The sequence below is a fragment of the Candidatus Pantoea gossypiicola genome, from assembly GCF_008632075.1.
Taxonomy (GTDB): domain Bacteria; phylum Pseudomonadota; class Gammaproteobacteria; order Enterobacterales; family Enterobacteriaceae; genus Pantoea; species Pantoea gossypiicola.
The window spans coordinates 1-57,671 of record NZ_VWVM01000005.1 but is presented as its reverse complement, the minus strand read 5'-3'; the positions used below and the strand labels follow the sequence as shown (position 1 = coordinate 57,671).

Annotated in this window: 49 protein-coding genes, 1 tRNA gene and 7 pseudogenes; 36 read left to right on the top strand and 21 right to left on the bottom strand. The window is 54.4% G+C overall.

All coding sequences use genetic code 11. The features are described 5' to 3' along the window. Nucleotides 1–268: 268 nt before the first annotated feature. Nucleotides 269–571, top strand: a complete 303-nt coding sequence (locus tag F3I20_RS08050; RefSeq protein ID WP_126981310.1) for a hypothetical protein — start codon at nt 269–271, stop codon at nt 569–571. A 168-nt stretch (nt 572–739) separates the two neighbouring features. On the opposite strand, the pseudogene F3I20_RS24525 reads toward F3I20_RS08050, so the two are convergent. From F3I20_RS24525 to F3I20_RS08035, 3 genes and pseudogenes are all read right to left on the bottom strand, one after another. Then, nucleotides 740–829, bottom strand: a pseudogene (locus F3I20_RS24525) (hypothetical protein); the annotation flags it as partial. A gap of 174 nt (nt 830–1,003) precedes the next feature. After that, a complete protein-coding gene (locus F3I20_RS08040) occupies nt 1,004–2,821 on the bottom strand; it encodes an ATP-dependent helicase (protein WP_047955831.1) in 1,818 nt (605 codons plus the stop codon). Continuing rightward, on the bottom strand, nt 2,808–4,625 hold the full coding sequence (locus F3I20_RS08035; protein WP_425266204.1) for an ATP-dependent nuclease: 1,818 nt from the start codon (nt 4,623–4,625) through the stop codon (nt 2,808–2,810). The genes F3I20_RS08040 and F3I20_RS08035 overlap by 14 nt, the downstream gene beginning before the upstream one ends. Before the next feature lie 1,194 nt (nt 4,626–5,819). Here F3I20_RS08035 and F3I20_RS08030 point away from each other — a divergent pair. Next, the gene (locus F3I20_RS08030) at nt 5,820–7,946 is read left to right on the top strand and encodes a CHAT domain-containing protein (protein WP_058707493.1); all 2,127 of its coding nucleotides are present in this window, start codon (nt 5,820–5,822) and stop codon (nt 7,944–7,946) included. Nucleotides 7,947–8,354: 408 nt separating this feature from the next. Continuing rightward, a pseudogene (locus tag F3I20_RS08025) lies at nt 8,355–8,592 on the top strand (Arm DNA-binding domain-containing protein); the annotation flags it as partial. Nucleotides 8,593–8,806: 214 nt separating this feature from the next. On the opposite strand, the gene F3I20_RS08020 reads toward F3I20_RS08025, so the two are convergent. After that, a complete protein-coding gene (locus F3I20_RS08020) occupies nt 8,807–9,724 on the bottom strand; it encodes a LysR family transcriptional regulator (protein ID WP_047955833.1) in 918 nt (305 codons plus the stop codon). A gap of 146 nt (nt 9,725–9,870) precedes the next feature. Here F3I20_RS08020 and F3I20_RS08015 point away from each other — a divergent pair, with 146 nt between their 5' ends. The 10 genes from F3I20_RS08015 (at nt 9,871) to F3I20_RS07970 (ending at nt 19,277) form a co-directional block, all read left to right on the top strand. Then, nucleotides 9,871–10,638, top strand: coding sequence for a 5-oxoprolinase subunit PxpA (locus F3I20_RS08015; RefSeq protein WP_200900453.1), 768 nt, complete (start codon nt 9,871–9,873; stop codon nt 10,636–10,638). A 29-nt stretch (nt 10,639–10,667) separates the two neighbouring features. Further along, nucleotides 10,668–10,919 carry an acetyl-CoA carboxylase gene (locus F3I20_RS08010; protein ID WP_047063028.1) on the top strand — a complete coding sequence of 84 codons (252 nt, stop codon included), beginning with the start codon at nt 10,668–10,670 and terminating at the stop codon, nt 10,917–10,919. Nucleotides 10,920–10,935: 16 nt separating this feature from the next. Further along, on the top strand, nt 10,936–12,333 hold the full coding sequence (locus tag F3I20_RS08005; RefSeq protein WP_047955834.1) for an acetyl-CoA carboxylase biotin carboxylase subunit: 1,398 nt from the start codon (nt 10,936–10,938) through the stop codon (nt 12,331–12,333). After that, nucleotides 12,323–13,213 (top strand): 5-oxoprolinase subunit B family protein, encoded by an 891-nt coding sequence (locus F3I20_RS08000; RefSeq protein WP_047063026.1) that lies wholly within the window; start codon nt 12,323–12,325, stop codon nt 13,211–13,213. Before F3I20_RS08005 ends, F3I20_RS08000 begins: the two co-directional genes overlap by 11 nt. Then, nucleotides 13,194–14,021: a 5-oxoprolinase subunit C family protein gene (locus F3I20_RS07995; protein WP_223812790.1), complete on the top strand. Its 828-nt coding sequence runs from the start codon at nt 13,194–13,196 to the stop codon at nt 14,019–14,021. Before F3I20_RS08000 ends, F3I20_RS07995 begins: the two co-directional genes overlap by 20 nt. A 111-nt stretch (nt 14,022–14,132) precedes the next feature. Further along, a complete protein-coding gene (locus F3I20_RS07990) occupies nt 14,133–14,807 on the top strand; it encodes a TetR/AcrR family transcriptional regulator (protein ID WP_047063024.1) in 675 nt (224 codons plus the stop codon). Between the two features lie 52 nt (nt 14,808–14,859). Next, nucleotides 14,860–16,104: an alpha/beta hydrolase family protein gene (locus tag F3I20_RS07985; RefSeq protein WP_080346974.1), complete on the top strand. Its 1,245-nt coding sequence runs from the start codon at nt 14,860–14,862 to the stop codon at nt 16,102–16,104. Between the two features lie 54 nt (nt 16,105–16,158). Next, complete coding sequence (locus tag F3I20_RS07980) at nt 16,159–17,028, top strand: aldo/keto reductase (protein ID WP_047063023.1); 870 nt, start codon at nt 16,159–16,161, stop codon at nt 17,026–17,028. Continuing rightward, nucleotides 16,973–18,322, top strand: a complete 1,350-nt coding sequence (locus tag F3I20_RS07975) for an alpha/beta fold hydrolase (protein WP_223812791.1) — start codon at nt 16,973–16,975, stop codon at nt 18,320–18,322. Before F3I20_RS07980 ends, F3I20_RS07975 begins: the two co-directional genes overlap by 56 nt. Nucleotides 18,323–18,347: 25 nt before the next feature. After that, on the top strand, nt 18,348–19,277 hold the full coding sequence (locus F3I20_RS07970) for an NADP-dependent oxidoreductase (RefSeq protein ID WP_047063021.1): 930 nt from the start codon (nt 18,348–18,350) through the stop codon (nt 19,275–19,277). A gap of 371 nt (nt 19,278–19,648) precedes the next feature. Here the strand turns inward: F3I20_RS07970 and F3I20_RS07965 are convergent, their stop codons facing one another. After that, nucleotides 19,649–20,299, bottom strand: a complete 651-nt coding sequence (locus F3I20_RS07965; protein ID WP_052768068.1) for a TetR/AcrR family transcriptional regulator — start codon at nt 20,297–20,299, stop codon at nt 19,649–19,651. 60 nt (nt 20,300–20,359) lie between these two features. Between F3I20_RS07965 and F3I20_RS07960 the strand changes: the two genes are divergently transcribed. The 8 genes from F3I20_RS07960 to F3I20_RS07925 all read left to right on the top strand — a co-directional run bounded on the left by F3I20_RS07960 (nt 20,360) and on the right by F3I20_RS07925 (nt 29,296). Then, a complete protein-coding gene (locus F3I20_RS07960) occupies nt 20,360–21,796 on the top strand; it encodes an efflux transporter outer membrane subunit (RefSeq protein ID WP_193067290.1) in 1,437 nt (478 codons plus the stop codon). Nucleotides 21,797–21,810: 14 nt separating this feature from the next. Further along, nucleotides 21,811–22,971: an HlyD family secretion protein gene (locus F3I20_RS07955; RefSeq protein WP_047063019.1), complete on the top strand. Its 1,161-nt coding sequence runs from the start codon at nt 21,811–21,813 to the stop codon at nt 22,969–22,971. Nucleotides 22,972–22,991: 20 nt separating this feature from the next. Then, the gene (locus F3I20_RS07950; protein ID WP_072208238.1) at nt 22,992–24,539 is read left to right on the top strand and encodes a DHA2 family efflux MFS transporter permease subunit; all 1,548 of its coding nucleotides are present in this window, start codon (nt 22,992–22,994) and stop codon (nt 24,537–24,539) included. A gap of 18 nt (nt 24,540–24,557) precedes the next feature. Continuing rightward, nucleotides 24,558–25,217 carry a paraquat-inducible protein A gene (locus tag F3I20_RS07945; protein WP_047955835.1) on the top strand — a complete coding sequence of 220 codons (660 nt, stop codon included), beginning with the start codon at nt 24,558–24,560 and terminating at the stop codon, nt 25,215–25,217. Continuing rightward, the gene (locus tag F3I20_RS07940; protein WP_047063016.1) at nt 25,214–25,837 is read left to right on the top strand and encodes a paraquat-inducible protein A; all 624 of its coding nucleotides are present in this window, start codon (nt 25,214–25,216) and stop codon (nt 25,835–25,837) included. The genes F3I20_RS07945 and F3I20_RS07940 overlap by 4 nt, the downstream gene beginning before the upstream one ends. Beyond that, complete coding sequence (locus F3I20_RS07935) at nt 25,834–27,495, top strand: PqiB family protein (protein WP_047955836.1); 1,662 nt, start codon at nt 25,834–25,836, stop codon at nt 27,493–27,495. The genes F3I20_RS07940 and F3I20_RS07935 overlap by 4 nt, the downstream gene beginning before the upstream one ends. Beyond that, on the top strand, nt 27,492–28,109 hold the full coding sequence (locus F3I20_RS07930; RefSeq protein WP_047063014.1) for a PqiC family protein: 618 nt from the start codon (nt 27,492–27,494) through the stop codon (nt 28,107–28,109). The genes F3I20_RS07935 and F3I20_RS07930 overlap by 4 nt, the downstream gene beginning before the upstream one ends. Before the next feature lie 146 nt (nt 28,110–28,255). Further along, nucleotides 28,256–29,296, top strand: coding sequence for a hypothetical protein (locus tag F3I20_RS07925; protein WP_047063013.1), 1,041 nt, complete (start codon nt 28,256–28,258; stop codon nt 29,294–29,296). Between the two features lie 139 nt (nt 29,297–29,435). Here the strand turns inward: F3I20_RS07925 and F3I20_RS07920 are convergent, their stop codons facing one another. The 5 genes and pseudogenes from F3I20_RS07920 to F3I20_RS07900 form a co-directional block, all read right to left on the bottom strand. Continuing rightward, nucleotides 29,436–30,398: an MBL fold metallo-hydrolase gene (locus tag F3I20_RS07920; protein WP_047955838.1), complete on the bottom strand. Its 963-nt coding sequence runs from the start codon at nt 30,396–30,398 to the stop codon at nt 29,436–29,438. A gap of 171 nt (nt 30,399–30,569) precedes the next feature. Further along, nucleotides 30,570–31,262: pseudogene (locus F3I20_RS07915) on the bottom strand (MipA/OmpV family protein). A 402-nt stretch (nt 31,263–31,664) separates the two neighbouring features. Then, entirely contained in the window at nt 31,665–34,748 is a 3,084-nt protein-coding gene (locus F3I20_RS07910) for an efflux RND transporter permease subunit (RefSeq protein WP_047063008.1), read from the bottom strand. Then, nucleotides 34,745–35,875, bottom strand: a complete 1,131-nt coding sequence (locus F3I20_RS07905) for an efflux RND transporter periplasmic adaptor subunit (protein WP_047063006.1) — start codon at nt 35,873–35,875, stop codon at nt 34,745–34,747. Before F3I20_RS07905 ends, F3I20_RS07910 begins: the two co-directional genes overlap by 4 nt. Before the next feature lie 632 nt (nt 35,876–36,507). Next, complete coding sequence (locus F3I20_RS07900) at nt 36,508–37,098, bottom strand: TetR family transcriptional regulator (protein WP_047063004.1); 591 nt, start codon at nt 37,096–37,098, stop codon at nt 36,508–36,510. Nucleotides 37,099–37,541: 443 nt separating this feature from the next. Between F3I20_RS07900 and F3I20_RS24145 the strand changes: the two genes are divergently transcribed. Then, nucleotides 37,542–37,742 (top strand): helix-turn-helix domain-containing protein, encoded by a 201-nt coding sequence (locus tag F3I20_RS24145; RefSeq protein WP_052768067.1) that lies wholly within the window; start codon nt 37,542–37,544, stop codon nt 37,740–37,742. Between the two features lie 317 nt (nt 37,743–38,059). Here the strand turns inward: F3I20_RS24145 and F3I20_RS07890 are convergent, their stop codons facing one another. Then, nucleotides 38,060–38,263: a hypothetical protein gene (locus F3I20_RS07890; RefSeq protein ID WP_047063002.1), complete on the bottom strand. Its 204-nt coding sequence runs from the start codon at nt 38,261–38,263 to the stop codon at nt 38,060–38,062. Between the two features lie 347 nt (nt 38,264–38,610). Further along, nucleotides 38,611–38,913: a recombinase family protein gene (locus F3I20_RS24585; RefSeq protein ID WP_072057117.1), complete on the bottom strand. Its 303-nt coding sequence runs from the start codon at nt 38,911–38,913 to the stop codon at nt 38,611–38,613. Between F3I20_RS24585 and F3I20_RS23890 the strand changes: the two genes are divergently transcribed. Beyond that, the gene (locus tag F3I20_RS23890; protein ID WP_072057116.1) at nt 38,890–39,138 is read left to right on the top strand and encodes a helix-turn-helix domain-containing protein; all 249 of its coding nucleotides are present in this window, start codon (nt 38,890–38,892) and stop codon (nt 39,136–39,138) included. The two genes, F3I20_RS24585 and F3I20_RS23890, sit on opposite strands and share 24 nt — an antisense overlap. 156 nt (nt 39,139–39,294) lie before the next feature. Here F3I20_RS23890 and F3I20_RS23885 read toward each other — a convergent pair whose 3' ends face one another. Next, complete coding sequence (locus tag F3I20_RS23885) at nt 39,295–39,441, bottom strand: hypothetical protein (protein ID WP_154400831.1); 147 nt, start codon at nt 39,439–39,441, stop codon at nt 39,295–39,297. A 338-nt stretch (nt 39,442–39,779) separates the two neighbouring features. Here F3I20_RS23885 and F3I20_RS07875 point away from each other — a divergent pair. From F3I20_RS07875 to F3I20_RS07855, 5 genes and pseudogenes are all read left to right on the top strand, one after another. Beyond that, a pseudogene (locus F3I20_RS07875) lies at nt 39,780–40,095 on the top strand (IS110 family transposase); the annotation flags it as partial. A 220-nt stretch (nt 40,096–40,315) separates the two neighbouring features. After that, complete coding sequence (locus F3I20_RS07870; RefSeq protein WP_150037518.1) at nt 40,316–41,668, top strand: MFS transporter; 1,353 nt, start codon at nt 40,316–40,318, stop codon at nt 41,666–41,668. Continuing rightward, a complete protein-coding gene (locus F3I20_RS07865; RefSeq protein ID WP_047062999.1) occupies nt 41,646–42,989 on the top strand; it encodes an enolase C-terminal domain-like protein in 1,344 nt (447 codons plus the stop codon). The genes F3I20_RS07870 and F3I20_RS07865 overlap by 23 nt, the downstream gene beginning before the upstream one ends. A 9-nt stretch (nt 42,990–42,998) precedes the next feature. Beyond that, on the top strand, nt 42,999–43,130 hold the full coding sequence (locus tag F3I20_RS24325) for a hypothetical protein (protein ID WP_255467567.1): 132 nt from the start codon (nt 42,999–43,001) through the stop codon (nt 43,128–43,130). 161 nt (nt 43,131–43,291) lie between these two features. Beyond that, a pseudogene (locus F3I20_RS07855) lies at nt 43,292–44,343 on the top strand (IS3 family transposase). Between the two features lie 120 nt (nt 44,344–44,463). Here the strand turns inward: F3I20_RS07855 and F3I20_RS07850 are convergent. The 5 genes and pseudogenes from F3I20_RS07850 to F3I20_RS07830 all read right to left on the bottom strand — a co-directional run bounded on the left by F3I20_RS07850 (nt 44,464) and on the right by F3I20_RS07830 (nt 47,713). Beyond that, nucleotides 44,464–45,578, bottom strand: a pseudogene (locus F3I20_RS07850) (IS30 family transposase). A 436-nt stretch (nt 45,579–46,014) separates the two neighbouring features. Continuing rightward, nucleotides 46,015–46,317: a transcriptional regulator ProR gene (gene proR, locus F3I20_RS07845; RefSeq protein WP_150013749.1), complete on the bottom strand. Its 303-nt coding sequence runs from the start codon at nt 46,315–46,317 to the stop codon at nt 46,015–46,017. Nucleotides 46,318–46,321: 4 nt separating this feature from the next. Then, nucleotides 46,322–46,675 carry a type II toxin-antitoxin system RelE/ParE family toxin gene (locus F3I20_RS07840; RefSeq protein ID WP_150013747.1) on the bottom strand — a complete coding sequence of 118 codons (354 nt, stop codon included), beginning with the start codon at nt 46,673–46,675 and terminating at the stop codon, nt 46,322–46,324. 259 nt (nt 46,676–46,934) lie between these two features. After that, nucleotides 46,935–47,336, bottom strand: coding sequence for a cell envelope integrity TolA C-terminal domain-containing protein (locus tag F3I20_RS07835; protein WP_150037519.1), 402 nt, complete (start codon nt 47,334–47,336; stop codon nt 46,935–46,937). A gap of 95 nt (nt 47,337–47,431) precedes the next feature. Further along, nucleotides 47,432–47,713 carry a hypothetical protein gene (locus F3I20_RS07830; RefSeq protein WP_150013743.1) on the bottom strand — a complete coding sequence of 94 codons (282 nt, stop codon included), beginning with the start codon at nt 47,711–47,713 and terminating at the stop codon, nt 47,432–47,434. 789 nt (nt 47,714–48,502) lie between these two features. On the opposite strand from F3I20_RS07830, the gene F3I20_RS07825 reads away from it, so the two are divergent. Next, nucleotides 48,503–50,425, top strand: coding sequence for a methyl-accepting chemotaxis protein (locus F3I20_RS07825; protein WP_150013741.1), 1,923 nt, complete (start codon nt 48,503–48,505; stop codon nt 50,423–50,425). A 345-nt stretch (nt 50,426–50,770) separates the two neighbouring features. Here F3I20_RS07825 and F3I20_RS07820 read toward each other — a convergent pair whose 3' ends face one another. Next, the gene (locus F3I20_RS07820) at nt 50,771–51,031 is read right to left on the bottom strand and encodes a hypothetical protein (RefSeq protein ID WP_150013739.1); all 261 of its coding nucleotides are present in this window, start codon (nt 51,029–51,031) and stop codon (nt 50,771–50,773) included. Nucleotides 51,032–51,229: 198 nt separating this feature from the next. Between F3I20_RS07820 and F3I20_RS24320 the strand changes: the two genes are divergently transcribed. Together F3I20_RS24320 and F3I20_RS07815 are read left to right on the top strand one after the other, a co-directional pair. After that, nucleotides 51,230–51,364, top strand: a complete 135-nt coding sequence (locus F3I20_RS24320; RefSeq protein ID WP_255471544.1) for a hypothetical protein — start codon at nt 51,230–51,232, stop codon at nt 51,362–51,364. A gap of 72 nt (nt 51,365–51,436) precedes the next feature. Further along, nucleotides 51,437–52,135 carry an RluA family pseudouridine synthase gene (locus F3I20_RS07815; RefSeq protein ID WP_150037520.1) on the top strand — a complete coding sequence of 233 codons (699 nt, stop codon included), beginning with the start codon at nt 51,437–51,439 and terminating at the stop codon, nt 52,133–52,135. 16 nt (nt 52,136–52,151) lie between these two features. Here F3I20_RS07815 and F3I20_RS07810 read toward each other — a convergent pair whose 3' ends face one another. Beyond that, entirely contained in the window at nt 52,152–52,691 is a 540-nt protein-coding gene (locus tag F3I20_RS07810; protein WP_135908196.1) for a DUF2058 domain-containing protein, read from the bottom strand. A 139-nt stretch (nt 52,692–52,830) separates the two neighbouring features. Here F3I20_RS07810 and F3I20_RS07805 point away from each other — a divergent pair, with 139 nt between their 5' ends. From F3I20_RS07805 to F3I20_RS07795, 3 genes are all read left to right on the top strand, one after another. Beyond that, nucleotides 52,831–53,463 carry a TetR/AcrR family transcriptional regulator gene (locus tag F3I20_RS07805; RefSeq protein WP_150037521.1) on the top strand — a complete coding sequence of 211 codons (633 nt, stop codon included), beginning with the start codon at nt 52,831–52,833 and terminating at the stop codon, nt 53,461–53,463. Between the two features lie 83 nt (nt 53,464–53,546). Continuing rightward, complete coding sequence (locus tag F3I20_RS07800) at nt 53,547–54,929, top strand: D-arabinono-1,4-lactone oxidase (RefSeq protein ID WP_150037522.1); 1,383 nt, start codon at nt 53,547–53,549, stop codon at nt 54,927–54,929. A gap of 12 nt (nt 54,930–54,941) precedes the next feature. Continuing rightward, on the top strand, nt 54,942–55,772 hold the full coding sequence (locus F3I20_RS07795) for a glycosyltransferase family 8 protein (protein WP_150037523.1): 831 nt from the start codon (nt 54,942–54,944) through the stop codon (nt 55,770–55,772). 94 nt (nt 55,773–55,866) lie between these two features. On the opposite strand, the gene F3I20_RS07790 is transcribed toward F3I20_RS07795, so the two are convergent. Beyond that, on the bottom strand, nt 55,867–56,988 hold the full coding sequence (locus tag F3I20_RS07790) for a Gfo/Idh/MocA family protein (RefSeq protein ID WP_150037524.1): 1,122 nt from the start codon (nt 56,986–56,988) through the stop codon (nt 55,867–55,869). Nucleotides 56,989–57,321: 333 nt separating this feature from the next. Here F3I20_RS07790 and F3I20_RS07785 point away from each other — a divergent pair. Continuing rightward, nucleotides 57,322–57,397 (top strand) — tRNA-Asn (locus F3I20_RS07785). A gap of 162 nt (nt 57,398–57,559) precedes the next feature. Further along, a pseudogene (locus tag F3I20_RS07780) lies at nt 57,560–57,671 on the top strand (IS200/IS605 family transposase); the annotation flags it as partial.

Below are 57,671 nucleotides of genomic sequence, written 5' to 3'. Positions count from 1 at the left end.
CTTATCTTGAAATAATATTTAAACTTGAATCGATGATCGAATTTCATTTGGAAACGCTCTTGCAACGACAAGAAAATGAAATACTAATAAATGGAAAAAATACTAAAATAAATTTAAAACTCCGTTACCATTTTATCATGATGTTATTGATATCATTCCTATTTACAGTGATGCTATCTTACTTGAAGAACATAAGCTGCTTGTGCCTCAATAATCAATACCCAATATATGTTATCTCCTACAAATCCCAGGTACAAAAGAAGGTGTTGTGGTTGAAAACCATAACTTTGGATATCACTTCCACTATTGCAAGGTAAAAAAAAGGACATTAGAAAGAACCAATCTTTTATTGACTTTTGATACCGTTTTTAAAAAAACAAATAAGAAACCAAAGCCTGATCTATTCGGTGAATACCATGCAGAAGGGAAAAACAAGAAAATAGATATGGAAACAATTGGGGACAATAAACGATATCCTATATATTTAGTTTGTCATGATGCAGGGCAAAAGAGAGGATTGAGTAATTTTAAAACGCCTAGCAACAAGTCAAAATTGTTTATTACAGGTTAATTTAAAATAAAACTACCCCTTATGAATTAGGGGTGGTTTTATTAAAATATTATCATCCCTTGTAACAAGGGATACAAATGAAGTACGAGTCCAGTCAATTTGAAGAGCCCGCTCAGGGAAACCTGAGCGGGCTCTTGCTTTGGTTTGATTGGTGAATCGCTAACAGACTCAAATTTTATCCATCAAATAACGATGCGTTTTCGATGCCATGCTGGCGGCTTTGAAATTAGAGCGTTTATCGTTTTTCATCGCTTTTAACGGGTAGCAAACCATCTTTCGGTCCAGTTTCAGTCGCAGGTGATGATTTACCTGTTCAGTGGACTAAATTATGGAAGATGCATTGTGCCTTTGGTTCAGCATTGGAAGGTGGCGCAATTATCGGCGTTTTCTTTTGCTGGCTGTCCACAGATTCGATCACGCATTTATTCCCGACTACCATAAACCGGCCCCTCGCATTCGCGCCTCCAGTTCATCCAGAAATGGGGAACGCCCTAGACGCATAGGGCCGTTGCGACCATCAACAAAACCGGAATACAGCATATGCACCTCATCCCGTGCGCGGGTCAGCCCCACATAGAAAAGACGACGGCTTTCGCGCAGCTTCTCTGGCGCCTCATTACGCCACGGCAAATTCCCCAGATCCAAACCGACCATGATGACCACGTCATATTCGCAACCTTTGGCTGAGTGAAGCGTCAGCAAATTGAGGTGTTCAGGTGAGCCGTCACGACCACCTAGGCTCGTTATGTCCAGCAGCGCCAACGCACCGCCTTCGGCAAGTGCTGCAGTCATGTGTTCCAGTTGCTCAGCCTGATCAGAAAGTGCCGGTTCAGTAGCCAGCAGGGAATCAACGAGTCCGTTGCGCAACGACACGACAAAATCGCACGCAGGTTGCTGGTCGGTGCGAAGTGCCCAAAGCAGCCTAGTTAACTCCTGTCCCTTGCGCCGGGCGCATGCATCATCCAGTCTCGCCCGATGAAATGCCAGATAACGGTCTATCAATCCACGCAGTTGAGGGCGCCCAATACGCCAACCACCAGCACACCATGCCGCGCAATCCTCCACCCAGCTCGTCAAGGCAACCTTGCGATAAGGTGCTGCGGTGTCCACACGAATGTAATCAAAACCGCCAGCGGTCACCGCATCGGCCACCACATCACCGGCACGGTAGTCCTTGTACAGAATGGCGATGTCACCCAGCGTTCGACCCGGCTTAGCAGCTAACGCAGTTGGAATAATCTGCGCGACAGCATGGACAGCCTGATCCTCCAGACCATCCGGACACAGCTGGAACGCAATGGTTGTCTGGCGGTTCGGGTCGCTTGCGCGATAACCACGAACCTCACCCAACACCATCTCAGATGCATTGACGATGCCCGTTCCTGATCTATAGTTCAACTGAAGCCTGACTGTTTCAACGTCTCTCCTGCTTGCCAGTTCCATGAGTAACGCACCATCGGCACCAGTGAAACCGTAGATCGATTGGTCTGCATCACCCACAGCAAATAAGCGTACGCCACCCTCGAAAGCCAGGCGTTTGACTATACGGTGGAGCGCAACGCCCAAATCCTGATATTCATCAACCGCAAGGATCGGAAATTTCGCCTGTACCAAGGGTAGAACCCAGTCATGCTCGACGATCAGACGCTGGCCGAATACCACCATATCGTCGTAGTCGATTAGCCCTTCCTGCCGCAATGCCGCTTCGTAGGCCTCGGCCCAGGCAGCGAGTTCCTCCTCTGCACGCCAGGCAACACTGTTGCGGTTCAGCACCGAACGGCGATGTCGTCCGAGATCAATAGCCTTATAGGGATGGTTTGGGCCAAAGAGACGGTCACCAGATTGTCGAAGTAACCGCTCGCTAGCACGCTGAGAAGCTACTGAAAGCGGAAATGGGATTGGCAAATCGGCCAGTCGTCCATAGGGCATCAACAGATGGCGCAAACAGAACCCATGGACGGTTCCGATAAAGAGATTCGGTGCTTCTCTGAGCCCCAGCGCTTCGAGACGACGGATCAGCTCGCGAGCACATTCTTGGCTATATGTGATACATGCCGCGCCACGTGGAGCCTGAACATCCTCGGCCAGGATTCGGGCCAGCTTCAGCACGAGCGTCTTGGTCTTACCACTACCTGGCCCGGCGAGTACCACGCAATGCCCACGGGATTCATACGCGGCTAACTGGCCCGGATTCCCGGCCAGCTCGGCAGCCTGAGCCAAATAGGCTGCACTGACACTACGCAACGGCATCGCGGATATGCTCCAGTGCTTCGCGAATGTAATCCGGACAAACATCCTCCGACACCGAAGTTGCCAGCGCCTGGGCGAACCGCCCTTTGCCAATTCGCTCAATTAGTTTCAACAACCGGGCTATATCAAGCTGGTCCGTGTCATCCACCCATGCCTGTATCCGATCTAAGGTAACTTGCGCCAGAGATAGTTCCCGCTCAATGACCGACTGCATGGCTTCGGCCAGTCCACCGGTAAACAGCTCAGGCTCCAAGGTGATCTCATTGACAAAGCATCCATACACCCCGGCACGTGCAATCACTTCATCGGTATCCATATCATCATGGTCAACATCTCCCTCAAGCACGTCTAAAATATTGATAAGTCTCCTACGAACCAGCGGCTCTCCAACCGCCATAGGATCGCGGTCTGTCAAAATCACATGCGGAATATTAAGCCCCCGTGGCCCCAGGAGCTTCACATACGGAGTGAAATTTGTTCCACCGATCGAGCACACCGTGATCCCAAGCATATCGAGGGGAATATCAAGAGCATCGGCGAATGCAGGGACAAGAAAGCGTTCAGCATCCCCTTCCACTAGGATCACCCCACGTGAAAAGAATATTTCGCCGCGGGTGACGTCGATATAGCGCTGCAGATCATCTTCGTCCCGCTGCGTAAACGGTGCGTTCGCCGTTGAAACAGCAATAGTCTTCTCGTCCTCTGCGTCATGACGCAGCAGAACGATAGATCTGACAGGCGTGACGCTGGCAATATGTGGGGAATGGGTGGTCAGGATCGTTGTCAGCGGTGCCCTTTCATCACCATTCTCCCCGTCAGTACCCAGGAAATAACGGTAGACTAGGCGCTGTACGTGCGGATGCAAATGTGCCTCAGGCTCCTCGACGACGAAAAACGTATGGTCTCGCTCTCCGTCATCAACAAGACGATCAAGTTCGAGGCTTTTCAGAGCCAGAAAAATCAGATTAGCTGTCCCCAAGCTGGCATCGCCAATGCCCCGAATGCCACTGTCGAGCAGCAAACGCAGGCTACGTAGCAGCGCATCAACGCGAGTCGGTGCAAGTCCGAGCGATACCGGAACGGCATGTTGCTCACCTGCTATAGCAATCAACCGTTCGCTAATTCGTTCGGCTGTCGCCACCACCTCATCATGCCCAGCCAGTTCCCGCTGAGCCTCATCGACCAGGGTTTGAATCTCCTCACGATCCTCCTCGTCCAGAGATGCGGAAAGTTCTTCAATAAGCGGCCTCAAGGGTGAATTGCGCCAACTTGAAAGATCCTTCTCAGCATCACGCAACGCGCCTTGAACATCGATGGGCAACATACGACGAAACGCACCACCAATATGCATGTCAGGATCAGCACCACCGAAGATCACATACTCATAATCTTTTAACGATTCTGGAGCTCGATTTAACTCGGTTTTGGGCTGAAAGCGATAGGTAAGGCGGGCCACCATCGGAGGCCCCGGATTAAGGACACAGTCATTCAGATGAGCCATCAATCGGGGATCGTCAGTGAAATCAGTGAAATCTACTGAAATTTCAATGGTCTCCCCCAATTTGTCTTCGCCCAATCCATCCCAAAAATGTTCAAAACCCAGTTGACGGTCACGCTCAGACAACGCTGGGTCAAGAATCAGTTGCAGGCCGCGAATAAAATTGCTCTTGCCAACCTTGTTTTCACCAACAATAACAATACTCTCACCCGTTTCAACATCAACGTCGGAGAAGTTGGCGAAATTAATTAACCGGATTCGGGAAATCCGCATTACTGCCTCCCTATCTTTTTGATTATCTTCCAAAATAAGAGTAGCCCTCAAACCGCAAGAGACTGCCTAGCACGACCAAATCTGCTGAGGGGTGCAGTTGCGATCAAAACGGTTTTGGTCATTGCACATTTTTTGCTAATCAAATCTATTTGTCCGACGAAGGTAACAGTTCATCGTAACAGAGAGCTAAACCATGCCTATGATCCATCTCACAAAGTGGCTTTTTGTCGTCACTGCCTTGCTCAGTGGCTGCGCGACAACCTCCTCGCCTCTCTTGCCTTCGCCCATTAAAGAGATTTCTCCGGTTCCTGAAAATGCTGAGCCCGGTTTTATTCCGGGCGCTACCCTCTTTAAAGCTAGCACCTGATGTAGCGCAGCACGACCTGATATTGCAGGTAATCGGCGTGGCATTGCCGGAAAACTCCCGCGCTACCGTTGGTGACGGTCTGCAAGGCGCGCTAAGGCGAAGCGGCTATCAGACTCTATTCACTGTCACTGCCCGCGGCACACTTGTATCCGGCCTAATGAGCCTGAGCTACGCATTGCTCACATTGGACGGGCCATCCTGGGATTTGGAGAACAATGAGCTGGCACGACAGGTCATACCCTGGCGATACGGCACAATATCAACTGGAAGCAGATCAATTTTTCTCAGGGCATTAGGTATAATGATTCTAAACCCTCATGTCTATAGCGTGCAAACTGCCTCCTATACTGCTGAATATTTTAGGGACTCAGCTTGGCGGGGAGTGACTTTCTTCTAATGAAAATATTACTTACTTAATGTCGTAAAAAAATTATTCTCTTGGGGATATACGCCTTCTTTGTCCACTAAATATTATTCGACCATACAAAAACAGCCTTCAATATCAACAGTTAGATACCAACTATGATGATATCTTTAGTGGAAAACTGCAAGATGCGGTTTATCAATGCCACAGGGTAAAGGGACAGTAACTTATGGTACTCGAAAGATTACCACTAGTGGGAATCAGGATTTCAAATAACAAGATATGTGCAAAGATGCCCACTTCTAATACTTAAAAACTGTCCCACACAGGATAGAGTCTTGACACTTGCATGGCTACATTTCATTTTTTAATACAAAACCTATACTTATACATTTCAAAATGTCATAATAATTAAAAGTTTCAGTCTGTTAACTTACAATGAAATATTCAACCCAAAAAAATTTTTTACGGAAAATCTAGCAGAAAGAGTCCTTAAATGAAAAACAAATTTAGCATTTGTTATATTATAATAGATAAAAATGAGGGAGAGTCTTTTTTTTTAAGATCTTCTAATTATCTACTTAAATTATCACCCTTATTAGAAAAGATCAATAACTTACCAATAAGCATACCAGAATTACTTTGCGAGAAAGAAGAGAAGATAAAAATAAGAATTAGCGGCATACATCCCGGAAGAATAATACATTTCATTGAAGATTATAATGAAATTGAAAACTTACCTTATGTTTTTAAAGTTGTTTTCATAGATGAAAGGTTCACCAAGGCAGTGAAAAAATGTGGTACTATACTATATATCTCAATAAATAAAGATATTGCAATTGAGAACACCCTTTCACATGAAGAAATTAATATTGATGTACTGAGGAACTTTTTCTTCTCCAAAATTAAAGAACAAGATTCTGTTTATACCGACCTACCTGATACTTATAAACGAGAACACATAGAAACCGATATTAAAATAGACGAGAATATTTCTACCTTTTGCAATATAAAAACATTAGAATCAATCAATCTCTTTTTTAACCCTAAAGTCATTTGTAATAAAGACAAAAATGAAAATATTGAAACATCAATCAATCTTATAAATAAAATTAAGAATAAAATAACAAGCAACATGCACATAGAATTATCGATACCAAGTGTAGACTATTTAATCACTGACTTTACCATTGATCTAGAGTATTCTATAAATGCAAAGAAATACTCAAAGCATGCATTAATGAGAAACCAAACCATAGATTACGAGCTGATTTCCGACTCAATCTCATATGCTAAAACATCAACAGACATTGATAGTTCATATTATAACAATCATATTGCTGAATATCGGAATGAGTTATATTTCAACAGTCTAATATCATCCATTTATGCTTCATCGACTTTAACTCCTGAAATAAAAATAAGAATATGTAATAATGATCTTTTTAGCCTGGTTTCAGACATAGGTAAAAACATTAGAAATAGTAATATATCAAAAATACAAAAAATGATGAAGATTTTCTCATCTAAAGTAATTGATAAATCTGACACTATGTTTGATTATTTTTCTAAAACATCAAATAAGCAAATAAAAATAATATCAAACTTCCCTTTGGAATGGACTAATGTAAATGGCCTACCGTTGATGATAAGGCATAACACAAGTCGTATATTCAACACCCCGGGATTTATAAAACAAAACATTCTTCTCAATAATAACGAAGTTTCAATAAGCCTAGATAGTTTTAAAAAAATATTAGTCATCAGTTCCTTTAAAGCTGGGGAACGTATAAGTAATGATATAAAAAATGAATTGCATCGGGTAATAAAAGAATGCAACGACCCTAGTATTAATTCAGTAGTAAATGAAAAAGTTTCTAAAAAAGGGTCTTACATCCCGAACTTTGAAATGGAAGTAATATTTAAAGATGTCACAAATAAAAATGAGCTAGTGGATTCTTTGAATTCATTTAAATTCGCTCTTGTAATATTTGATATGCACGGTGGCCATGATTATGATGGGCATGGATTCCTTGAGCTATCAGGTGAAATTTTGTATCCTTATGAGTTAATGGGTTTAGCTAATATCCCACCAATAGTCGTATTAAGTGCTTGTGATACAAGCCCAGCCGATAGAAATCATTTTAATGCAGCAAATGCTTTTCTATGTGCAGGAGCAAAAACGGTACTGGCTAGTACATACCCCATATTAAGTAGAGATGCGGCTATCTATATAGGCCGATTATATAAACGCCTAAGATACTATCTACCTGAAAGAATTTTATTCACTAAAACAAGTTTAAGATGGTCAGAGTTCATTACGGGACTTAACCGCCGAGTTTATTTCGATTATTTTTTAATGTACATTTTCAGAAAATATAAAATTAATGATAAGTCCATATTAATAGAGTTACGGAATTATATAAATATCGCATTAGAAAATCACCCTCACGATTTTTTAGATGGAGTTTATTATTTCTTTGAAAATTTAACAGACCTATCTAAAAATCAAATTAGTGATGAACTTAATAATCACTTCTTGTTTGCTGAATGCCTGAACTATGTGCAAATAGGCTCTCCTGAAAAAGTTTTAATTTATGCAGAAGATCTAAGCATAGAATAAAAAACTTACTGATATAGGATCTGCAGATAAAAATCACCTGCAGATCTTAGAATCCAAACGAGGTAGGTTCAGGCCGTACAACAACCCAAGTTTCATAAATTAAATAGCGATAACCAAATGTACAAAAATGATCACCAGCTTCGATTGGTGGTCATTCTGGTGGTCTTGACAAAAAGGAAATTCAGGATTAGCTTAATTATTAGCCAGTTACTGGCAAAGGCGATCCCAGTCAGAGAGTCAAATTCTTGTTTTCATGTCGCTTTGCGAATCCCTGTACGATTTTGATTCAATAAGTTAGCGTGAAAAGCCTTCCCGATTCGTATTCAGTTTACCCCCCGCATCGGGAAAAAGTGGTCGTCAAATCTGGGTCATTTCAGTTCGATTGTGGAGTGATCGCCAAATGCCCCCCTTAACGACACGAAAACCCGCAGCCTCAAACCTTCTTGTAAAGCCTCTGATTGGTCTGTAGCTGCGTGTCCATCCAGACGGTTCACGTCTTTGGTATCCCAAATACCGTATCAACGGTAAAGCATCCCGTCCTGGCTTAAGTGCTTACCCTGTTATGTCGCTGGCTGGTGCCCGACAGCAACGCGAGGGGATCCGTAAGTTACTGGCTCGGAACATTAATCCCGCTCAACAACGCATTTTCGGCCACGGAATAACTACGTTCGATTATCTGGCGGACAGCCTCTTCTTAATTCGGGAGTAAAACGCGGTGTACCCATAGATTTCTTCAGTGCTCAAACTACAGGGCAGATTTGTCTACGGCTCGGGGCGCTCCAGTCTTGTCCATTTCTCAAATGCCAAAACTTTTGGTTATTAATAGGGAAAGGTTTACTCACGTCGGGCGCAGAGAGGTGTTAACGTCGCACCATATTGATTTGCTGCGTCACGAATGCGCTGCGGAAATACTCGCGCAGCGCCGCCATCGCCGGGGTTAAGTGGGCGTCATGACGCCATGCCAGGCCGACGCTCATCGGGTGCACATGGTTCACCAGCGAACGGGTCTCAATGCGCCGCCCTTCCAGCGACCACGGGCGATAAACCAGGTCCGATAAGATAGCAATCCCCGAACCATTAGCCACCATGCTGCGCACCGCCTCGACCGAACTGGTGCGCAGGATGACGCTCGGGCTGGCTCCGGCCTCTTCCCAGTAGCGCATGGCACTGTCTGCGGCTTCATCCACCGTGAGCATAATGAAAGGTTCCCCGGCCACATCCTCCAGCGTCACGTGCGATTTTTCACATAACGGATGCCGCGATGGCAGCCACAAGCGGCGCGTAGAATTAAACAGGGTTTCGGCATAAATCGACTGATGGCGTAAATTGCCAGTCAGCACCAGTGCCATATCCAGCTTCTGGTCAACCAATCCTTGTTCAATATCCTGCCGCTCATACTCAAACAACTGGATATCAATGTGCGGGTAATCCTGCGCCAGCCGTTGCAGATGGAACGGCAGAAAATAGCCAATCACCGTGTAACTTGCCGCCAGGCGCAGCGTGCCTCGCACACCCGTGTCATTAACCGGCATACTACGCACGGCATTATCCACGGTCTGTAACACGGTATAGGCATGGTTAAGAAAATGGTTCCCGTAGTCGGTCAGCATCATGCCGTGCACCGAGCGGGTAAACAGCTTCTTGCCCAATAGCTGCTCCAGCTCCTGAATCGCCCCGGTGACCGCCGACTGAGAAATATTGAGATGCAAGGCCGCCAGCGAGATCTGCCCCATTTCGGCGGTGGCAACAAAATAACGAACCTGGCGTAATGTCAGCATCTCTGCCCCTCTTTTTATTTAAGCAAAATGTTTGCCCATGAGCGTTCTGTTTTTCTGATATCAGACTATCTAAAAATAATACTTTTCGGATACAAATAAATCTTCATATAGTGAATTGACGTCCCCAACGGAAATAAGAAATTATTATGATGAAAACGGTCGATATCAACTCCGATATAGGAGAAAGTTTTGGCTCATGGATAATTGGCGATGATGTTGATAATGAACTTATGACGATAATCAGCTCCGACAATATTGCCACCGGGTTTCACGCTGGTGATCCCAGTATTATGCGAAAAACTGTCGAGTCGGCCAGAAAAAATGGCGTAGCCATTGGCGCACATCCGGGATTTAATGATTTACAAGGATTTGGTCGCCGCCATTTATCTATTCCGATGGACGAACTGGTTAACGACATTATTTACCAACTGGGTGCATTGCGGGAATTCGCACGTTTATACTCCTTGCCATTACAGCATATTAAACCGCACGGCGCGTTATATATGCACCTGGCGCGGGATGAAACGGCAGCGCAATGTTTTGTTGCCGCCCTGCATCAACTCGACGCCGGCCTCTATCTTTACTGCATGGCGGGCTCCGCCGTCTGGCAGGCAGCGCAGCGGCTGGAGCATCCGGTAGTCACCGAGTTTTACGCCGACAGAGAGTATGACGATCAAGGGCTTATTGTCTTCACCCGCAGTACCGGACGTCTTAATGTGCAGGCGATCACCGAGAAAGTGTTAATGGCCTGTCTGGAGGGGAAAGTCAAAACCGTTACCGGCAATACCATCCCGATTCGTTTCGATTCTATTTGTATCCACAGTGATACGCCCGGCGCACTGGAAATTATCAGCTCGGTAAAAATGGCGCTCATTAATGCAGGTATAAACGTCTGCTCACCGGGTATGGTTTAATCATTCCCGCTTATCTGGAGAGAAATACGATGTCTGATATTGAAATTTTTTCGCCATTGCCAGGTATTTTTTACCGGCAACCCTCACCGGAGGCTGCACCTTTTGTTAAGGATGGCGATAAAGTCGAACCCGATACCATTATTGGTTTAATTGAAGTGATGAAGCAGTTCAGTGAAATATTCGCCGAGACTCGCGGCATAATAAGCGCCATCACCATACAAAATGGTGATGCCGTCGAACCCGGACAGGTGATCGCCATAATAAAAACCGATAACGAATAATCACTGCGGAGGATTTATGACGGGGAAAATAAAAAAATTATTGGTCGCTAACCGTGGGGAAATAGCGGTGCGTATTATTCGTGCTGCGCAAACACTGGGGATCCCAACGGTGGCGGCATGCAGCGAGGCGGACAGCGAAAGCCTTGCGGCAAAACTGGCCGATGAGGTGTGCATTATCGGCCCGGCACCTGCCGCGCGCAGTTATCTCAACATTAATGCCTTACTGGATGCCGCCGCGCAAACCGGTGCAAATGCGATCCACCCTGGCTACGGTTTTCTGTCGGAAAATGCCCAGTTCGCCGAGCGGGTTGAACAGGCCGGGTATATTTTCGTCGGCCCCGACGCGCAAACCATTCGCGTGATGGGCGATAAAGCCGCAGCCCGCCGCACAGCAGCAGAAGCCGGTGTGCCGGTCGTTCCCGGCTCCCGGGTGCTGGAAACGGTACAGGCAGCGCAAGTTCGCGCCAGCCAGATCGGTTATCCCTGCCTGATTAAAGCCGCAGCCGGTGGCGGTGGTCGTGGTATCCGCGTGGTAGAAAATGATGAGGCACTGGCGCGGGAATTCCCCGTTGCCCAGAGCGAATCGAAAGCCGCTTTTGGCTCAAGCGCAGTCTATCTCGAGCGTTTTATCGCCCGCGCCCGTCATGTTGAAGTGCAGATCCTCGGCGATGGCGAGCGGGTGATCCACCTGTTCGACCGCGAGTGCTCGTTACAGCGCCGTCGGCAGAAAATCTTTGAGGAAGCGCCCTCGCCTGCCCTGAGTCCTGCCCAGCGGGCCGCGCTCTGCGACAGCGCAGTGCAACTGGCGCGGCACCTACGCTACCGCGGGGCAGGCACGCTGGAATACCTGTTTGATGAAACGCGCGGCGAGTTCTGGTTCATTGAAATGAATACCCGTATCCAGGTGGAACACCCGGTAACCGAGATGGTAACGGGCATCGATCTGGTGCAGTGGATGTTACGCATTGCCAACGGTGAACCGCTAACGTTGGCGCAGTCGGATGTGCACCTGAGCGGCAGCGCTTGCGAAATGCGCATTAACGCCGAAGACCCCGACAAGAACTTCTTCCCTTGCCCTGGCCGGATAGACGCAGTGGTGTGGCCGGGTGGCGAAGGGATCCGTGTCGACAGCCATGTCTTCAGCGGTTACAGCGTTCCCCCGTGGTATGACTCCTTGCTGGCGAAGGTAATTGCCTGGGGCCCCGATCGCGCCGACGCGCTGGCCCGCGCCCGCCAGGCACTCGGCGGGCTTGAACTACGTGGCATCAAAACCACCGCCCCGCTGCATCAATGGCTGCTGCAACACCCGCAATTGCAGGCGGGAGAATTTACCACCACCACCCTTGAGCAGTGGCTGGCGGAGCGCGACAGTGCAGCCACGCCGCCGCTACAGGAGAGGCGCTATGGCCAATAATCCGATTCGCTACTCGTTTGGCGGAGATGAGCATCTTTTTGCCGAAATTGACCAGTCAATGTCGTTAAATGCTTTTTTCCACGGCCTGACACTGACACGGGCACTGGAGGCATGCCAGCTCCCCGGTGTGCTGGATATTTGCCTGGCGAACGCCTCTTTCCAGGTACGCTTTAACCCGGACGTGCTGGCACCGCAAACGCTGCTCGACAAGTTGCAGGCGCTGGAAGCCGATAGCGAAGCCGACGCAACGCTGGCGACACGCATTATTGAGGTGCCGGTGCTGTACAACGATCCGTGGACACACGAGACGTTAATGCGTTTTCGCGATCGCCATCAGGCACCGGAAGGCAGCGACCTCGACTATGCCGCACACATCAACGGTTATGCGGATAAAGACGACTTTATTGCCGCGCACAGCGGTACGCCGTGGTTCGTGTCGATGGTGGGTTTTGTCGCCGGATTGCCGTTTATGTACCAGATGGTCGGGCATGACAAACAGCTCCAGGTACCGAAATACCTGCGCCCGCGTACCGATACGCCCGGGTTATCCCTCGGTCATGGCGGCTGCTTCGGCTGTATCTACTCGGTGCGTGGCGCTGGCGGTTATCAGCTGTTTGGTATCACGCCAATGCCGATCTATGATCCGGCGCAACGTCTGCCGTATCTGCAAAGCGAAATGGTGTTCTTCAAAGCGGGCGACATTGTGCAGTTCCGCGCCATCGATCATCAGACTTATGACGACATCAGCGAACAGGTGAAAAAAGGCATATTTTCCCCGCGCATTCGCGATGTGACATTTGTGCTTGCAGACTTTGTCGCCGATCCGCAGGGCTATCCTCAGTTATTGAAAAGGGGGTTGTATGACCATCAATGTGATTAAGCCTGGCCTTGCCACCACGGTACAGGATGCAGGGCGTGAAGGCTATTACCACCTGGGCATTCCCCCCTCCGGCGCATTGGATCCGTATTCAATGCAGATGGCGAACCTGCTGGTGGGTAACGCAGCCGATGATGCGGTGCTGGAGATGACGCTGCTCGGCCCGGAGTTACATTTTTCCACCGATGCGCTGATCGCGGTGTGCGGCGCGGCGATGACGCCGATCGTTGACAATCAACCTGCTGCTGCGCACAGCGCGCTGTATATCCACGCCGGGCAACATCTGCGCTTTGCCCCGGCCCGCCAGGGATGCCGTGGCTATCTGGCGATTGCTGGCGGCCTTGATGTGCCGCGCGTCCTGGGAAGCGGCTCGACCTATACGCTGGGGGCGCTGGGGGGCTTTCAGGGGCGGCGACTGGCAGCGGATGATGTGTTGAACGTGCATCCAGTAAACGCAGATCGCTTCCGCCGCGAGGGGAACACTGTTCCTGAGGCATTACTGCCGGTGCTGGAGAAATCCGTCACTCTGCGACTGGTACCGGGCCTCTATATCCACCGACTGACGGATGCCGCGGTCGATACCTTCTTTGCCGACGACTGGTATGTCAGTACCGAAGCCGACCGCACGGGCTACCGTCTGAAAGGCGGGCAGCCGCTGGCGTTTAACCCACGGACGCCACCGTTTGGCGCAGGCTCTGATCCCTCCAATATTGTCGATGCCTGCTACCCCATTGGTTCCGTTCAGGCACCGGGTGGGCTTGAGCCAATTGTCCTGCTGCGCGATGCGGTGGGCATTGCATTCACTGCCTGACAGTCTGATTGCGCTCTTACTCCTTCCAAAATCTTGCGCTTTGCCATTTGAACTGCTGCTATTTGTACTGTATAGTACAGTACAAATATCTATCCAGACCGGAAGAATAAAATGGTAGCTGACGAAAGAACCTCCGCTCCTAAGCACAGAACTGCCAGAGGAGCCCAACGTGTCCGTGACCTGACTGAGGCCGCCGCCGAGTTGTTCCTTGAACGGGGCTTTGATGCAGTCGCTGTTGATGACTTGATTGCGCGTGTTGGTGGATCACGAAGCACCATTTACAGCCACTTTGGAGGAAAAGAAGGTCTTTTCAGGCATGCAATGATCGACCTCTGTACCGAGGTTGCCAGGCCGCTGGAGCAACTGAACATCGCGGACGGAGAGCCAGGCGAGGTGCTGCCAGTTCTTGGCCGGCAACTACTGAGATCTGCCCTGTCTTCACGCACCCTTGCGTTGCATCGACTTCTGGTCAATGAAGGCCGGCGCTTTCCGGACGTTGCCAGAGCTATGTGGGACGTCAGCTACGGTAAAGCCATCCAAATTCTTTCAGTCTGGATTGCCGCTCAACAGCAGCCGGGAAAAGGATTAGGCCGCGACGTCCCCGCCAAAGCGCTGGCGGAACATTTTGTCAGTCTGGTGGCCGCTAACACCAAGCTTCAGGCTGCGTCTGGACTTCGATCACCAACATTGACTGATGCTGAAATCGAGGAAATCGTTGGTCATGCTGTACAAATTTTTCTTCATGGCGCAGCGGGTGGGCAAACGGACGAAGACAGTAAGAAATGAAACATTTTTTTAACCACGTAGCAACCAGCAAGAAGAATGGAGGTAGAAATGTATGAATACTCAAAGTAGTCAGTCCGGAAAAGAGCAGGCTAATACGAATGCGGCCAATGTAAAAGTTGCCAGCCCGGAAAAAAAACACTGGGCACAACCGAGTTTCTTTAACGACAACGTGCTGCTCGATGCGCTGATCAAGCACATCCTGGGCCTGATGCCCTATGGCATGACCGACTTCGGCGAGGTCATGGACGTGGTGCACCAGCTCAGGGGCAGCGACGAAGAGACCTGGGTCAGTGCCTGGGCCGCGCTGGCGACCCGGCTGCAAGACAGGGCCGAAGATGCGGACAGAAATAACAGGTCTGTCACCGCGGCCAGTGCCTACCTTCGCGCTTCGACGTACTGGCGCTGCGCGTTGCTTTATTTCAGCGACTTCGGGGACAAGCGTATGAAGGAGTACGCAGTCGCCAGCGCATCGTGCTACGAGCGACACATCTCTCTGTCCGGCTATCCCGCCGAACGCATCGAAATCCCCTACGAAGGCAGCTTCCTTCCCGGCTATTTCTACAGATCACCTCATGCTGACGAGAAAGCCCCGCTACTCATCGTCACACCGGGCCGGGATACCTGGGCCGAGGACACCCGGTGGGTTTGCGAAGGTGCGCTTCAGCGGGGCATTCACTGCCTGACCTACGATGGCCCTGGCCAGGGGTTCGCGCTGCGTCTGAACAACCTGACCTTCCGCCCCGACTGGGAGAAGGTTGTCAGCCCGCTGATTGACTTCGCGCTGGAGAAGTTTACGGAGATAGACGCCTCCAATATCGCGCTGATGGGCCTGAGCTTCGGTGGCTATCTGGTGCCTCGCGTGGCTGCGTTCGACAAACGTATCAAGCTCTGCATCACTGATCCGGGCAACATCAGTTGGGGACGTCAAATCATCGCGCAGCTGGAGCGTTTCGCCGACCGGCCGCTGGCCGAGCTTCCTGATCAGTTACGGAATCTGGTGAGTGATTACGCCTGGAAGCATGGCGTGCCCAACTCGATCAAAGATGTAGTGCAGGCCCTCCAGCCCTATGACAACTCAGCCATCCTGGACCAGGTGACCTGTGAAACGCTGGTGCTGGATGGAACCGGCGAGGTCTTCCACGGTGCCAGGCCGTTCTTCGACGCCTTGAATTGCCCCAAGGAGTATCTGTTGTTCGATGAGTCTTCGACGGCGCAGTCGCACTGCCAGATAGGAGGCTATGCCACGGCCACCGAATTCATCTTCGACCGGATTGCAGACCGGCTTGGGCGCGGGTAAATCGCGCGTCTCGCTGAACCTTGTGGTCTTCTCAAATTTTCCCAGGAGCATGACATGGACTCATCCGCTACCCCCTCCCCTGAATTCCGTCTCGGCGGGGATCTGTCGATCAACCGGCTCGGCTTTGGCGCCATGCGCCTGCCTTGCAATGGTTTCCGCGGTCCGGCTCGCGATCCGGAGACCGGCCGCGCGGTGCTGCGCCGCGTGGTTGAACTTGGCGTCAACCTGATCGACACGGCCGATTTCTACCAAAGCTCCGATGGTGTAGTACGAGCCAATGCGCTCATTCGTGAAGCGCTGCATCCCTATCCTTCAAATTTGGTGATTGCAACCAAGGTCGGTGTTGTATTCAACCCGGATGGCAGCCACCGGCCCGCCACGGGCGGAGACATGCGTAAGCTTGTCGAGGAGAACCTGGCAAGCCTCGGCGTGAACCGCCTCGACCTGGTGTACCTGCGCATCGGTGAGATGACGGTACCGCACGGCGAGTCGCTTGCAGAGCGCTTCGGGGCGTTGGCCGCACTTCGCGAAGAAGGCCTGATTCGCCACCTCGGCATCAGCAATGTCGATATCGGGCATTTCAATGAGGCCCGCGCCATCGCTCCGGTCGTGGCCGTGCAGAACAACTTTCACTTCGCCCGGCGCGAGGATCGGAGCCTGTTGCAGACCTGCGAAGAATCCGGCATCGCCTTCTGCCCGTTTTTCCCGCTTGGCGGAGGTGTGGGCGAGATCGACGACGGGCGGCTTACCCGAGTGGCAAAGCGGCACGGTGCCACGCCTGTTCAGGCCGCGCTGGCCTGGTTACTGGCGTCCTCACCGGCCATGCTGGCAATCCCTGGCACAGGGTCGGTCAGGCATCTTGAAGAGAATGTCGCCGCTGGCGGCATCCGGCTCACTGAAGAAGATCATGCCGAACTCGCGTGAAGCGGTTTGCCGCACGATACCGGGCCACCCGAGGCACCGTTTTATACTGATCGCAGCGACCCTTGTTACAGCGGGCATATTGACCGGCTGCGCCAGCGTAAAACTGAGCGCCCCGCCCGCTGCAGCAGTGAGCTTCGAGGACTATCGACGCGAAACAATCCAACATATACAGGCTGGTCGCCATTTTCAGCTTGCCGACCACGATGCCGAACTGACGTGGAATACACCTCAGGAGTGGCGACCCGCGTCGTCGGAGAAAGGAAGTTATCCCCGCAAAGGGATCCTGCTCGTGCATGGCCTGGGCGACTCGCCGTGGTCATTCCGGGACCTTGGCCAGCCGCTGGCAATGCAAGGGTTTCTCGTGCGAACGGTGCTTCTCCCCGGACACGGAACCCGCCCCGAGGATCTGTTGCAAACCACAGCAGAGCAATGGCAGCAGGTCGTGTGGGAACAGGCCAACGCACTGCAGAAGGATGTCGAAGGACCAGTCTACCTGGGGGGCTTCTCCACGGGCGCCAATCTGGCTCTCGACTACGCTTACTCCCATCCAGAAATCGCAGGGCTGGTGCTGTTTTCGCCAGGGTTCAAGAGCATGCCATTCGACTGGCTTGCGCCACTGGCAGCCCGTATCAGGCCCTGGCTCATCACACCGGACGGCAACGTTCCGATGCAGAATGCCGTCAAATACTTCAATGTACCGGCCAACGGTTTCGCACAATTCTACCGGACCAGCGCCAACGCGCGCCGGCTATTGCGAGAGCGGGCCTATGACAGGCCGGTATTCATGGCGGTCGCCGGGCATGACTCGGTGCTGGATACTGGTTATCTGCTCGACGTTTTCCAGCGGCGCTTCACACACCCGGACAGCCGCCTGATCTGGTACGGCAAGGCACCGGACAGTCTGGTGGATATGCAACGCGTTCTAGTTCGTCCCGACAGGCTCCCCGCATGGCGCATCAGTCAGTTTTCGCACATGAGCCTGACATTTGCCCCGGCCAACCCCGTGTATGGCGAAGGCGGAATTATTCGTATCTGCCTGAATGGCTTTAGTGCAAAAGACACGCAGGCCTGCGAGCAAGGCGTACCGGTCTGGTATTCGGACTGGGGCCACCGTGAGCAGGGAAAAGTCCACGCGCGGCTGACTTTCAATCCCTATTTCAACTGGCAGAACTCGGTTATGGCGACCGTTCTGGGCAGGTCGCAGACAGCTGATGCCTCTGCCGAAAGGCCGGCGGCTGCCAGCGTCAAAGACATCGACATCAATACTCCGCCGCGCGACGCGGTGACGTTCTAAATCCCATTGTCATTACGAGGCATCCATGAAGAGAGTCCAGTTCAGCCGCTACGGCGGCCCCGAAGAAATGTCGCTTGCAGAATATTCGCTGCCAGCCCTTGAACCCCGGCGAGTCCGCGTGCGCGTAAAGGCCGCAGCAATCAACCCGCTCGACTGGAAGATTCGCCGTGGCGTCATGAAGTTCGTTACTGGCAACCGGTTTCCCCAGGGCATGGGCTCTGACTTTGCAGGCATTGTCGACGAGGTTGGCACCGCCGTGACAGACGTCCGGGTTGGCGATGAGGTGTTCGGCACGGTAGAAATCAAAAGGCAGGGTGCGTTTGCCGAGGTCGTCGATGCTGACGCGAGGCTGGTTGCCCCCAAGCCCGCCGCGCTGTCATTCAGTGAAGCTGCGTGCTTACCCATTCCATTCGCCACCGCCTGGGCGGCCATTGTGGGCGCAGCGCGTGCTGGCAGCGAGTCGCGGATATTCATTCACGGCTGCAGCGGCGCGGTCGGCAGCAGTGCTGTGCAACTGGCTCAGGCCTGTGGAGCACAGGTTTCCGGCGCCTGCGGCGAAGCCTCGCTGGCAAGCGTGGAGCTGGCCGGTGTCCGCCCGGCCTTTACCTACCCGGACAAAACGTCCTTCGCCGCTTATGGCCCGTACGACGCGGTGTTCGACACGCTCGGCACGCTCGACGTCGCCGAGGGTCTGGCGATGCTGAAGTCCGGGGGACGCTTCATCGACATTAATCCGACACCTGGCAGAATGCTGCGCGGCTTTATTTCAGGGCGCTACCGGATGGTGTTCGCAACAGGGGGATTCAGGAACCTGCGGGAGATAGCCCGACTGGCCTGTGAAGGCAAAATCCATGTATCCATTGGACTGGAAGCGCCGTTCACCGACGCGCTGACTGTCATCAGGAACGCAGAACTCGGCCGGCGGCCTGCCGGGCGGATTGTGCTGATCATGTAATCAGCGACGGACCTGTCTCAGGAACCCGGCAATGGCAGAAAACGGCCATTGCCGAACATGATATCAACTGAAACTCAGTGGCGATCATGACGGGACATGGCGACTCTGGTTAAACAAGATTGTTCATGTATAGCTATGCCACAGCAATATCGCATGGACTGAAGCAACGAAACGACTCCAGCCTAGCCCGGGCGGCAAGGTACACGGATCGCCAGTGGTGCACGAGAATACGGGTTTTACAGCGACACAGGTATCAGTGCCTCCTGCTTTGCCGTGACGAAGGAGCCGGGCAGCATGTTGCCGGTGGTGACCTGTGCTCCATCGCTCTGGATTTGGACTTTGCGATGAGAAGGTCAGACCGAGAACAATAGTTACTGTCCCCCGCCGTTGCTGACATAAGCCCGAAGGAACGCATCGACCGCTGTTGCTACAGCTTCCTTTGGCGTAAACCAGGGTTGAGCACCAAATAACAACGGTTCAATAAATCCGATTTCGAGCAAACCCTTTAGATGCGCCGCGGCAACGCGGGCGTCTACCGGACGAATCACACCATTCTCCTGCTGACGGGCAATATAGTTTGTCATATGTTCCCACGCCCGCCCGGCCCCCATCTCGTAGAGCGTGGCTCCCAGCGTAGAACTTGCGCCTTCGGCAATGGCAGCTCGCATGATGGCAAGCGTATCTGCAGAAGTCAGCAAAGCAAGCAGGGCCTCACCAAAACGCCGAAGTGCCAGTGAAACATCCGGCTCGGACAGATCAAGCAGTCCCATAATCTCATCTGCTTGTTCTTCCATCACTGCCATCATGGCAGCAGCGAATAACGCTTCCTTGGATTTGAAGTAGCCATACAGGGTGCCTTTCGATCCTCCGATCCGCGCTGAGATCATCGCCATGCTGGCGCGCGCATAACCGACATCGCGAAATACCTCGATTGCCACATCAAGGATCGCCTTACGCCGATCGTCTGTCTTTACTCTCATTCGAAACCTCACTTTTTCATACAGCACTGTACGATTTTGCATTGACACCTGCAAGAACATATATCTAAAATGACCGTACAGTATGGTTATGTAGGGCATGTTATGGGGTCATCAAATTTCCAATGGCGGACCACGGCGTCGGGAGGTGTCACCGCCTTTGTGGTTGTGCTCATGCTAAGCAGCTGTGCTCCCCTGCCACAAAAAAATGACGTGGTGCCTGCAGGACCAGAAAGCTTCGCGAGTGCTACAAGCTTTTCCGCACCCGGGAGGGCCTGGCCCTCGGATCGCTGGTGGGAAGAATTTGGCGACGCCCAGCTCAATGCACTGATCACCGAGGGGTTGAAGGGAGCGACCGATTTGCGCGTGGCTTCAGCACGTTTTGCCCGTGCCGAAGCACTGGTTCAGGAGACCCGGAGCAGGTTGCTTCCCGCCATCACAGCAAATGGTGAGGTCGGATCGACCAAGCAAAGCTACAACTATCTTTCCCCGGCAAGTGGGCTGCCCGAGGGCTGGCGTGATTATGGTCAGACAACCCTCAATCTTACCTGGGAGCTCGACTTCTGGGGCCGCAACCGGGCGGCATTAGCAGCAGCGCGTTCACAAGCCGAAGCAACAGGTGCCGAAGCTGCGGCCACTCGTCTGGCTGTGTCAGCAGGCATCGCCAGCGCCTACGGAGATCTGGCCGGAGATTACGCCGAACATGATGCCGCCGAACATGCTATTAAAGTGCGTAAGCGCACACTGGAACTGATAGAGGGTCGTAATAAGCAAGGGCTGGAAAATAAAGGTGCGGTTGAGCGCGCCCGTTCAGCACTCGCCACAGCTCAGGGCGATCTGGCTGAACAGAATGAATCCCTCTCCCTCACTCGTCACCGGATTGCAGCACTGATTGGGGCTGGCCCTGATCGCGGACTGACTATAGCGCGTCCGGGCGCGACCATTACTGGCAGCTTCGGCCTGCCAGCCAATCTACCGGCCGAATTAATCGGACGACGCCCTGACATCATTGCCGCACGGCTCCGGGCAGAAGCTGCTGCGAGCCAGATCAAGGAAGCCAGGGCGGCCTTCTATCCAAACGTCAATCTGACAGGTCTGATTGGCCTGCAGGCTCTCGGCATCGGAAATGTGTTTGAGTCAGGGTCCGATTTTGGAACAGTCGGCCCGGCCATCAGCTTGCCGATCTTCGACGGCGCGCGTTTGCGCGGACAGTACCGTGCCGCCGAAGCCGATTACCGGGTGGCCGTCGCCCAATATGACGGCGCATTAACGCAGGCGCTGCGAGATGTGGCTGATGCAGCCACAAGCACACGCGCGCTGGACCTGCGGCTTGAACACGCACAGGAAGCAGAGCGCTCTGCCAGTGCCGCATGGTTCGTTGCCAGCAATCGTTATCGCGGCGGCCTTGCGACCTATCTTGATGTGCTGGCTGCCGAAGACGCCCTCATCAGCACCCGCCGCACGGTCGCGTCTCTGAAAAGCCGCGCCCTTGTCCTCAAGATCGCCCTCATCCGTGCGCTCGGTGGCGGCTATCGCGCATAAAGGAAATCCGAGCCATGTCTGAATCCACCAATACCATTGAACAAGATGTTCCCGTTGCCAACAATACTGCTGCGGATAGCAGAGCGCAAAACGCCAGGCGAAAGCGGCTATTTCTGGCCCTGCTGGCGAGCGTCGCTACGCTCGGGGGTGGCTATTACGCATATGATCTTTTCGTCGCATCCCGCCATGCTGAAACCGACAATGCCTACGTCGGGGCTAATATCGCTCAGGTGACCCCTCTGATTGGGGGGCCTGTGCGCGAAGTCCTGGTGGATGATGCGCTGCACGTGAAACAGGGGGATGTTCTCGTTCGACTGGACGATACGGATGCCAGGATAGCGCTAAAGCGCGCCGAAGCTGAGCTGGCGTTGACTGAACGCCGCGTGCGCGGTCTTATCGCCACGGATGGCGGTCTTGACGCGCAAATAGCGGCACGGGCTGCCGACGAAGTGCGCGCCCAGGCGCAGGTCTCTTCTGCACAGGCTGATCTTGCCAGAGCGAAAATCGATCTTGACCGCCGCAACGCCCTGGCTGAGTCGGGCTCCGTCTCAGGCGAAGAGTTGACCACAGCGCGCAATGCCTACAGCACTGCGCTCGCCAGTCTGAGAGTTGCTGAAGCAGCCCGTACGCAGGCCGCGGCCAATCGTGCCACTGCCATCGGGAGCCGTGACGCCAACCGGGCACTTATAGACAAGAGTACACCTGACACCAATCCCGAGGTGCTGGCAGCACGTGCTGCACGGGAGCAGGCTCAGGTCGACCTCGAACGCACCATTCTTCGTGCACCCGTTGATGGGATCATCTCCCGTCGCCAGGTGCAGGTTGGTCAGCGTGTGCAGCCTGGCGCAATGCTGATGGTCGTGGTCCCGATCCACGCCAGCTATGTGGACGCCAACTTCAAGGAGGGTCAACTCAGGAAGGTTAAGCCAGGCCAGTCGGTTAAGCTCACCTCAGACCTCTACGGTAATAGCGTTAAGTATGACGGCAAAGTCGTCGGTTTCTCCGGCGGTACCGGCTCGGCCTTTTCTGTAGTGCCGGCGCAAAACGCAACCGGCAACTGGATCAAGGTCGTCCAGCGCCTGCCAGTAAGGATTGCACTCGATCCCCAACAGCTTGCAGAGCATCCTCTTCGTGTCGGTCTGTCTATGACCGCCGATATCGACGTCTCCAACTGATTGTGAGGAACCAGACGATAATGGTTGATTCCATCTCTCAGCATGAAAATCCAGCCGCCCGGTCATTAAGGGGCGGGAAACTCATCCTCGCCGCTATCCTGATCGGGCTGGGCAATTTTTTGGTCGTGCTGGATACCACTATCGCCAACGTCTCGATCCCCCATATCGCCGGCGGGTTAGGGGTCTCGTCCAGCCAGGCAAGCTGGGTTATCACCTCCTACGCAGTGGCCGAAGCGATCACTGTGCCGCTTACCGGGTGGCTCATGCGCCGCTTCGGTGGTTATCGTGTGTTCATTACCTCTTATCTGGCCTTCGGCGTGCTCTCGCTAGTGTGTGGCCTGTCGGGCACGCTTGGCATGCTCGTCGCCGGGCGCATATTCCTGGGTTTGGCCGGTGGCACGATCATTCCCCTTTCGCAGACCCTTCTGCTGCGTATCTTCCCACCTGAGAAGGCGACAATCGCGACAATCATATGGGCGATGACAACCACAGTCGCACCGATCGCCGGTCCCATTCTTGGCGGCACGATCTCCGATAACGTCGGGTGGGAGTGGATATTCTTCATCAATGTGCCAATTGCTGCCGCCGGTGGCCTAGGACTTCTGTACCTGATGCGAGGCCAGCAGGAAACGGTCACCCGGTCTCCGATTGATGTAGTGGGTCTTGGCCTGCTTATTGTGTGGGTCGGTGCGCTCCAAATCATGCTTGATGAAGGCCGCAACCATGACTGGTTCGCTGCAACAGAAATCCGCGTGCTTGCAGTGATTGCAGTAATCGGCTTTGTCGCCTTCCTGATGTGGGAACTGACCGAAAAGAATCCCATCGTTAATCTGCACGTGTTTCGCCATCGCGGCTTCGTTGCGGCTTCCATTACCTACTCGGTTGCGTTTGGTGCGTTCTTCGCCAGTATTGTTCTGATCCCGCTCTGGCTGCAGCAGAACATGGGCTACACCGCCACGTGGGCAGGATATGCCACCGGGATCATGGGGATTCTCGCAGTAATTAGTTCCCCCATCATCGGTCAGGTAGCGGCAAGGCTCGATCCACGGCTGATTGTATCGGTCGGATTGCTGGGACTTGGTGGCATATCTGCGTGGCGGGTGGGATTCACGCCGGATATTACCTTCATTCAGATGGCCTGGCCGATGCTGCTGACGGGCCCATTCCTGATGATGTTTTTCATCCCTGTAACCGGTCTGTGTATGGCGAGCGTCACAACAGCAGAACAGGCCGACGCGGCCGGGATCTCAAATTTCATGCGAACGCTCGCCGGCGCGTTTGCGACTTCAATAGTTCAGACCGGGTGGGCCAACGCGACACGTGAGAACCAGACTGAACTGGCAAGCGCGATGACTCAGGGACAAACCACCCTCGACAGCATGATGGCCAGTGGAATGTCGAGAGAGGTTGCCACATCTACGCTGAGCAGCATCGTTGAGGGCCAGAGCGTCATGCTCGCAACACTCAACATGTTCGCTGCGATTGCTTTCTGCTTCGCCTTCGCCGCCGCATTAATCTGGTTCTCTCCAAAACCAAAGGGACCCATCGACATGAGCGGCGGTCACTAAACAACAGGGCATAAAACCATGGCAAAGAAACTGAGTCTCTCCGCTAAACTCATCGTGTTTCCAGACCTCGTTGTCTGCGAGCACTGCGACAGGGTGTACCGGCGCATCGCGCTGGCCCCGGGCGAGGTTGCACGCTGCGAGCAATGTACTGCCATCCTCTATCGCGCCAACCGTCTGGATGTCGATCGTTGGCTGGCGCTGACCGTCGCCGCAGCAATCGTGTTCGTGATCGCCAACGTCTGCCCGGTCGTTCGCATCAGTATGCAGGGGTTGCACAACGAGACCACGCTCTGGCAGTCGACGGCGGCGCTCGCCTACGGACCTGGCGCTCCCATTGCAGTACCAACTGCAATATCAATCATCGTGGCACCACTTCTACAGATCACTCTGCTGGCCTGGGTGCTGGCTTTTGCCCGCACTGGTCGGCGTGCGCCAGGCTTCGCGCAGGCGATGCGGATGCTGGTCGCGTTGCGCCCCTGGAGCATGATTGAGGTCGGTCTGCTCGGCATTCTGGTGGCGGTCATCAAACTGTCAAGTTTCCTCCAGGTAGCACCCGGACCGGGGATCTGGGCCACGGCCGTGTTAGTGCTGCTGATTACGCTGATCGCGAGCCGCGATATCCACTGGCTGTGGGAGCTGACCGAATACAACCAGCAACGGCAGGCGGGCCGCACATGAATCTGCCTCCCCGCGCGTGCCACCTGGGTGTCATCGGCTGCCATATCTGTAGACTCGTTTGCCAGGACAAGCTCGACGAAACGAAGCACGTACACTGCCCTCGCTGCGGCGCATCACTGCATCGTCGGCGCCCCGACAGCATTGTGCGGGCCTGGGCCTTGTTGATCGCTGGCTTGATTTTCTACATTCCGGCCAACGTGCTGCCGGTTATGTATACCAGCCTACTCGGCAGTGGCAGCGGTAGCACCATCATGAACGGCGCTATCGAGTTCTGGAAATCCGGGTCTTATGGCATCGCTCTGGTGATTTTCATTGCCAGCGTGGCAGTTCCCTGCACCAAGTTTCTTGTCCTCACACTGCTGCTGATAACTTCACAACGACGCAGTAACTGGGCGAGACGCGAGCGAGCCAGACTCTACCGGCTCGTTGAGGTGATCGGCTACTGGTCAATGCTCGACGTACTGGTGGTGGCTGTAGTTGCCGCGCTGGTCAAGTTCCAGGGCCTGAGTGATATCGAGCCACGAGTTGGCATCTTCTTCTTTGGCGTGGTGGTGATCCTTACCATGCTCTCAGCTATGACCTTCGACCCCCGTCTGATATGGGATGATAAACCGGAATGAATAACGAACCCGAACATATCCACCAGCCCGGCAATCCTGCAGTGGCCCGCCGTCGCTGGCGTATTTCCCTGGTATGGCTGGTACCAGCCATCGCTGCACTGGTCGGGCTGTCAATGCTGGCGCATACCTGGCTGTCAGCTGGTCCTGAAATCACTATAGCTTTCCGTACAGCGGCAGGACTGGAGGCAGGCAAAACACCGGTCAAGTACAAGGACGTGACCGTGGGCACAGTAACGGCAATCACACTCAGCGACGACGGCTCGCACGTTGCCGCCACGGTCTCGTTGGCCAGGAGCGCGGAAAGTCTGACCCGCAGCGACACGCGGTTCTGGGTCGTGCGCCCGCGTATTGGCACCGGCGGTATATCAGGCATCGACACACTTCTCTCCGGCGCCTATATTGCGGCGGATGCTGGATCGGAACATGCATCCAGCAAAGTCTTTACTGGCCTTGAAACGCCGCCAACGGTTATTGGTGGTATGCCCGGAAAGTCATTTGTCCTGCATACCGAAGATCTGGGGTCGCTGGATGTTGGCTCGCCGGTCTACTTCCGGCGTATCCAGGTGGGCCGGGTAGCCTCCTACAAGCTTGATGATGATGGTAATCACGTCAGCCTGCAGGTCTTCATCGACAAACCCTACGACAGCTTTGTCACTACCGATACCCGATTCTGGAATGCCAGTGGGATGGATGTTTCGCTGGGTGCTGACGGACTCAAGCTCAAAACGCAATCCGTGGCCACAATTGTGGCGGGAGGAATTGCTTTCGCCGCCTCTGCACGCGGCAAAGATCACACGCAAAAGGCACCTGAAAATACCCAGTTCAGTCTTGCACCGGATCAAGCCAGCGCCATGGCTGAACCCGACGGGCCGGAGCAGTTCGTCCAGCTACGCTTCGACCAGGCACTACGCGGTTTATCTGTAGGTGCTCCGGTTCAATTCTCGGGGATGGATCTGGGCAGGGTGGTATCAATAAACCTCGACTACGATCCAAGTACGCTCCGATTCCCCACAACCGTTGGCATCGTGGTGTATCCACAACGTCTTGGGCGTCTGTTGGATAAATTGCCTGGTACAAATACAGAGCAACAAGCCGCTCAATTTCTGAGAGAACTGGTCGAACATGGCCTGCGCGCGCAGGCGAGATCAGGAAATCTGCTGACCGGACAGCTCTATGTTTCGCTGGAATTTGTTCCGGATGCACCGAAAAGAACCATAGACATATCGGCACGCCCACTAAGCGTTCCCACAATCAACGGCAGTTTCGATCAGTTGCAGGGGCAGGTGGCCAGCATCGTCGGCAAGATAGAGAAGATGCCCCTCGACTCAATCGGGCGAAACCTCGACAGCACATTAGCAGAACTTGACAAGACCCTTAAGCAAGTCAACAGCCAGACGTTACCGCAAACCACGCAGACCCTGCTGCAGGCCCGGCAGGCCTTTGGTGCGGCACAAGGTGTGCTGGCCGAAGATGCGCCATTACAGCAAAACCTGGGCCAGACGCTACAGGAAGTTCAGCGGGTATCTCGCTCACTACGGGTGCTGACAGACATGCTTGGCCGGCATCCTGAATCACTGTTGCGCGGACGCCCGGAATCTCCCTCGCCTCCTGCCACAGGAAAAGACAACACAGTAAGTCAACAGGAATCGCATCAATGAAAAGTTACCGTTTTTCTGGGCTTCTCGTGCCGGTCTTCTTTCTGAATGCCTGCGCGTCTCCGCCAGTACATTACTACTCACTTCTCGCACCGTCCGGGGAAACAATAACGACGAAGCCACCGGCCCCCTTCATGGTTGATGTATTGCCGGTCGGTATCCCGTCACAGAACGATCAGTCACAACTGGTCGTACGACAGGGCGCCGCTGGTGCCGTTGTCCTTGATAACGAGCGCTGGACTGGCCCGCTGGATGACGAAATTCGTAGTGCCTTATCGTCAGTACTGACGCATGAGTTGGCCACCCAGGATGTGGCCGGGCTGCCACAGACCTCTGCCAGGCCTGTACTCAGAATCAAACTCCAGTTGCGTCGGTTTGATGCCTGGCCCGGACAACGGGTTCAGCTTGATGCCGACTGGAGTTTGGGATTCGCGAATGAGGCGGGAAAGCCACGGCTGGTCTGCCGGGGCTATCTGGATGAGCCCGCGCCAGGAGGCTATCCGGAAATGGTTCAGGCCCAACAACGACTGGTCGCTGCGTTAGCCAGGAGGATAGCGACAGATGCACGAGCCTGGGCACATTCTCGTCAGGCAGCTTGCGTGGACCCACAGGAGTAACCCCGGGAGTATTGCGCGTCCTGCCCGTGATCGACGGAGGATGTGATCGGGAGTCCGACGATAGTAGATTGATAGACAGCATCCGCAATCGCGAGAGGGTGGACCTCGCCTTCTTGAACCACCTCCCCATAAACATTGAGGGTTGAATGACAATGGATACACCCAAGAACCTGACAAACGGTGCAACGCAGGTAGCGCCGGTGGGATCAATCGAAGCCTCTGAAGACCTGACTGGAATTCCAGGCACGCATTGGCTGATCGTGAGCGTGAGAGCGTTGGCACCCGATGGCGAAGGGCGACTGGATTTGGTGAACACATCCACGCATGCAATCCGTGCCCTTTATCCCTCTCCGGAGGCGCAGGTACGCTTCGACGCGCACACCTTTCACGGCCAGCCCGACCGGCCGCCAGAGCGCTTCAATCCACACGGACTCACCATTCGTCGTGGCGCGAACGGTGTCCACCAGCTCCTCGTCGTGCATCACGGCGTCCGCGAATCCGTGGAGATTTTCACTGTCGATACCCGTGACGTTCTGCCCCGCATCCACTGGCGGGGTTGCGTGCTTACACCGGGTTCTGTGACCGGCAACGGGGTCGCACCAATGCCCGACGGATTCGTGATGACGCAGACCACGCTGCCCATCCCCAAGAAGGGAGGTCGTGCGCTGAATTTCGAGGAAATCGAGGGTGGGCGCAGCATCGGTGAGGTGCTGGCCTGGAGTTCCCGTTCCGGATGGAGCAAGGTCGATACCGGAGGCGACCTGATGCCGAACGGAATCGAAACGTCGGCTGACGGAGAATGGCTCTACTACGCAGATTCTGTCCGCCAGACCTTTAACCGCTTTTCGTTCAGAGCCGGTGCCGCGAAGAAACATGTAATTCAAACCGGTTTCCACAGCGACAATGTACACTGGGCGCCGGACGGTAGTCTTTTGCTCGCGGGCCAGCAAGGCACCCTACGGGAAATCGTTGAGTATTTCTCCGGGAAGGAAGGTGCTGCGTGCGGGAATGCGCGCGTGCTACGCATTGACCCACAAACAATGAGCGTGCAGCCGCTGGTTGACTGCGCGGATTTTCCTCTGGCGAGCGGCGCAGTCGAAATTCAGGGCACCCTGTGGCTGGGACGCATCAGGGGGACAATCGGCCGGGTGGATTTACGTCAGGTGCATACCGCATTGCCAGACTAGCGTGGGACGCCAGGGCTTGCAGGATCCACCCAGGCTTCCGCCAAGAAAGCGTGGGGACCGGGCTGCCAGCGGAAATCGTCAAGGCCTTACTCATTTTCTGTCTGTACGACAATGCGCTGACTGCCCGGCGGGTATGAGATTAGTCATTCGGATAACGCCACACGTCCGCGGTTTCGCCAACGGCAAGAACCCGCTTTTCCGATGCGGGAAGTCCAAGGCGCTCCCACTCTGCTGCCAGGCGAACCGGCGGTTCGTCTAGCGGCTCGTAGGTCAGCTTGAAAGTCCCCCAGTGCATGGCGAAGAAGCACCCGGCACCAAGATCCCTGTAGGCCCGGGCAGCCTCCTCGGGGTTCATGTGCTGGCGGCGCATGAACCAGGACGGCTCATAGGCGCCGATGGGCAAAAGTGCAGCATCGATCACCGGGAAACGGCGGCCGATTTCCCGGAACCCGTCAAAGTAGCCCGTATCGCCCGAATGGTAGATGCAGGCGGAAGCTCCCTCGAGAATGAATCCGCCCCACAGCGTTTCGTTTACGTCGGTCAAGCCGCGACGGCTGTAGTGCTGGGCGGGCACGAAAGTCACCCTCACGGGGCCGATGTCGATGGACTGCCACCAGTCCAACTCGCTTGCGGAAATCCCTTTTTTTGCGAGGAACGACGCCATGCCCAGGCCGGCGATCACCGGGGCATCGACGCTCTTCACGGATGGAAGGTCGAGATGGTCGTAGTGGTTGTGACTGATCAGCACCGCGTCGATGGATGGCAGATCCTCGGGGCGCAGGCCAGCCGGAACATTCCGCCCCCCTGGCCCCAGGGCAAGCTCACCGAAGACCGGATCGACGAGGAACGACTTCCCTTCGATCTGCACCAGCCAGCTCGCATGCCCGATCCAGGTCAGGCGCGCGCCTTCACCCGTGCCCGGTGGAGTGGCGATCGCGACGAGATCGGGCACCACACACGGCACCGAAGCCTTTCTCGGTACACCACGGCCCCGGCCTGCAAGACTATCGACGACCAGCATCCGAAATGCCGGCACCACGGTGCCGGGAGCTTCGCTCCCGTCAAGATTCCTGAAACGTCTGGATTTGCCGAAAATTGCCATAGCCACCCCTTCCACATTGACGATGAGGATGAACGCCTATGGCATGAGTCGCTCGATGAACACACCAATCGGTGTTCCAGAAGACCTTCCCAATACGTTGCATCCCCCTCATTTCGAGTCGAATGCGATACCCGGCAAACGCCAACAACGGGCGATGCCATCAATCGCTTCTCAGAACCGATAGAGGTAGCCGAGACCAAGGCCATACTGCGTGCTCTTTTCCACCAGCGGGCTGTTGCGGATCGAGCTGCCCATGTGCTTGGCGCCCATGTCGAGGAACATGGTGTGACTGGACACGGGCTGCCAGTCCACGCGAAGCCCGATTTCGGTATTGAGCGCGGAACTACCGCCGTAGGCCGGGCGCCAGCTCCGTGCCTCGTCTGACCTTACGCCGTATTAATAGTCCACGTACTCGCCATCCACCCACTCGGCCGCCAGCCGCGGGGCCAGCCCGATTGTGCCTGCGGTAAATCGCCTGTCGATCTGCAGCGTCGTCCGCATCCCCCCGCTGTTGCTCATGGCATCCGTGAGCACTTCAGCAGAGAAATTGGCAATGCCGGTACGCCAGATGGCGGCGGCGCCGAGCCAGAAACTGGAGTCTCGATCGCGCATGCCCGCGAAATATGGGGAATCGCCCGAATCGAAGCCTTCCCCGATGTACCGACCACGCAGCCTGAATGACACCGGCCCGACCGACGGAAGCTTGACGTCCAGGACAGGCCCGGCCACCTGAATCCATTTGTTCTCATAGGTAATCATTGGCAAGCCTCGAACGCGGTCGTCGAAGTCGCGGTAGACGCGGTACTGTATGCCACCGGCAACGCCAATCCCCCACGTCGGTTCACTGCGTCCGGCTTCGGGCATCGCCTGACCTCTCGCCGACTTATTCGTATCGTCGGTCTGAGCCCATGCAACGGGTGTTGAAAAAATGCCAGCGACCAGGATCGGTAGCGCAGCGTAAGACGGCTGCCGGCGCAGGCGGACTGCGCATTGAGGACGAGATGACATGATTGATCCCTTTTAAGGAAAACGTGAAAATGCCTCCCCTGTACTGGGGAATGGCAGCTCGCGGACCACGCCATCGGGCCATCTCGATGAGTTCGCGGACCATCACCAGCAGACGGCCGCACTGCACCGTCTGCCTGATTTCCATACCGTCCGGACGACACTGGGTCGTCCCGCACGGGTCAGTGCAGGCGCTGCGCATCAAGTTTCGATGTGACGAGTGAATTGCAGGACTGTTGAGTCGTGACGAGGTTAGTTGCGTCATCGCTCAACCTCGTCAGCGGTAGCGCGTACGGTGTGTCGAAAAAAACCAAGCGATGCCAGCCATTTCTCGATCCTGTCCACATACAGGAACACGGCTGGCACGACCAGCAGGCTCAAGGCAGTCGATGTGATAAGGCCGCCGATAACCGCCATGGCCATCGGCCGGCGGAAGCTAGAATCCGCACCTAACCCCAGCGCGATAGGCAACATGCCGGCGATCATCGCGATGGTGGTCATCACGATGGGACGGGCACGCTTGTGGCACGCATCCAGCAGCGCCTCGTGAACAGGCAATCCGCGCTCGCGTATACCGATAACCGCGTACTCGACGAGCAGGATGGAGTTCTTGGTGACGATACCCATAAGCATCACCAGACCGATCATCGAAGGCACACTCAACTGGCTGCGCGTGACCAGAAGCGCGAGGAACGCGCCACCTATGGACAGAGGAATGGCAGAGAGGATGGTGATGGGCTGAAGGAAATCCCTGAACAGCAGCACCAGAACGCAGTAGATGCACAAAACACCGACCACGAGCGCCATGGCAAAGCCCCCGCCGAGTTCGGCAACGATCTCCGCGTCGCCGGCCTCAATCACCTTCACACTGGACGGAAGGGACTTGATCGAAGTCAGGTTGGCCACAGCCGCCTGCGCCGTCCCGAGCGCGGTACCTCCCAAATCGGCCGAAATGGTGACGTTGCGAAGACGGTCATGGCGGTCGATCTGCGCGGGGCCACTTTGCACAGTCAGGCTGGCGACACTTGCCAGCGGCACCGACCCGTCGCGCCCCGGCACGCGCATGTTGCCGAGCGTGTCGATGTCCTGCCGCGCGGCATCGGGAATGCGCGCGCGGATATAGACCTGGCGGTTGTCGAGGTTCAGGCGCGCCACCTGAGCGTCGAAATCGCCTCTGGTTGCCACCCGCACTACGTCCCCGATCGCCTCGGTCGTCACGCCGCGCTCGGCGGCGCGCTCCGGGTCGGGACGGATGATGATCTCCGGGCGCTCCAGGCTGGCCGTCGAGGCAATGCCAGTAAGGCCCTTGACGTCGCGCAGTTCGGCTTCCACCGCATCCGCGCTCGCCTTAAGTGCCTCGGCATTGTCGCTGGCGAGGATGATCGTAAGCTTTTCGCCCGGCCCGCCGCCGCCGATGGCAAAGCGCGCCCCGGGAACATCGAGCAAGCGTTCCCGCACGGCTTTCTCGATGACCTGCTGCGAAGGGCGATCATTACGCGGCCCCAGCGTGAGCGTGAGCGACGCGCGCCGAACTTCGCCCGCCTGCGCCCCACCGGGGCCGGCACTTTGCGCCTTGCCCACCGTGGCGAAAACATGGGCGATGCCGTCAACATCGCCGATGGCTTTGCGGGCCGACCCGGCGACCGCCAACGTGTCCTCCAGCGAGCTGGCTGGCGGCAATTCGATGCTCAGGGTCGTGCTGCCGCTATCAGAGGCGGGGATAAAGCCCGTCTCGATGAAAGGCACCAGGGCGAGCGAAGCCGCGAGAAAGATGACCGCTCCGCTCAGGGTCGTCTTGCGATGCTTCAGGCACCAGCGCGCCGTTGCCATGTACCAGCGCATGACCCGGCCATCTTCCTTCTCGGGGATCGGCTCGGGCTTGAGCAGGTAGGCCGCCATCATGGGTGTGAGCAGGCGCGCCACCAGCAGCGAAGCGAGCACGGCGATCACGGCGGTCCAGCCAAACTGTTTGAACACCAGGCCGCCGATACCACTCATCATGGCCGTCGGTAGGAAGACGACCACCAGGCTCATTGTGGTCGCCATCACCGCCAGGGCAATTTCGGTCACGGCGTCCTCTGCGGCTTCCCGGACCGACTTGCCCCTGTGCCGGTGGCGCTCGATGTTCTCGATCTCCACGATGGCGTCATCGACCAGGATGCCGACGATCACCGCCAGCGCCAGCAGCGTCACGGTGTTGAGCGTGAAGCCCAGCCAGGCCATGGCCGCGAATGCCGGAAGGATGGACAGCGGCAGAGCGGTCGAGGCTATCAGCGTCGCCCGCCAGTCGCGCAGGAACAGCCAGACGACGATCATCGCGAGGATGGCCCCCTCGTACAGCATCGCCATGGAGCCCTCATACTGCTCAAGCGTCTGGCCGACCGACCCCGAAATCTCAGTCAGGCTGAGCGCCGGGTCGGCCTGTTGAAGGCCGGCCAGGGCCTCGCGAACGCCCTCGGCCAGCCGTACCTCGTCAAAGCCCCTGGCGCGGTACACGCTGAAGCCGACCACATGCTCGCCATCGAGCAGGGCCGCCTGCGTGGGGTCGGCCTGACCATCGACGATGGTCGCGATTTGGTCCAACCTGAAGCTCTTGCCGTTGGACAACGCGATTCGCAGGTCCGCAAGCTCCGATGCCTGGCGAACCGTGGCAATCGTGCGAACCGACTGCTCCTGGCCGCCAAGCTGACCACGGCCGCCGGAAGATTCCTGCTGAACCTGGCGCAGTGCACGGGAGACATCCGCCGCCGTGATGCCGAGGGCAGACATGCGCGACGGATCGAGCTCAATCCGAACCTCACGTTCGATTCCGCCAAGCCGCTCGAACCGACCGACTCCGGGAAGCGAGAAAATAGTCTTGGCAATGGTGTCATCCACAAACCACGAAAGCTGCTCCTCATTAAGCCGGGACGACGATATGGCGTAGGTCAGAACGGGCGAACCTACGCTCGTGGAAGCACTGACGGTCGGTTGCAGAAGATCATCCGGCAGATCAGACCGGATGCTGTCAACCGCGTTCTTGGTTTCGATCAGCGCGTCCGACAGGTTCTTCTCCAGCACGAATTCGACCTGGATTGAAACCAAACCATCCGTGATCGATGTGCGCAGATGGTTCAAACCACTCAAGGTCGCAAGTGAATCCTCGACCTTGCGCGCGACCTCCGTCTCCAGCTGCGCAGGAGCCGCCCCCGGCTGCGTCAGCATGACCGTGACCATTGGTAGATCAAGGTCTGGAAGATCCTGCGTAGGCAGCTTCTGGAACCCCCATAGCCCTGCGAGTGCCAGCAGTGCGAACAGCAGGATCGAGGGGATCGGATTGCGAATGGACCAGGTAGCGAAATTCATGGTCTGCCCGCCCCAGCAGGCTGCCCCTGCGAAACCCGGACCAGATCGCGATCCTTGAGGAAGCCGGCTCCCCGGACAACAACACGCTCGTCCTTGCCAAGCCCCTCGGTGACCTCGACCTCACGGCCATTACGCCGGCCGACGCTGACGCTTCGCAGCGACACGCGGGACGTGGCACTGGTGTCGGCCAGCACCAGGACGTGGCTGCGCCCATCGCGGATGACAACGCTCTCGGCGGGCACGACCAGCGCCGGCTCTGTCCCGAGTCCGAGCCTGCCGTTGGCGTACATACCAGCCCGTGCCGTGCTTCCAGGGTGGATGTCGGCGTAAACAGTGGCCAGGCGAGAGGTGCTATCCAGAATCGGCGAGGTCTGGCGAACCGTCGCCTTCGCTGTCTTGCCGTCGGGAAGGTCTAATGTTACCTGCTGCCCGATCTCGACCTGAGCGAGTTGCTCGGCGGTCAGTTCGCCACGCCACTCCAGGCGCCCCCGGCGAATCATGCGAAACAGTTCCTGGCCCACCGTAACGACGCTGCCGAGCGTTGCAGTCCTGTGGCTGATGACACCATCGTCCGGCGCAGTGACGTCGGTGTAACGCAGCCGCAACTGATTGGCAGCGAGCAGCGCATCCGCGGTCCTGGATTGAGTCACCAGCTGGAGCACGTCCTGTTCACTCATCGCGCGGCTGCTTTGCAACGCGAGCGCGCGCTGCCGGTTGGCGGCAGCCTGATCGGCATTCGCTTTCAGTTCCGCGCGTTCCGCCAGCAACAGATCCGGGTCAAAACGAGCGATAATCTGTCCCTTCCTGACGATATCGCCGACATTGACGCGAACATCGATGAGCTGATAACCACCAATCTGAGCACCGATGCTGGCTTCTTCCCATGCGGCAATCGCACCCGAAGCCCTGATCTCTATGGGCCACGAGACTTCCCGGGGGATGGTGCATGTGACGGTCAGCGCCGGCGTCGCCGCGGCAGTCGCTTCCTCCAGCGTCGTATCGCCCCTGCCGACGACTATCGCCAGCGCCGTCACAACGAGGGCCACTCCCCCCACGAAATACGCGATCCGGTGCCGCCGGAGGTGTCCCCGGGTGGGCTGGTTACGGTGTTCTTGTTCCTGACTCATGGCGATAATTTTCCTTACGGGCGATACAGGGGTGGCAGACGGAGCGTCGTCCATTTGCTCAGTCGTTGTGGGCTGCGGTACTGCGGCCCATAACGGCGGGTTCCCTGCGGCGCGCACAAGGAGACCCGGGATGGGTGCGATCGTAAGCAGCGGCGATGGCGCTTTCCTGCGCGCCCCTGAGCTGTCAACCCGGGCCTTCCTGCCCGAATAAGGTGATTACATCCGCCTTATACCGGACTTCGTTCGCGTGCGCGCAACTGCAGACGCATCGGCGGTCTGGAGAGAGGTATCCGCATCCAGCCACGCGGGGAACATAGCCGTCAGGGAACTCACGTCATTGGCGTTGCGCGCATCAGGCTCACTGCGGGCCACTTCTTCTGTCGCAGGGGCATCTCCCCACAGGTCTGGCTCTCACAAGAACCTGGCGCCAGAGAACCCCGAAGTGGTGCTGATCGTGTCTGTGCCACCTGTCTGGGTTTGCGATTTGTCTCGCGACACCGCGCCGTTGACCCCGGGCCATTGAGCGCATCTGGTCTGGCTGGGACCAGGGCCAGGCGCAGCGACCAGCACGCTCGTCATGAGCCGGGGACGATAGCGTTGCTGATGGCCCGACAAGACGTGCATAGCTGCCATCACAGTTCGCCCACCAATGAAAACGCCCTGGCCACGATGGAGCGCAGGTTCTGCCTGCCGCCATCCGCATACCACTCGTCAAGGGCAGCCGTCCATGCGGACGTCACCGCGCCCACGATGATGCGCGCTTTGAGCATGCTCAGCCCGGTCTCGCTTTCTCGTTCCACGAGTGCGGCAGCGAGCGACACCTCCCGATCCATCCGCTTTTCGCATCCCTTGGCGAGCAGAGCCGGCGTTTCCTTCAGCAGGCGCACCAGTGCAAAAGCCATGTCAGGATTGGCGTCATACCGCAGGAGCGTCGTGGCCAGCGTCTCTCTGACCGCATCCAGTGGCCCCTCGTGGTCGGGACGCCCCCGCAATTCATCGACCAGCTCATGCGTCTTCTCGTCGTGCCACAGGAAGATCAGATCTTCTTTAGTCTTGAAGTAGCGAAAGAACGTACGCCTAGCCACACCAAGCGGCTCGACGATGTGTTCGATGGTCGTGTGGGTAAAGCCCTGTTTCAGAAACAACTCAAGCCCGAGGTTGGATAGCTCCCTCCGGGTGCTCTCTTTGTGCCTTTCGCGAAGGCCGGGATTTTTATTTGCCATGAGAGTATTCTGTCATATCTGGCACCAAGTGACAATAAGGCACTTAGTGCCATAAGGCATCTGGTTTGCTCTAAACCGACGCTTCGAAGCGCTTCATTGCTGCCATATAATGAAGGTTTATAAAGACCGACCGGGAGACGCGGCTAGCACCAGAGATCAATGTGCCGGGAGGCTTCTTTCACAAGATCTTGGCCGCAGGTATAATCGAATGCTAAATCGCCTACATCAACTCAAGCGCTGCTTCGAGTCTTCCGTCGAAGTTCTGCACGATATCTGCGACACCATTGTTACGTGAGCTAGTGATCCGCTCCGCAAGTTTCTCTATGTTCTATCCAGAGGGCAGAAACACATCTGATTAGTTTACTTTTAGGTGAAATTTAGGTGGTACCAAGGGGGAATCTTCGCCTGCCAATGCCGCCCGATGTGCGACTGCAGAAGATCTCATGGAAGCCCCAATACACCGCGGGACCGTCCGCACTTGGGCTATTCGTGTCGGCCTGAGTGAACGCACTCTCGCACGGTTGCTTATTCAGGAAACCGGTATGAGCTTCGAACGCTGGCGCCAGCAGATCCAAGTCATTCTTGCGGTGAAATGGTTGAGTACTGGAATGTCGGTTCGACAGGTCGCCGATAGTCTGGGTTAAGAAAGTGCCGGTAACTTTGTGACTATGTTCCGCAAATCACTCGGCACTTCACCGAGGCGCTACATAGCTGAACGCAACCTCCGGCTCAGTTGATCGAGAGCAACGGCATCTTCGAGTGCCGTGGATGGATAGAATGATCTGTTTTATCGGGGTACCGCACGTTACTCCGACCGCGCATGACACTTCATGGCTGTGGAATGTGGCAGTGGTTTCCCGCCCCAGCCGTGGCTCGTTCACCGGCCTCCGTGGCAACAGCGAGAAGCTCGAAAAGGAATACACAGTCTGCTGCGGATTCTTGAGACCGGTTTGCAGGAAATTTATTCGCCCAAGCCATCGCGCAGACGATCGATAAGCCACTCTAGTGAAACAGACAAGCGGTTGTTCTCGGAGCGAAGCAAGTAAATAGTCAAAGCCGATTCGACTGCCAGGTGACGGATAACGACATCCGATCGTTGGCTTACCGGGATCTTGGTCGCAGTCATCAAGCCGATGCCATAGCCTGCGCCGTCCAATGTAAGCATCAGATCCAGCGAGGGACACTTCCCTCGATTAATCCTACCCTGCAATAGTGGACACGGGACTAAGTGAGAAAACTCTCAACCAGAGGGACTCATGACAAGATCATTATCAATAAGCAAAAAGCCCCGTAAATTACACACACCTGAATTCCTCAATGAAGCTCTGATTGTAGTGGCATAGAAAATTTGGCCACCTGATTAAAGGTTATATTCTCATTCAACACAAAACAAATGACTTAATGAGCAAGAAAACTAAGCGTACTTTCACCCCCTGAGTTCGTGGCATAATGTACTGACTTTCGTTTCTGGCCGTCCTATTAATGCCATTGCCGGTAGCGATTTTATTGGCGTCATTTTTTAGGCCGCCCCTTCTTCCCTCGGGTCCCTTCTGAGGCCTGACCTGCTGTTGTTCGCTCGGCAATCAATTCTCGCTCAAACTCCGCCTGTGCGGCAAAGATTCCAAAAACAAGCTTGTCACTGGCTTCCCTGAGGAATACACGAACCCCCTTCTGACGCTGCTGGGCTATGAAACACTCCGTTGTCGGGAATTGCCGCTGGCGCTGAAGCTGCCAACAGAACGCAGGGCGCGCAGCGTTGCAGACAAGCTGCTGAGCCAGCCGGCCTGCATAATGGATCAGCAACAGCCTGCCCATGAAGCGGGGCTCAGCATCAGAAGCATCAACTGTCTATTCAGTCAGCAGACCGGGCTGAGTTTCAGTCATTGGCACCAGCAGGCAAAGGTGGTGGCTTCACTGCGCTGGGTGTCAGAGGGATTGCCAGTCAGTGAAATCGCATCGCTGAGCGGTTATAGTAACGTCAGCGCCTATATTGACGTATTCCGTCAGAGCTTCGGTAAAACGCCCAGTCGGTTTAACTGAGAGCACGGCAGTACGGTGCATATCCGGTAAACATAAGTATATTCCCTGATTAACGAGAATTTACATACAGCCTTATAAAGCCTGAACAGAGCTTTGTGACGTGCATATATTAACCGCGCGCCTTATGCCGACTGACAGAGCGGCTGCATCCGTTACTCATCTGAATCCTGCTGCATCAACCAACGCGCGCACGTTGTCAAAGACATCGTTACCTTTATAATCACCTTCGTCTGGAGTTGTTGATAAAGCCTGCAGCGATACGCTCAGCGCCAGTATCAGTTTAGCGCGTTCTTCAGTTAGCATCGCTCTGGCTCAGTAAGAACAGTCCCCATGATTTCACTTTGACTAGGCTTAAACGTAGCTTTAAGACTCGCCTCCCGTTGTTTGCCAGGCATTGTACTTGATGACGGACAGGACGATTGCCGGCCTTAATGCAGCAATTGTTCTGCCGCGGGCCTTAATGAAATCCGCTGGCCCACATCTCACAATTACCTCAGCGAACTCAACGTTCGGAAGTCTTATCAGGTTTGGTGAACCACGGTCTGACCTGTTTTGGCATTACATTACACTGCCTGCACAACCTGTTGACATTCTCTTTGTACTCCCAAGCTCCGAGGCTTTGTGTTGCCAACTGTTCAGTTATGGGACCGCGCATGCTTGCCGCACTGGATGATAACCGCGACCGCTTCAACAGCGCCGAAGAAATTCAAAACTACGCTGGCGTTGGCAGTGTGCGAAGTTCGTCCGACAGACATTCGTGGAATGGACTGCGAAGACGGTTAACTCATCGTACTGGGCCAGCGAGAAAAAGGAAAATCGCATCAATCCGCTATCCGAGCTCTGGCGTTCAAATAGATCCGGATAATTTATAGCTGCTGGAAAAACAGAACCTGTTACGACGAAGCAAAGTATTTGCTGGCTCTCCAAGCGCGAAACTCGCCCTTACTGAAGCCATAAAAAGCTTGTCGAATGTCTCAGCGCGTGAAGCGGACATCACCTCCTGAGTGAGCCAGCGCACAAACCCGCACGAAACTCTTCGACGTGAATTTACATAACCTTATGAAATTTTATAACTGTATGGCATTTGCCTAACCCTTCCAGGGCAAAAATACATAACTACTCACCAACCCTGCTGCGTATAACTATAGCGGTGTTTTTCTCTCACTGAAGGTGACGCATGACACAACAACGCCATGAATTATCAGCCGATCATGAGGCGCATATCGCTTCTGCGATTGGCAAATTCTTCCGCCGCATTATCCCGATGCTGGCGCTGATGCTTATTATTAACCAGATTGATCGCGCCAACATTGGCTTCGTCAAAGCCCAGCTGCAAACCGATGCCGGAATCAGCGCGGCGGCCTTCGGCTTAGGCGCAGGACTGTTCTTTATCGGCTATGCGTTGTTTGAAGTGCCCAGCAATATGATGCTGAAGAAGTTCGGCGCAAGGGTGTGGCTCACGCGCATTATGATCACCTGGGGAACGGTGGTGGTACTTACCGGTTTCGTCAGCACGCCAATGCATTTTTATATGCTGCGTTTCCTGCTTGGCGTGGCGGAGGCGGGCTTCTTCCCTGGCGTGCTGTTCTATTTTCGTCAGTGGGTGCCCAATGCCTGGCGAGGCCGCGCAACCGCAATGGTATTGAGTGCAACCGCAAGCGCGTTTCTATTCTCTGGCCCGCTCACCGGCGCAATCCTGATGATGCACGATGTCGGCGGACTTGCGGGTTGGAAATGGGTCATGTTTCTGGAAGGCGGCGGATCGATAGTGATCGGCCTGCTGGCGGCGTTTGTACTGGTATCGAAGCCAGAAGGGGCGAAATGGCTCAGCGACGCGGAAAAACAGGCGCTCGCGCAGCAACTGGCAATTGAAGACGCGACGCGTGACGAGCGTGCCGTCACACAGGGACGCTGGGGATTGATCACCGATCGCAGCCTTATATTCTACTGCCTGATCTTCTTCACCATGACCATGACCGGTTACACGCTGGTGTTCTGGTTGCCGCAAATTATCCAGCGTATTCAGGGGTTCAACAGTTTCGAATCCGGACTGCTGACCGCCATCCCGTGGCTCTTCGCCATTGTTGCGCTGTTTCTGCTGGGCAAAGCCACCGACCGTTATCGCGATAAGCTGGAGAAAGGGCTGGGCATCGCCATGCTGATCGCCGCATGCGGCACCTTTATGGCCACGCTTGGCACGCCGTGGTTTGGCTTTGTGGCGATGATTGTGGCTTGCATCGGTTCCAAATTCAGTGCCGCGTTCTTCTGGCCGATGCCGCAAAGCGAACTGCCCGTCTCGATAGCGGCACCGGGCATTGCGATGATCAACTCTGTCGGCAACCTTGGCGGATTCTTCGCACCCACGGTGTTTGGCTATCTGGAGATGCACACCGGCAGCACCACCGGCGGCCTCTACGCGCTGACCAGCGTGTCCGTGGTGACCGGCCTGTGGCTGTTGCTGCGCACCAAACCTGTTCCCCCCGCTTTAGGTCACAAGGAGAGACTTCATGTCAGACAGTCCAGTCATTAATACCATGCGCATCGTCCCAGTTGCTGGTTATGACAGCATGCTTTTGAATATCGGCGGTGCCCATAACTGCTTCTTCACGCGCATTATCGTGATCCTCACCGATTCTGCCGGGCATACCGGGGTGGGCGAAACGCCCTGTCATGCCTCGACGTTGCAGTTGCTGGAGCAGTTTCGCCCGCTGATTGTAGGCAGCTCGCTGCTGCGCCTGAATGCCACGCTGAGCCAGCTTTTCAACAGTGAGGCGCGTCAGAAGCACACTTCACACACCAACGACATCCACATTCCGCAGATGAATCCGGAGAAGTTTTATAACGCTGCGGCGGCGATTGAGGCCGCGCTACTAGACCTGCAAGGCAAGCTGTTTAACCTGCCGGTCGCCGATCTGCTTGCCAGCGGCAAACAGCGTGAGCGTATTCCGGTGCTGGGTTATCTGTTCTATATCGCCGATCGCAAGCGCACCACAATGCAGTACCGCTCGGGCGATAACGCGGCGGATGGCTGGTTCCGTCTGCGTCATGAGGCGGCAATGGACAGCGCTGGCGTTCAACGGCTGGCGGAAGCGGCAGTGGAGCAGTACGGCTTTCGTGACTTCAAGCTAAAAGGCGGCGTGCTGGCAGGCGAAGCGGAAGTGGAAACGGTTGAAGCGCTACTGGCGCGGTTTCCCGGCGCGCGCGTCACTGTCGACCCCAATGCCAGCTGGTCGCTGGATGAGGCGATTCGCTTTGGTAAACAGTTGGCAGGAAAGGTGCCCTATCTGGAAGATCCCTGTGGTGCTGAGCAAGGGTATTCAGGGCGGGAAACGCTTGCCGAATTCCGTCGCGCCACGGGCGTGGCGGTCGCGACCAATATGATTGCTAACGACTGGCGCCAATTACATCATGCGCTGCAACTTAACGCCATCGACATTCCGCTTGCCGATCCGCACTTCTGGACGATGCGCAATGCCAACGTGATAGCGCAATTGTGCAACGAATGGGGGCTGACCACCGGCTGCCACTCCAATAATCATTTTGATATCTCACTGGCAATGGTGGCGCACCTGGGCGCAGCGGCGCCTGGCGATCGTCAGACCGCCTTTGATACTCACTGGATTTGGCAGGATGGCCAGCAACTGACGCATCAACCGCCGCAGATCCGCGATGGCTATCTGGAATTACCGCCAGGCCCGGGTTTTGGCATCGAATTGAATATGGAACGCGTCGAGGAGGCGCATGCGCTTTACAACGCGCTGCCGGATAAGAACCGAAACGATGCGCTGGGGATGCAATTTTTAATTGATAACTGGCGCTATGATGCCAAACGTCCGTCAATGGTTCGCTAAGGAAGCGAAATGAAGAGAATATTACGTGCGGTGGCGCTCATGGCATCGATTGCCGCCAGCGCGCCACTGCTGGCGCAAACTTTTGTCTACATATTAGAAGCCAGTGATGGCACCATCGCACGCTACGCGCTGAACGAGTAAACCGACGCGCTGCAACTGCTGGGGTGACACTGACCCAAAATCCTGCTCCATTCAGAAACAGAATTCCGGCATGATAAACACTCCCCTGAACGGAGGTGGTGCCGATGAAAAAGTCACGATTTACCGAAGAGCAGATTGTCTTTGCCCTGTAGCAGGCCGAGCTGGGGATGTCCGTACCGGACGTCTGCCGCAAGCTGGGCATCTCCGACGCCACGTTTTACACCTGGTGTAAGAAATACGGTGGCATTTCACCCTCAGAACTAAAGCACATGCGCCAGCTGGAAGAGGAAAACCTGCGTCTGAAGAAACTGGTGGCCGATCTCAGCCTCGACAAGGCTATGCTGCAGGACGTGCTGGCAAAAAAGAACTGACGCTGGCACGCCTGCGCGAATGGATCAGGGATTTACAGGCCCGATACGGTGCCAGCGAAAGACAAATCTGTTTTGCGCTATGGCTCAGCCGCAGCTCGTTCCGGTACCATTCCGTTGCGGCAGACGACAGTGCGCTGCGCCTGCGCATCAGGGAGATTACCTAAACCAGGGTTCACCATGGCTACCGCAGGGTACACGTGATGCTCAGGCGGGAAAGCTGGCGTGATAACCACAAACGCATTTGCCGCCTGTACAGTGAACAGGGCCTGTCGCTGCGCCCCAAGCGTCCACGCCGTAATAAATCCGCACAGCGGCGACAGCCGCAGCCTCAGGGGCTGTATCCGAATCACGTCTGGGGCATGGATTTTGTCTCTGATGCGTTGTTTGACGGAAGGCGACTACGCCTGCTGACGGTTATAGACCTGTACACCCGCGAATGCCTGGGGATCTGCGTGGTGCAGAATCTGCGTTCAACAGAAGTGGCGGAAATGCTGAACAGCATAGAGCTCAGGCGTCCGTTACCTCAGATGCTGAAAACCGACAACGGCTCTGAATTTGCGGGGAAAATGCTGGACAGCTGGGTGTATGAACGGGGTATCCGTATCGACTTCTCACGCCCCAGAACGCCGACGGACAATGCGACGGTAGAGTCCTTCAACGGCAGGCTGCGACAGGAATGTCTGAACGAGAGCTGGTTCATGTCCCTGGAGGATGCGCGGTGCAAAATCGAAGCCTGGCGCATACACTATAACCAAAGTCGTCCCCATTCTGCGCTGGGCTGGATGACCCCCTCCGAATTTGCCGTAAAATCTGCCGGTTGCCAGAATATGCAGCCAGAATGAAGCCAGTTATTCCTGATTATGAATGGATCACATACGGGGAGCGGTTCAACAAACCGACATTATGGACTGACGGTTGTATCTAATACCGGGGGCAGGTCAAATCCTCTATGAGCTGTGAGTTCAACTGATGGATGCAACACACTGATTGAACCGTTCTGCGGGTGATTCATAGTCTAGCGTTTTTCTCGGTCTTTCGTTGAGCTGTCTGGCAACGCTGTTTAGTCTCTGCTGGCTGTGAATCGATAAGTCAGTTCTCTTTGGAAAATATTGTCTGAGCAACCTATTCGTATTTTCATTTGAGCCACCTGCCAGGGAGATTGAGGATCACAGAAGTAAATCTGGATGTCTGTAGCTACAGTAAATCGGGTGTGGCTGGTCATTTCAGCTCCTCGATCCCAGGTTAATGTTTTATAAAGCTCAACAGGTAATCCCCGGGCTTGCCTGATGAGTGCAGATATAACGGTTATGGTCTTGTTGTCCCTGATTTTGGCCAACATAACAAAGCGGGAATGGCGTTCTACGAGGGTGACGATACAGGAGTTTTTCGAGCCCTGGATCAGGTCACCTTCCCAGTGACCCGGTATGGCTCTGTCTGCGGCTTCAGGTGGCCTCTCGCTTATCTGTACCGCATTCGAGATTGATCCTAATCCTTTCCCTTTAAGCGATGACGTTCTGGATCTACGCACGGCTCTTCCGCTTCGGAGGCATTGCTGCAGTTCTTTTTTTAATGCCCCCCGAGTTTGTATGAAAAGCGTTTTATATATCGTTTCATGTAACACATGCATTTCCTGATTATCCGGATAACAGCGTTTCAGCCAACCGGCGATTTGTTCCGGCGACCAGTCCTGATGCATCTTCTCTGCGATGATTTTACAAAGTGTAGGTCTTTCAATTAGCTTGCAAGGTTTTGGTCTCAGAGCATTTTCCCACGCAGCAGCATCCGCTTTTGATGCACGATATTGTTTTGCACCACCGTGCCTCTTAATCTCGCGGCTAATCGTTGAGGGAGCTCTCGATAGTTTGTTTGCGATCGCTCTGATGCTGATTTTTGCTACAAGCGCTCTGGATATTTCCTCTCTTTCATCAAGTGAAAGCGCTAACGGGTGCCGCTTTCCGACAGGGGGACGGTATCCACCAGTCTGGTGGATAGTGGGCATAATAGAAGAATGATATCTGTCGAACATTCTGGCGATATCATGCACGGAATCACCTTGTTTGTATCTGTCTTGGATAATCGCTTTCTGTTCCGACGTTTAGTAAATCCGCGTTCTTCGTTTCATGGCAACGTCCCCCTTGATTAAGGATAGCGTTGCATCGACCCGTTGAACTCACAGCAAAAAGCGAACAAACCGCTTTTTGCTAACAAGTCTTATTGGCCTCAGTCAGTACTATTTTTATAGCAGGTACGACCGCACAAGTAGGCTTCCCAGCGCCACAATTAGGGAACATTGAATGCCTATAAACAGATTTATTTAACCCACAACTAATGGTGGTCATTTTGGTGGTCTTGACAGGATGAAGATTCAAGTTTAGCTTCCTTATTAGCCAGTTACTGGCAAAGGTGATCCCAGTCAGAGGAGCCAGAATTAGAAAAGCCCGCTCAGGGAAACCTGAGCGGGCTTTTTGCATTTATGTATTTAATCACGGCGGCATGGTTTTCCCGCCTGAGGCTTACACCACGAATCCGTAGTGGGAACCATCCGGCAGCTCCACTACCAGCTGCAGTTTTCCCCCTGCCGCATCGACGTAGCGTTTGAGCGTGGAAAGCTTCAGGTCACGCCCCGGCTTCTCCATGCCCGCCACGGTCGGCTGTGTGATGCCCAGCGCCTGCGCCATTTCCACCTGCGTTTTCTGTACTTTCTCACGCAGCTCGGCAAGGTGAATGTTGAGCAGAATTTCGGTCGCCATGGCCCGTGCGTCGGCAACGACTTCCGGTTTTTCATCCGCAATAAGCTGTTCCAGCGTTCTGCCCATCACGTTACTCCTTATGGTTAAAGCTTTTTAGCCAGTGTGTTAATTCCCGATCGGCAACCGGAAGCATCTCCCGATAAAATCGCTTTTCATTGCCCGCCTTATTACCGGCACACAGCACAATTGCCGTGCGGTTCGGGTCAAAAGCAAAGAAAGCCCTTATTGGGTCGCCGCGGCTCTGGATACGTAACTCTTTCATATTCACATGTGCAGAGTCTTTGAGCGTATCCGCATAGGGTCGCCCTAATCCCGGCCCCTTTTCCCGCAACACCATCAATGCAGCCAGCACGCAGGCGCGATCGCTGTCATTGAGTAGCGTAATCCAGCGATCAAACCGCTCTGTCGTTTTAATCATCCACACAGAATATCCTTATTAATATAGGCCAGATGCTATATAGGTGTAAAGAGATAACCGAGTGTGATGTAACGGCATGTGGAAGGCAGCGGACTTTAATCAAATAGCAGAGAGGGGTTCTATTCTGTCTGTGTTCTGTGCATAAAATTTGCAATGATTTGCGAGCGGTAACGGATTTGTTGCGGGATGAGGAATGTGCCTGCAAATAAAGGAGCCCGCTCGGGCTTAACCGGGCGGGCGTTCAGAATTAACGGTTTAATGCGTGTCAGGGTTGCCTTTCCATATTCCAGCGCGCCGATCCCATTACGTCAAAACCTTGCTGATCGGTAAACGCCGGGAATCTGGCGCGTTTTGCTGCCTCGGCTAATGCCTGGCAGTAATGTTTATCGCCCCTTTTAATAATAAAGTTCTCCAGGGTGCCATCCTTTTTAAAATCCAGATGCACATTACAGCGTTTCCCGTTCCAGGCGTGCGGTGCTGACAGCGCGGCATCCAGAGATTTTTTAATACCCGATGCCTGCTGGCCATAGATATCTTTGTCGCTGACTTTTCCTGAACGTTTATAACTACAACTATCAAGTGCGCTTTTTTTAATACATTCATGTGGTGTAAGAGGCGCACAACCAGCTGACAGAATGCAGCAGAAAATAGCGATGACCGTTTTCATAGATAAATACTTTTAAGTGAAGAGGCGACGGAATCTGAGCCCTGGTGAAACGGGTGATCAGAACAGCTATAGTGACCCTCTGCATCAGGAGCGCCCTACTTTCCTGCTCTTTTTCGCCAGAAGAGAAAGGTGGCTACCGCTGTCAGCACGCCAATCAGCGGCATGGTCGCCGCGCCCGCCAGAAAGTTGTGCTGGTCGATACGCTGGTTCCTGCGAATATCCGCGAAGCGTGCCTGCGCCTCTGTTTCATCTGATGCACGAACTTCTTCGAACTGTTTTTTATATCCCTGCTCTGTCAGATCTAAAGCCCGGTTTACGTCTAATCTTTTCAATGCAAGGGTGTGTTTGCCCCTGGAATAGAATCTGTAGTCTGACATTCAGTGAGTTCGCATTCAGTAGAGTGAATGTCTGTTATATCGGGCAGGCAGTGATTTGCAAAACGGTTTTAGTAAAGAGTATGGCGCGATGCAAATTTCGTGGTGGTTAAATTAACCGCACGTCATCTTCTGGCAGGCTCCGTGCGGTACGGGCGACAACATTCTCCGCGATGAGAGTAAGCCCGGCTGTTAAATCACGTCCAGCCCCAGATTCTCCCGCAGCGTGGCAAACTCATACTCCTCACGAAACAGCCCGCGACGGCGATCACAAATGCTAAAACCGGGACTCTTTAGCCGGAATAGGGCAATGAAGAGGTTTCCCCGCTTTTTAACCGGCAAATAAGATAGTGTGGGGCAAACACATCGAGCAGGTCTGAAGGCGCTGGCGAAATAATAATAGTTTCCGCAGCGGTGCGTTAACGGCCGCAGCCCCCTGAAAGCGCCAGTTTATTGATAAGGATGTTTTAAAATCGCTGGAATCCTTTCAGCCTGATTTTCAACAATCATTAAATTGATCAAGATCAATAAATAATTATTCAGGTAGTAAAAGAACCCTTACAAGAAAACCTACCCCCTTAATTAATTATACTAATCATAATCTTAACCAAAATTCCCATCAATTAGCAGGCAGATAATTACATCGCAAAACAATGGGTTTCTAATTAATAAGAGTACTGAATTAATGATAAAGACCCTTAAAGGATTATCAGAAGCTGACGATAAAAAGATCAGGAATAAATTATTTGAATTTCTTTTGTCTGCTTTTGAACCTCAACAAAGGTGAACCTCATGGGCCTGGCTCAACGCATCTCCAGTATTAAAATCGGAAAAAAACTTGGCGTCGGTTTTATCGTCGTCATCGCGGCGTCTCTCGCCATAACCTTTATCGCTTTTGACTGTTTCCGCAGTATTAAAGACAACTCTGCACGCCGCACGACCACCGTGGAAATGGTGAATACGTTAAGCAAGGCACGTCTTAATCGCACGCTTTACCAGTACACCAAAAATCCTGAATTTGCCGCGAAGAACGTTCAGGCACTTAAGGAGCTGGATACCCTTTATCAACGACTGAGTGGATTTAAGTGGGATGATGAAGGCCAGCAGAAAATTACGCTGTTGGGGCAGTTACTTAATGATTATCAGAATCAGCGCCAGAAGTTCGTGGCATCTGCGGAGGTGACATCTTCCGCCTTTGCTGACATTAAACCGGGCGCGCTAATCGATCTTGCTCATCAGTCTGAATTACTTGATATGGCTATGACACCCGACGCAGCGCTGCCGGTTATGAAACTGGCCGCCGCACTGTTTGATGCTGCAAATATTGAACAAGCGTTTATTGATAAGCCAACAGCGGCCAGCAGAGATGCGGTTATTGATGAGTACACCGCCATCAACACGCTGAGTGAGCAACTGGACAGTTTTAATCAGCCAGCGATCAATGCCGTCACGCAAAATGTCATCACTACCCTTACACAGCAGCGTCAGGCTTTGACGCGTTATGTTGATGCTTCAGAGAAAGAAAAGAGCGAATCTGCGGGCCTGACCACAGCAGCAGAGCGGCTCAATGCGGCCGTTTCTGAGACTTTTGCCTTCCAGTCCAGACTGTCTGCTGAATTTATCAAACAGGCAGAGTGGCGCATCGCCTTTGCTGCGCTGATTTGTGTCCTCCTGAGCCTGTTGATTGCCTGGCGGATTACCCGCAACATTACGTTGCCATTGAAAGAGACCCTGAATGCAGCGCAGCGTATTGCCAGTGGTGATTTAACGACCTCACTGAACACCACCCGGGGTGATGAGCTGGGCCAGTTGATGCAGGCCGTCGATGCGATGAATCTCAGTCTGCAGAATATCATTACCAATGTGCGCGATGGCGTCAGCAGCGTGGCGCGTGCCTCGGCGGAGATTGCAGCAGGTAATACCGATCTTTCCTCCCGCACCGAACAGCAGTCTGCGGCAGTGGTTCAGACGGCTGCCAGCATGGAAGAGCTGTCATCTACGGTGAAACAGAATGCGGAAAATGCTCACCATGCAAGCCAGCTGGCAACCGATGCGTCGGTGAATGCCGGACGCGGTGGTGAGATTATCCGTGACGTTATCGTCACTATGAACAACATCAGCCAGAGTTCAGGCAAAATCGGTGAAATCATTCACGTTATCAACAGCATCTCTTTCCAGACCAATATCCTGGCGTTGAATGCCGCAGTAGAAGCGGCTCGCGCCGGTGAACAGGGTCGCGGATTCGCGGTAGTTGCTGGTGAAGTCAGAAATCTGGCCCAGCGCAGCTCGCTGGCTGCCAAAGAGATTGAAACGCTGATCCGCGAGTCACTTGACCGGGTTCATGATGGTTCTGAGTTTGTGGAACGCGCCGGAAGCACCATGGATGACATCGTCCGCTCGGTCAGTCAGGTCAAAGACATCATGGGTGAGATTGCTGCCGCATCCGACGAGCAGAATCGCGGTATTTCCCAGATTGCGACAGCAATGGCTGAAATGGATACCACCACGCAGCAGAACGCCGCGCTGGTTGAAGAGTCTTCTGCCGCAGCCAGTTCCCTGGAAGCGCAGGCAGACGATCTGGAAAAAACGGTGGCGGTGTTCCGTTTATCAGCCGGGCAAAACAGCAACAGCCGGGCTGCACCTGCCCTCGCACCACGTTTAGTGCCCGCGATGCCTGTTAGAGCATCAGCAGAATCCAGCTGGGAAAGCTTCTGATACACAGCGCTGCTTTGATGTAAGCGTCATGCTGATACAGCCAGCCTGATCTGATGAGGCTGGCTGAAGTATGAATTCGCCACAGACACGGCATCAGATTAATCACAGAAAAAGCCAGCACGGGAGCGTTTTCGCCCGGGTCTGATTATTGTTTCGGGTCCGGCAGGTTTATGGCTTCAGAAAAGGCTTTTTTGAAGATGAATATCGAATTGCGGTGGCAGGAGACGTGTCGTCCATGACAGTTTCTCCGGCCGGTAAACGCTTTCGCGCAACCGATGAGGTCGTCCGCTTCGTCGTTTTCCGGCCGGAGCCGGACTACGTCCACTGGCGTCAGTTCAGTTATTGCTAGTTCAGCTCTTCGTTCAGGCCTGCAAGGGTCCGCAGGTAGGGCACCTGCTGTTGGGCAAGCGACGGTGACTTAAAACTGCTTAACCAGTTTCTGGCTTCAGAGATTTGCGTCAGCCGATCGGCGTTGCTTTCAGATTTCGCCATAAAACCCAGCTGAGTAAAGAGTGATGCGATACTGATTTCTTTCTCACCCAGGGCAAGGCTTAGTGCCGCTTCGCCAATAATGACGTGGCCTTTCTCGTCGTTTTGAATTAACACAGAAAATCCTCCATTAGTACGAATTGATGACAACCTCACCAGAGACTGTAGTCGTTAAAGCGAGACCTGCCCGAATAAATCACTAAGAATCTCGCAACCTGCTGATCGAATACACTTAATGTTTTTTCCGGAGAGCGCTGTTTGTCTCTGCCGCCTATCCTGCCAGACTGGCTGGTCTTATCAGCAACGGATGCAACGATGAAACTCTCTGTTCTTCTCACGGTGTTAGCCGCAACGGTTTTCTCAGTTTTTGCTGCCCATGGTGGATTCGGCATGCATCAGGCCAGCCAGTCGCTTTACACACAAAGTGGCAAAACGGTTGCGGAAGAATAAGGGTGAAGTCCGGCGTCGTCAGCAGACCGGCTATCGGTTATGATCCCCTGCCATTCTGCTGCCGGTTGCCCGATGTCTGCCATTATCGATACGTTTATTGCCCCGCCCTGTTTTGATGAGATCGCTCTCCTGTTTCAGGACGATCATCTGCTGGTGATAAACAAACCCAGCGGGCTGCTGAGCCTGTCAGGTAAGAATCCGCAAAACCTCGATTCAGTACATTATCGGCTGGTAAAACGTTTTCCAGGCTGCACGCTGGTTCATCGGCTCGATTTTGGCACCTCCGGGCTGATGGTGGTGGCACGAACCAAAGCGATCAACGCCGCGCTGTGCCAGCAGTTTAGTCAGCGTACGGTGCGCAAAACCTATCAGGCACTGCTGTGCGGGCACCTTGCCGATGACGACGGTGTGATTGACGCTGCGATAGCCAAAGATCCGGCACAGTTTCCGCGCATGGTGATTTGCGCGATCCAGGGCAAGCCCGCGCGCTCACGTTATCAGGTTACTGAACGCAGTTATTACCGGGGAAAAGAGGGAAAGGAATTGCCGGTTACGCGGGTTGAGCTGACACCAGAAACCGGACGCACCCATCAGTTGCGCATTCACTGTCAGCAACTGGGTCACCCGATTCTGGGCTGTGATCTTTACGGCGGGCTGGCGCTGTCAGGCGCTGAGCAGGCAGAGAGGCTGATGCTGCACGCCAGCGGGCTAACGTTTTTGCATCCTGTCAGTGGCGAGACACTGCACCTCTCTGCCGCCAGTCCCTTCTGATGGCATCAGCACGCGATTACCACATCAGATCATCCGGCACTTTGAAGTCTGCATAAGGATCGTCTTCGTCCTGTGCTTCTTCGCTCAGCGCGCTGTTTAAAACGATGGCACTGGCATCACGCTGGGCAATTTTATCCGCCACGCTGGCCGGGATGATGGCGTACTGGCTCTCACCACTTTTGTCAGCAGTCAGGCGGGCAATGGCAAGACGGCCATTGATCAGCTGAGTCTGCGTCAGCTTATCCACCATGATTTTTTTAATCAGGTTGTTGTCGGTAAAGTTAAAACTGATATCGCCTCTCGCCACGTCGATTTTATTCATTTCGATCAGCTGTTTAACCTGCGCTTTATACTCTTTCGACAGCACAGCCAGTTTCTGCTGCTCGTTCAGCTGCTTATCCCGCTCAAGCTGCGCTTTTTTGTTGTCCTCTACCGCTGCTCTGGCTTCGCGCGCCTGAACCCTGGATTTCTTCGCGGTGCGCTGAACCTTATCCATTTTTTTACTGGATACTAAGCCCGCTTTCAGCATCTGCTCTTGCAAGGTGAGTTTTGTCATTGTCGTCTCTGAACCTGTGAAATTATGTCCGGGATTATACCTGTAATCTTTCGGGCTGTGCCAGGCTGACGCGGCGATTGCGGGTTACGCCTCAACAGTGTGCTAACATTCCCCGGTCAAAATCACCTTATTGAGCACCATGTCAGAACTAAAAAAACGTAAAAATGACCCTGAAGGGCTGAAAAAACGCATTATCGCAGGCGCACTGAAAACCTTCGCTGAATTTGGTATGCAGGGTGCCAGGCTGGAGCAGATTGCTGAGCATGCGCAGACCACGAAACGCATGGTGGTCTATCACTTCGGCAGTAAAGAGCAGCTTTATATCGCCGTGCTTGAGCAGGTTTATCAGCAGATACGTCAGCATGAAACCGGCCTGAACCTGGCATCGATGGAGCCGGAACTGGCCATGACCCGACTGGTAGAAGCCAGTTTTGACTATCACGTCGAGCATCCCGATTTTATCCGGCTGGTCTGCAGTGAGAACCTGCTGCGCGGTCGCTACATCACCCAGTCGCCGCAGATTAAAGCGCTGAACCGCAGCGCGCTGGATTTGCTGGATGACATTCTGGCGCGCGGTCAGCAACAGGGGATATTTACTGGCGATGTGCAGACCATCGATGTTCATCGCCTGATCAGCAGTATCTGCGTTCATCACGTCTCAAACCGCTATACCTTCAATGCCCTGTTCAGTCCTGACAACAGTGAAGCCGAGAGTATCCGCCGCAATCGTCAGCTCGCTGTTACCGCAACGTTACGCTATATCCGCAAATAAATGCCCGCAACCCGGGCTTCGCTTACCCATGGTCTACGCTTAGTAAACATTTGTCATGAAACCGCCATAAAAGGAATGCTGTTGTGAGCAAAGACGCACGCCTCTATCCGCTTCGCCAGACCCATATTGAACCCGATGATGATGCGCTGTGGAACTGGGCGCAGAATGCGCAAATCGGCAGCCGTCAGCAGGTTAAGCGTCCCGCCAGCGAAGCGGAATTGCAGAAACTGATCCGCGAATCACGCAGTAAGATCCGGGTGATCGGCAGCAAGCTGTCGCCAGGCCGGATGCTGCATGTCGCTGAAGACGATCTGTTACTGGATCTCAGCGCCCTGCGCGGTCTGATAGCCAGTGATGAGCAGAGCGTGACCTTTGGTGGCGCAACCCCGCTTGAGCAGGTTTATCGCAGCCTGACCGACATGAACCGGATGCTGGCTTCATCGCCAGGCGTGATTGCGATTCAGACGCTGGCAGGCGCAATGGCGACCGGCACGCACGGTCAGGGCTTACAGCAGAGTTCGATTGCCGATGAAGCGCTGGCGATACGCATGGTGCTGGCCGACGGCAGCGTGCGTGAGTTTGTCCGCGGCGACGCTGACTTTCCGGCGGCGCAGGTCTCTTTAGGTGCGCTGGGCATTGTCACTGCCGTCACCCTGCGCACTCAGCCGTTTAAAATCTTCACCTGCCACAAAAATGCTGTCTCTGCCGATATGCTGGAAGAGGATCTGCTGCGCTGGAACAACGACTATCCGCTGAGCAAAGCCTGGTGGTTTGTTGATGACAACCTGATGCACGTCTGGAACGCCCATGAAGCGAGCGACGAAGAGCGTCAGCGTTACGAAGCGCAGGGGCGTCAGGTGGTGGAACATGAGGGTGAAGCTGACGGCAGTCTCAATGACACCATCGACCAGACGCTGGCGCACATGCACCGCGACACGCAGATTCAGGGCAAAGGCGGCAAGCAGTTTCGTACCGTCACCCGCTTTCGCGACTTCACTGATGTTACCGGCGACATCTATCAGCTCTTTTGCCGCGGCATTGCTGTGCCACAAATTAATGTGGAAATCGGCGTGCCGCTGGCAAAAACCCCGGCCATCATCCGCCGGATTAAGCAGTGGTATGCGGAGAATCGTCCGCATATGCATTACCCGATTATCCTGCGCTGCACCGGCGCGTCGTCAGCCTGGCTCAGTCCGGCCGCTGACCAGCCAACCTGTTTCTTCGGCTTCGTGGTCTATTACGCCGACGATGGCTCGCTGTCACAGGAGGGTCTGCACTTCCTGACCGAAGTGGAAAAACTGCTGGCCGAAGAGGGCGGACGCCCGCACTGGGGCAAGTATTACGACGAAGAACGCTACACCTGGCGTGATATCTATCCGCAGTGGGACGCGTTCCGCGCCCTGCGTCACCAGCTCGACCCGCAGGGACGGTTGGGGAACGACTACATCACGCCACTTTTTGACTGATTGAGGAAAGCTATGTTTGCCTGGGTAACACTGTTAACACAACCCGATTATCTGGTGGGCGTCAAAGCGCTGCACCGTTCGCTGCAGGAGAGCCACAGCCAGTGGCCGCTGGTGGTGATGACTACGCCGGCCATTTCTGACGCTGACTGTCAGATTTTGCAGGATGAGGGCTGTGTGATTAAACCGGTCAACCCCCTCTATCCGCGCGCCGATCTGGCTCAGCATTACGCCTCGGCGCAGTTCGGCGAGGTCTGGACCAAGCTGCGTGCCTGGCAGCTTACCGATTATGATCGCGTCGTGTTTCTCGATGCCGATATGCTGGTGCTACAGAACATGGATGAGCTGTTTACCCTGGACCTGGGCGATAATCCGCTGGCGGCCTGTCACGCCTGCCGCTGTAATCCCAACCAGATCGCCTCCTATCCGCCGGAATGGCAGCCAGAGCAGTGCCACTACACCTGGCAGGCACGCGGTGAGCAGGCTCCGGAGAGCGTCGACTGCTACCTGAACGGCGGTTTTCTGGTGCTGAAGCCCGATAATGCGGTGTTTGAGGCGATGGAAAAGCGTATTGCCGCCATTGATGACCTCAGCGCTTATCCTTTCTCGGAGCAGGATCTGCTGAATGAAATTTTTGCCGACCGCTGGAAGCCGCTCTCTTATATCTACAACGCGTTAAAAACGCTGCCGTTCCAGCACAGCGGTCTGTGGCAGGGTGATGAGGTGAAGAATCTGCACTATATTCTGGCCAAGCCGTGGAAGCGCGATCTCAGCCAACCTGAAAGTGAGCGCGATCGCTTCTATGCGCTGGATAAGCAGTGGTGGGAAAAAAGCGGTCTGATCTGACCGGATACGGGCGGGACACTCCCGCCCTTCCCGCCTGTTCACTCAAGCCCATAGCCTGCCACTTCACCAGATCCTCTCTTCCTCAGATTCTGCCTTACACCTCAACCCAGCGGCGCTGCTCAGCAGAGTGTGCAATCGCGTCCAGCACCTTCTGCACCTGCAATCCTTCAGCAAAATCTGGCCACATGCGATCCCCTGCTGCGATACCGTTAATCAGGTCGCGGATCTCCACCGTTTTCTGATCGTTAAACCCGATGCCGTGCCCGGCAGAGACACAGAAGTTCGCGTAGTCAGGATGGGCCGGTCCGGTCAGGATCGTTTTAAATCCCTGACGCCCGGCAGGCTCGTCATGCAGATAAAGCTCCAGTTCCGCCATGCGCTCCTGGGTGTAACGCAGCGTGCCTTTGGTGCCGGTGACAACATAGGTCAGGCCCATTTTTGCGCCACAGGCAATGCGTGAGGTTTCAATCACGCCGTGAGCACCATTACGGAACCGCAGCAGCGCGCTGGCCTGATCTTCGTTTTCCACCGGTAACTGCCGCGCAGGTGCTTTTGGATCAGGCCTTGAGGTGATCACCGTCATCATGTCGCCGCTGACTTCGGCAATATCACCGACCAGATAGTGAGCCATGTTGACGATATGCGCCGCCAGGTCGCCCAGCGCACCCAGCCCTGCCAGCGCTTTCTGGCAGTGCCAGTCGAGCGGCGTTTCCGGTCTGGCGAGGTAATCCTCGTTATGGGTGCCGTAGAAATGCACCACGTCACCAATCTCACCACCAGTAATGATCTCTTTTGCCAGCTGACTGGTCGGGTTTTTCATGTAGTTGAAGCCGACCAGGGTTTTCACCCCTGCCGCCTCAGCAGCTGCCACCATCTCCTGCGCATCCGCCACGCTTAATGACAGCGGCTTTTCTGAATAGACGTGCTTGCCGTGGCGTATCGCCTCCAGCGCCATTTCTTTATGCAGGAAGTTGGGTGCGCAGATATCTACCACATCAATCGCCGGATCGCTGACCAGCGCGCGCCAGTCGCCGGTGGAGCGCGCAAAGCCAAAGGTCGCCGCCTGGCGCGCCGCCAGCTCAGGGTTCACTTCGGCCAGCATCTCCCGAACGATTTCGCCTTTCAGCGCGAATACAGTGGGGGCCTGGGCATAGGCTATCGCGTGGCAGCGCCCGATATAACCACTGCCGATCATACCGATTCTGACTTTGTTCATTTCAACTCCGGATATTCAGTTCAGGATTGAAATGGAATCTACGTTTCATATTTGCTGCTGACAAAGTCAGAATGGAGACTTTGTGACGCCCGTAAAAAACTATCCGGTTAAATCATGCGTAGTGCGGTCTGACAAGGGCTTTGCCGCGTCAGAACACCTCATAAACACCTCAGTCTGACGAGCCTCTTTTTAGCGCAGGAAGCCGCTAAGATGCCCATTCATTCATGGTCCGAATCGCTATTGTGGTGACTATTTCAGCAGTCGCGCAGATTTGTGAAAAAGAGCTTTGACATGATCCGGCGTGGCCGTTACTATGCGCCCCGTTCAAACGATTCCTCTGTAGTTCAGTCGGTAGAACGGCGGACTGTTAATCCGTATGTCACTGGTTCGAGTCCAGTCAGAGGAGCCAAATTCGAGAAGCCTGCTCAGGAAACTGAGCGGGCTTTTTATTGCCAACTTAAAACCACGTCCTATGGACGTGGTTATCGCCTCGGTTCTGGCTCTGCCTGTAAAGACCTGCCCATGTCAAACTCCTCATCTGTTGTCCCCACAACTAATAAGGAAATTCAACATGAGCAGGTTTCAAAAAGCTTCCCACGTGCTGTGGCATTGTCAATACCATATAGTCTGGACGCCAAAGTGTCGCTTCAGGATATTAAAAGGAAATGTTGGTAAAGAGGTTT

Bases quoted from the DNA above. Each gene is read 5' to 3' on its own strand.
- F3I20_RS07945 (WP_047955835.1), top strand. From the start codon at position 24,558: ATGGCAAAGAAACTGAGTCTCTCCGCTAAACTCATCGTGTTTCCAGAC.
- F3I20_RS07990 (WP_047063024.1), top strand. From the start codon at position 14,133: ATGGTAGCTGACGAAAGAACCTCCGCTCCTAAGCACAGAACTGCCAGA.
- F3I20_RS07970 (WP_047063021.1), top strand. From the start codon at position 18,348: ATGAAGAGAGTCCAGTTCAGCCGCTACGGCGGCCCCGAAGAAATGTCG.
- F3I20_RS07920 (WP_047955838.1), bottom strand. From the start codon at position 30,398: ATGGCAATTTTCGGCAAATCCAGACGTTTCAGGAATCTTGACGGGAGC.
- F3I20_RS24325 (WP_255467567.1), top strand. From the start codon at position 42,999: ATGAAGAGAATATTACGTGCGGTGGCGCTCATGGCATCGATTGCCGCC.
- F3I20_RS08020 (WP_047955833.1), bottom strand. From the start codon at position 9,724: ATGCTGACATTACGCCAGGTTCGTTATTTTGTTGCCACCGCCGAAATG.
- F3I20_RS23890 (WP_072057116.1), top strand. From the start codon at position 38,890: ATGGATCAGCAACAGCCTGCCCATGAAGCGGGGCTCAGCATCAGAAGC.
- F3I20_RS07965 (WP_052768068.1), bottom strand. From the start codon at position 20,299: ATGCAAAATCGTACAGTGCTGTATGAAAAAGTGAGGTTTCGAATGAGA.
- F3I20_RS08010 (WP_047063028.1), top strand. From the start codon at position 10,668: ATGTCTGATATTGAAATTTTTTCGCCATTGCCAGGTATTTTTTACCGG.
- F3I20_RS07795 (WP_150037523.1), top strand. From the start codon at position 54,942: ATGTTTGCCTGGGTAACACTGTTAACACAACCCGATTATCTGGTGGGC.
- F3I20_RS24145 (WP_052768067.1), top strand. From the start codon at position 37,542: ATGGAAGCCCCAATACACCGCGGGACCGTCCGCACTTGGGCTATTCGT.
- F3I20_RS07865 (WP_047062999.1), top strand. From the start codon at position 41,646: ATGTCAGACAGTCCAGTCATTAATACCATGCGCATCGTCCCAGTTGCT.
- F3I20_RS07905 (WP_047063006.1), bottom strand. From the start codon at position 35,875: ATGAGTCAGGAACAAGAACACCGTAACCAGCCCACCCGGGGACACCTC.
- F3I20_RS07995 (WP_223812790.1), top strand. From the start codon at position 13,194: ATGACCATCAATGTGATTAAGCCTGGCCTTGCCACCACGGTACAGGAT.
- F3I20_RS07940 (WP_047063016.1), top strand. From the start codon at position 25,214: ATGAATCTGCCTCCCCGCGCGTGCCACCTGGGTGTCATCGGCTGCCAT.
- F3I20_RS07935 (WP_047955836.1), top strand. From the start codon at position 25,834: ATGAATAACGAACCCGAACATATCCACCAGCCCGGCAATCCTGCAGTG.
- F3I20_RS07955 (WP_047063019.1), top strand. From the start codon at position 21,811: ATGTCTGAATCCACCAATACCATTGAACAAGATGTTCCCGTTGCCAAC.
- F3I20_RS07910 (WP_047063008.1), bottom strand. From the start codon at position 34,748: ATGAATTTCGCTACCTGGTCCATTCGCAATCCGATCCCCTCGATCCTG.
- F3I20_RS23885 (WP_154400831.1), bottom strand. From the start codon at position 39,441: ATGCTAACTGAAGAACGCGCTAAACTGATACTGGCGCTGAGCGTATCG.
- proR (WP_150013749.1), bottom strand. From the start codon at position 46,317: ATGGGCAGAACGCTGGAACAGCTTATTGCGGATGAAAAACCGGAAGTC.
- F3I20_RS08015 (WP_200900453.1), top strand. From the start codon at position 9,871: ATGATGAAAACGGTCGATATCAACTCCGATATAGGAGAAAGTTTTGGC.
- F3I20_RS24320 (WP_255471544.1), top strand. From the start codon at position 51,230: ATGAAACTCTCTGTTCTTCTCACGGTGTTAGCCGCAACGGTTTTCTCA.
- F3I20_RS08040 (WP_047955831.1), bottom strand. From the start codon at position 2,821: ATGCCGTTGCGTAGTGTCAGTGCAGCCTATTTGGCTCAGGCTGCCGAG.
- F3I20_RS07975 (WP_223812791.1), top strand. From the start codon at position 16,973: ATGTCGCCGCTGGCGGCATCCGGCTCACTGAAGAAGATCATGCCGAAC.
- F3I20_RS07980 (WP_047063023.1), top strand. From the start codon at position 16,159: ATGGACTCATCCGCTACCCCCTCCCCTGAATTCCGTCTCGGCGGGGAT.
- F3I20_RS07960 (WP_193067290.1), top strand. From the start codon at position 20,360: ATGGGGTCATCAAATTTCCAATGGCGGACCACGGCGTCGGGAGGTGTC.
- F3I20_RS07930 (WP_047063014.1), top strand. From the start codon at position 27,492: ATGAAAAGTTACCGTTTTTCTGGGCTTCTCGTGCCGGTCTTCTTTCTG.
- F3I20_RS24585 (WP_072057117.1), bottom strand. From the start codon at position 38,913: ATGGGCAGGCTGTTGCTGATCCATTATGCAGGCCGGCTGGCTCAGCAG.
- F3I20_RS07890 (WP_047063002.1), bottom strand. From the start codon at position 38,263: ATGCTTACATTGGACGGCGCAGGCTATGGCATCGGCTTGATGACTGCG.
- F3I20_RS07925 (WP_047063013.1), top strand. From the start codon at position 28,256: ATGACAATGGATACACCCAAGAACCTGACAAACGGTGCAACGCAGGTA.
- F3I20_RS08030 (WP_058707493.1), top strand. From the start codon at position 5,820: ATGAAAAACAAATTTAGCATTTGTTATATTATAATAGATAAAAATGAG.
- F3I20_RS07985 (WP_080346974.1), top strand. From the start codon at position 14,860: ATGAATACTCAAAGTAGTCAGTCCGGAAAAGAGCAGGCTAATACGAAT.
- F3I20_RS07835 (WP_150037519.1), bottom strand. From the start codon at position 47,336: ATGAAAACGGTCATCGCTATTTTCTGCTGCATTCTGTCAGCTGGTTGT.
- F3I20_RS07810 (WP_135908196.1), bottom strand. From the start codon at position 52,691: ATGACAAAACTCACCTTGCAAGAGCAGATGCTGAAAGCGGGCTTAGTA.
- F3I20_RS07870 (WP_150037518.1), top strand. From the start codon at position 40,316: ATGACACAACAACGCCATGAATTATCAGCCGATCATGAGGCGCATATC.
- F3I20_RS07950 (WP_072208238.1), top strand. From the start codon at position 22,992: ATGGTTGATTCCATCTCTCAGCATGAAAATCCAGCCGCCCGGTCATTA.
- F3I20_RS07805 (WP_150037521.1), top strand. From the start codon at position 52,831: ATGTCAGAACTAAAAAAACGTAAAAATGACCCTGAAGGGCTGAAAAAA.
- F3I20_RS07825 (WP_150013741.1), top strand. From the start codon at position 48,503: ATGGGCCTGGCTCAACGCATCTCCAGTATTAAAATCGGAAAAAAACTT.
- F3I20_RS08005 (WP_047955834.1), top strand. From the start codon at position 10,936: ATGACGGGGAAAATAAAAAAATTATTGGTCGCTAACCGTGGGGAAATA.
- F3I20_RS07790 (WP_150037524.1), bottom strand. From the start codon at position 56,988: ATGAACAAAGTCAGAATCGGTATGATCGGCAGTGGTTATATCGGGCGC.
- F3I20_RS07900 (WP_047063004.1), bottom strand. From the start codon at position 37,098: ATGGCAAATAAAAATCCCGGCCTTCGCGAAAGGCACAAAGAGAGCACC.
- F3I20_RS07815 (WP_150037520.1), top strand. From the start codon at position 51,437: ATGTCTGCCATTATCGATACGTTTATTGCCCCGCCCTGTTTTGATGAG.
- F3I20_RS07830 (WP_150013743.1), bottom strand. From the start codon at position 47,713: ATGTCAGACTACAGATTCTATTCCAGGGGCAAACACACCCTTGCATTG.
- F3I20_RS08000 (WP_047063026.1), top strand. From the start codon at position 12,323: ATGGCCAATAATCCGATTCGCTACTCGTTTGGCGGAGATGAGCATCTT.